Annotated in this window: 53 protein-coding genes and 1 other RNA gene (1 of these 54 cut by a window edge); 35 read left to right on the plus strand and 19 right to left on the minus strand. The window is 51.8% G+C overall.

Going from position 1 to position 57400, the window contains the following annotated elements:
* Positions 1-112 (plus strand): IS1 family transposase (locus ACHHZ7_RS21360; RefSeq protein WP_001691633.1); only part of this gene is annotated, 112 nt, incomplete at its 5' end.
* Positions 113-264: 152 nt separating this feature from the next.
* On the opposite strand, the gene rprA is transcribed toward ACHHZ7_RS21360, so the two are convergent.
* An RNA gene (rprA, locus tag ACHHZ7_RS21365) (antisense sRNA RprA) lies at positions 265-372 on the minus strand.
* Between the two features lie 183 nt (positions 373-555).
* Positions 556-1665, minus strand: coding sequence for an AI-2E family transporter YdiK (gene ydiK / locus ACHHZ7_RS21370; RefSeq protein ID WP_060682291.1), 1110 nt, complete (start codon positions 1663-1665; stop codon positions 556-558).
* 213 nt (positions 1666-1878) lie between these two features.
* Between ydiK and ACHHZ7_RS21375 the strand changes: the two genes are divergently transcribed.
* The 3 genes from ACHHZ7_RS21375 to ACHHZ7_RS21385 all read left to right on the plus strand — a co-directional run bounded on the left by ACHHZ7_RS21375 (position 1879) and on the right by ACHHZ7_RS21385 (position 5608).
* On the plus strand, positions 1879-4935 hold the full coding sequence (locus tag ACHHZ7_RS21375; RefSeq protein WP_060682290.1) for an FAD-binding and (Fe-S)-binding domain-containing protein: 3057 nt from the start codon (positions 1879-1881) through the stop codon (positions 4933-4935).
* Positions 4932-5342 (plus strand): 1,4-dihydroxy-2-naphthoyl-CoA hydrolase, encoded by a 411-nt coding sequence (gene menI / locus ACHHZ7_RS21380; protein ID WP_060682289.1) that lies wholly within the window; start codon positions 4932-4934, stop codon positions 5340-5342. The genes ACHHZ7_RS21375 and menI overlap by 4 nt, the downstream gene beginning before the upstream one ends.
* A gap of 77 nt (positions 5343-5419) precedes the next feature.
* A complete protein-coding gene (locus ACHHZ7_RS21385; RefSeq protein ID WP_003030540.1) occupies positions 5420-5608 on the plus strand; it encodes a YdiH family protein in 189 nt (62 codons plus the stop codon).
* 66 nt (positions 5609-5674) lie between these two features.
* Here the strand turns inward: ACHHZ7_RS21385 and ACHHZ7_RS21390 are convergent, their stop codons facing one another.
* Complete coding sequence (locus ACHHZ7_RS21390) at positions 5675-6526, minus strand: Vmh family MBL fold metallo-hydrolase (RefSeq protein WP_060682288.1); 852 nt, start codon at positions 6524-6526, stop codon at positions 5675-5677.
* A gap of 121 nt (positions 6527-6647) precedes the next feature.
* On the opposite strand from ACHHZ7_RS21390, the gene ACHHZ7_RS21395 reads away from it, so the two are divergent.
* The 8 genes from ACHHZ7_RS21395 (at position 6648) to ACHHZ7_RS21430 (ending at position 14659) form a co-directional block, all read left to right on the plus strand.
* The gene (locus ACHHZ7_RS21395; protein WP_128611898.1) at positions 6648-7523 is read left to right on the plus strand and encodes a LysR family transcriptional regulator; all 876 of its coding nucleotides are present in this window, start codon (positions 6648-6650) and stop codon (positions 7521-7523) included.
* A 488-nt stretch (positions 7524-8011) separates the two neighbouring features.
* Positions 8012-8380 carry a Fe-S cluster assembly scaffold SufA gene (sufA, locus tag ACHHZ7_RS21400; RefSeq protein ID WP_003832645.1) on the plus strand — a complete coding sequence of 123 codons (369 nt, stop codon included), beginning with the start codon at positions 8012-8014 and terminating at the stop codon, positions 8378-8380.
* A gap of 8 nt (positions 8381-8388) precedes the next feature.
* Positions 8389-9876 (plus strand): Fe-S cluster assembly protein SufB, encoded by a 1488-nt coding sequence (gene sufB, locus ACHHZ7_RS21405; RefSeq protein ID WP_020996440.1) that lies wholly within the window; start codon positions 8389-8391, stop codon positions 9874-9876.
* A gap of 16 nt (positions 9877-9892) precedes the next feature.
* Positions 9893-10639, plus strand: coding sequence for a Fe-S cluster assembly ATPase SufC (gene sufC / locus ACHHZ7_RS21410; RefSeq protein WP_003832649.1), 747 nt, complete (start codon positions 9893-9895; stop codon positions 10637-10639).
* Entirely contained in the window at positions 10614-11885 is a 1272-nt protein-coding gene (sufD, locus tag ACHHZ7_RS21415) for a Fe-S cluster assembly protein SufD (protein ID WP_060682287.1), read from the plus strand. Before sufC ends, sufD begins: the two co-directional genes overlap by 26 nt.
* Positions 11882-13102, plus strand: a complete 1221-nt coding sequence (sufS, locus tag ACHHZ7_RS21420) for a cysteine desulfurase SufS (protein ID WP_008784609.1) — start codon at positions 11882-11884, stop codon at positions 13100-13102. The genes sufD and sufS overlap by 4 nt, the downstream gene beginning before the upstream one ends.
* A 12-nt stretch (positions 13103-13114) precedes the next feature.
* Positions 13115-13531, plus strand: a complete 417-nt coding sequence (gene sufE / locus ACHHZ7_RS21425; RefSeq protein ID WP_060682286.1) for a cysteine desulfuration protein SufE — start codon at positions 13115-13117, stop codon at positions 13529-13531.
* 123 nt (positions 13532-13654) lie between these two features.
* Positions 13655-14659 (plus strand): L,D-transpeptidase family protein, encoded by a 1005-nt coding sequence (locus tag ACHHZ7_RS21430; protein WP_008784610.1) that lies wholly within the window; start codon positions 13655-13657, stop codon positions 14657-14659.
* 68 nt (positions 14660-14727) lie between these two features.
* Here the strand turns inward: ACHHZ7_RS21430 and lpp are convergent, their stop codons facing one another.
* The 3 genes from lpp to ACHHZ7_RS21445 form a co-directional block, all read right to left on the minus strand.
* Positions 14728-14964 carry a murein lipoprotein Lpp gene (gene lpp / locus ACHHZ7_RS21435; RefSeq protein ID WP_003029373.1) on the minus strand — a complete coding sequence of 79 codons (237 nt, stop codon included), beginning with the start codon at positions 14962-14964 and terminating at the stop codon, positions 14728-14730.
* Between the two features lie 309 nt (positions 14965-15273).
* Complete coding sequence (gene pykF / locus ACHHZ7_RS21440; protein WP_008784611.1) at positions 15274-16686, minus strand: pyruvate kinase PykF; 1413 nt, start codon at positions 16684-16686, stop codon at positions 15274-15276.
* 7 nt (positions 16687-16693) lie between these two features.
* Positions 16694-16888, minus strand: a complete 195-nt coding sequence (locus ACHHZ7_RS21445; protein ID WP_244293978.1) for a hypothetical protein — start codon at positions 16886-16888, stop codon at positions 16694-16696.
* Between the two features lie 375 nt (positions 16889-17263).
* Here ACHHZ7_RS21445 and ACHHZ7_RS21450 point away from each other — a divergent pair, with 375 nt between their 5' ends.
* Genes ACHHZ7_RS21450 through ACHHZ7_RS21460 form a run of 3 tightly spaced genes read left to right on the plus strand, consistent with a single transcriptional unit; the run spans position 17264 to position 19781 of the window.
* On the plus strand, positions 17264-18286 hold the full coding sequence (locus tag ACHHZ7_RS21450) for a methionine ABC transporter ATP-binding protein (protein ID WP_060682285.1): 1023 nt from the start codon (positions 17264-17266) through the stop codon (positions 18284-18286).
* Positions 18279-18947 carry a methionine ABC transporter permease gene (locus tag ACHHZ7_RS21455; RefSeq protein ID WP_048214308.1) on the plus strand — a complete coding sequence of 223 codons (669 nt, stop codon included), beginning with the start codon at positions 18279-18281 and terminating at the stop codon, positions 18945-18947. The genes ACHHZ7_RS21450 and ACHHZ7_RS21455 overlap by 8 nt, the downstream gene beginning before the upstream one ends.
* A gap of 21 nt (positions 18948-18968) precedes the next feature.
* Complete coding sequence (locus ACHHZ7_RS21460) at positions 18969-19781, plus strand: MetQ/NlpA family ABC transporter substrate-binding protein (RefSeq protein ID WP_003029358.1); 813 nt, start codon at positions 18969-18971, stop codon at positions 19779-19781.
* 94 nt (positions 19782-19875) lie between these two features.
* On the opposite strand, the gene ttrA is transcribed toward ACHHZ7_RS21460, so the two are convergent.
* From ttrA to ttrB, 3 genes are read right to left on the minus strand one after another with little or no spacing between them, the layout of a single operon-like run.
* A complete protein-coding gene (gene ttrA / locus ACHHZ7_RS21465; protein ID WP_395149206.1) occupies positions 19876-22941 on the minus strand; it encodes a tetrathionate reductase subunit TtrA in 3066 nt (1021 codons plus the stop codon).
* On the minus strand, positions 22934-23956 hold the full coding sequence (gene ttrC / locus ACHHZ7_RS21470; protein WP_001016644.1) for a tetrathionate reductase subunit TtrC: 1023 nt from the start codon (positions 23954-23956) through the stop codon (positions 22934-22936). Before ttrC ends, ttrA begins: the two co-directional genes overlap by 8 nt.
* The gene (gene ttrB / locus ACHHZ7_RS21475; protein ID WP_020996438.1) at positions 23957-24691 is read right to left on the minus strand and encodes a tetrathionate reductase subunit TtrB; all 735 of its coding nucleotides are present in this window, start codon (positions 24689-24691) and stop codon (positions 23957-23959) included.
* Positions 24692-24918: 227 nt separating this feature from the next.
* Here ttrB and ttrS point away from each other — a divergent pair, with 227 nt between their 5' ends.
* The 9 genes from ttrS (at position 24919) to ydhT (ending at position 33864) form a co-directional block, all read left to right on the plus strand.
* Positions 24919-26652: a tetrathionate respiration histidine kinase TtrS gene (gene ttrS, locus ACHHZ7_RS21480; protein ID WP_123969800.1), complete on the plus strand. Its 1734-nt coding sequence runs from the start codon at positions 24919-24921 to the stop codon at positions 26650-26652.
* Complete coding sequence (gene ttrR, locus ACHHZ7_RS21485) at positions 26627-27211, plus strand: tetrathionate respiration response regulator TtrR (protein ID WP_000974596.1); 585 nt, start codon at positions 26627-26629, stop codon at positions 27209-27211. Before ttrS ends, ttrR begins: the two co-directional genes overlap by 26 nt.
* Positions 27212-27303: 92 nt before the next feature.
* Complete coding sequence (gene fumD / locus ACHHZ7_RS21490) at positions 27304-27513, plus strand: fumarate hydratase FumD (protein ID WP_003029345.1); 210 nt, start codon at positions 27304-27306, stop codon at positions 27511-27513.
* A gap of 494 nt (positions 27514-28007) precedes the next feature.
* Positions 28008-28634, plus strand: a complete 627-nt coding sequence (locus tag ACHHZ7_RS21495; RefSeq protein ID WP_016152920.1) for a ferredoxin-like protein — start codon at positions 28008-28010, stop codon at positions 28632-28634.
* A gap of 120 nt (positions 28635-28754) precedes the next feature.
* Complete coding sequence (locus ACHHZ7_RS21500) at positions 28755-30857, plus strand: aldehyde ferredoxin oxidoreductase (RefSeq protein WP_003832676.1); 2103 nt, start codon at positions 28755-28757, stop codon at positions 30855-30857.
* A gap of 10 nt (positions 30858-30867) precedes the next feature.
* On the plus strand, positions 30868-31533 hold the full coding sequence (locus ACHHZ7_RS21505; protein ID WP_060682282.1) for a YdhW family putative oxidoreductase system protein: 666 nt from the start codon (positions 30868-30870) through the stop codon (positions 31531-31533).
* Between the two features lie 64 nt (positions 31534-31597).
* Positions 31598-32266, plus strand: a complete 669-nt coding sequence (locus ACHHZ7_RS21510) for a 4Fe-4S dicluster domain-containing protein (protein ID WP_020996435.1) — start codon at positions 31598-31600, stop codon at positions 32264-32266.
* The gene (gene phsC / locus ACHHZ7_RS21515; RefSeq protein WP_048235471.1) at positions 32263-33048 is read left to right on the plus strand and encodes a thiosulfate reductase cytochrome B subunit; all 786 of its coding nucleotides are present in this window, start codon (positions 32263-32265) and stop codon (positions 33046-33048) included. The genes ACHHZ7_RS21510 and phsC overlap by 4 nt, the downstream gene beginning before the upstream one ends.
* A gap of 3 nt (positions 33049-33051) precedes the next feature.
* Complete coding sequence (gene ydhT, locus ACHHZ7_RS21520; RefSeq protein ID WP_060682281.1) at positions 33052-33864, plus strand: protein YdhT; 813 nt, start codon at positions 33052-33054, stop codon at positions 33862-33864.
* A 9-nt stretch (positions 33865-33873) separates the two neighbouring features.
* Here the strand turns inward: ydhT and ACHHZ7_RS21525 are convergent, their stop codons facing one another.
* The 4 genes from ACHHZ7_RS21525 to ACHHZ7_RS21540 are packed head-to-tail and all read right to left on the minus strand — an operon-like array spanning position 33874 to position 36979.
* Positions 33874-34551, minus strand: coding sequence for an amino acid ABC transporter permease (locus ACHHZ7_RS21525; protein WP_060682280.1), 678 nt, complete (start codon positions 34549-34551; stop codon positions 33874-33876).
* Positions 34541-35326 (minus strand): amino acid ABC transporter permease, encoded by a 786-nt coding sequence (locus ACHHZ7_RS21530; protein WP_057067614.1) that lies wholly within the window; start codon positions 35324-35326, stop codon positions 34541-34543. Before ACHHZ7_RS21530 ends, ACHHZ7_RS21525 begins: the two co-directional genes overlap by 11 nt.
* Positions 35326-36144 carry an amino acid ABC transporter ATP-binding protein gene (locus tag ACHHZ7_RS21535; RefSeq protein WP_060682279.1) on the minus strand — a complete coding sequence of 273 codons (819 nt, stop codon included), beginning with the start codon at positions 36142-36144 and terminating at the stop codon, positions 35326-35328. Before ACHHZ7_RS21535 ends, ACHHZ7_RS21530 begins: the two co-directional genes overlap by 1 nt.
* Before the next feature lies 1 nt (position 36145).
* Positions 36146-36979 (minus strand): ABC transporter substrate-binding protein, encoded by an 834-nt coding sequence (locus tag ACHHZ7_RS21540; protein WP_060682278.1) that lies wholly within the window; start codon positions 36977-36979, stop codon positions 36146-36148.
* A 306-nt stretch (positions 36980-37285) separates the two neighbouring features.
* On the opposite strand from ACHHZ7_RS21540, the gene ACHHZ7_RS21545 reads away from it, so the two are divergent.
* Positions 37286-38179 carry a LysR family transcriptional regulator gene (locus ACHHZ7_RS21545; protein ID WP_060682277.1) on the plus strand — a complete coding sequence of 298 codons (894 nt, stop codon included), beginning with the start codon at positions 37286-37288 and terminating at the stop codon, positions 38177-38179.
* A 52-nt stretch (positions 38180-38231) separates the two neighbouring features.
* Here ACHHZ7_RS21545 and ACHHZ7_RS21550 read toward each other — a convergent pair whose 3' ends face one another.
* Positions 38232-38372 carry a hypothetical protein gene (locus ACHHZ7_RS21550; protein ID WP_003832695.1) on the minus strand — a complete coding sequence of 47 codons (141 nt, stop codon included), beginning with the start codon at positions 38370-38372 and terminating at the stop codon, positions 38232-38234.
* Positions 38373-38704: 332 nt separating this feature from the next.
* Between ACHHZ7_RS21550 and ACHHZ7_RS21555 the strand changes: the two genes are divergently transcribed.
* Entirely contained in the window at positions 38705-40186 is a 1482-nt protein-coding gene (locus ACHHZ7_RS21555; protein ID WP_003832697.1) for an APC family permease, read from the plus strand.
* Between the two features lie 21 nt (positions 40187-40207).
* Here the strand turns inward: ACHHZ7_RS21555 and ACHHZ7_RS21560 are convergent, their stop codons facing one another.
* Positions 40208-40906, minus strand: coding sequence for a cache domain-containing protein (locus ACHHZ7_RS21560; RefSeq protein WP_395149207.1), 699 nt, complete (start codon positions 40904-40906; stop codon positions 40208-40210).
* Positions 40907-40930: 24 nt separating this feature from the next.
* Entirely contained in the window at positions 40931-41656 is a 726-nt protein-coding gene (locus ACHHZ7_RS21565) for a FadR/GntR family transcriptional regulator (protein ID WP_008784630.1), read from the minus strand.
* Positions 41657-41971: 315 nt separating this feature from the next.
* On the opposite strand from ACHHZ7_RS21565, the gene ACHHZ7_RS21570 reads away from it, so the two are divergent.
* The 4 genes from ACHHZ7_RS21570 to ACHHZ7_RS21585 all read left to right on the plus strand — a co-directional run bounded on the left by ACHHZ7_RS21570 (position 41972) and on the right by ACHHZ7_RS21585 (position 47077).
* The gene (locus ACHHZ7_RS21570; RefSeq protein ID WP_008784631.1) at positions 41972-43399 is read left to right on the plus strand and encodes a gamma-aminobutyraldehyde dehydrogenase; all 1428 of its coding nucleotides are present in this window, start codon (positions 41972-41974) and stop codon (positions 43397-43399) included.
* An 11-nt stretch (positions 43400-43410) separates the two neighbouring features.
* Entirely contained in the window at positions 43411-43884 is a 474-nt protein-coding gene (locus ACHHZ7_RS21575; protein ID WP_192464022.1) for an ester cyclase, read from the plus strand.
* 88 nt (positions 43885-43972) lie between these two features.
* The gene (locus ACHHZ7_RS21580; protein WP_008784633.1) at positions 43973-45865 is read left to right on the plus strand and encodes an FAD/NAD(P)-binding protein; all 1893 of its coding nucleotides are present in this window, start codon (positions 43973-43975) and stop codon (positions 45863-45865) included.
* 3 nt (positions 45866-45868) lie between these two features.
* The gene (locus ACHHZ7_RS21585; protein ID WP_192464023.1) at positions 45869-47077 is read left to right on the plus strand and encodes a cytochrome c; all 1209 of its coding nucleotides are present in this window, start codon (positions 45869-45871) and stop codon (positions 47075-47077) included.
* Positions 47078-47120: 43 nt separating this feature from the next.
* Here ACHHZ7_RS21585 and ACHHZ7_RS21590 read toward each other — a convergent pair whose 3' ends face one another.
* Positions 47121-48596: a PLP-dependent aminotransferase family protein gene (locus ACHHZ7_RS21590; protein WP_192464024.1), complete on the minus strand. Its 1476-nt coding sequence runs from the start codon at positions 48594-48596 to the stop codon at positions 47121-47123.
* A 106-nt stretch (positions 48597-48702) separates the two neighbouring features.
* Here ACHHZ7_RS21590 and puuE point away from each other — a divergent pair, with 106 nt between their 5' ends.
* The 4 genes from puuE to ACHHZ7_RS21610 all read left to right on the plus strand — a co-directional run bounded on the left by puuE (position 48703) and on the right by ACHHZ7_RS21610 (position 52938).
* On the plus strand, positions 48703-49965 hold the full coding sequence (puuE, locus tag ACHHZ7_RS21595) for a 4-aminobutyrate transaminase (RefSeq protein WP_003832711.1): 1263 nt from the start codon (positions 48703-48705) through the stop codon (positions 49963-49965).
* Between the two features lie 177 nt (positions 49966-50142).
* A complete protein-coding gene (locus ACHHZ7_RS21600; protein WP_192464025.1) occupies positions 50143-51198 on the plus strand; it encodes an ABC transporter substrate-binding protein in 1056 nt (351 codons plus the stop codon).
* Complete coding sequence (locus ACHHZ7_RS21605) at positions 51185-52189, plus strand: iron ABC transporter permease (RefSeq protein ID WP_192464026.1); 1005 nt, start codon at positions 51185-51187, stop codon at positions 52187-52189. Before ACHHZ7_RS21600 ends, ACHHZ7_RS21605 begins: the two co-directional genes overlap by 14 nt.
* Entirely contained in the window at positions 52186-52938 is a 753-nt protein-coding gene (locus tag ACHHZ7_RS21610; RefSeq protein WP_192464027.1) for an ABC transporter ATP-binding protein, read from the plus strand. Before ACHHZ7_RS21605 ends, ACHHZ7_RS21610 begins: the two co-directional genes overlap by 4 nt.
* Here the strand turns inward: ACHHZ7_RS21610 and ACHHZ7_RS21615 are convergent.
* Positions 52925-53647 (minus strand): substrate-binding domain-containing protein, encoded by a 723-nt coding sequence (locus ACHHZ7_RS21615; RefSeq protein WP_220708903.1) that lies wholly within the window; start codon positions 53645-53647, stop codon positions 52925-52927. The genes ACHHZ7_RS21610 and ACHHZ7_RS21615 overlap by 14 nt on opposite strands.
* 80 nt (positions 53648-53727) lie before the next feature.
* The gene (locus ACHHZ7_RS21620) at positions 53728-54663 is read right to left on the minus strand and encodes a LysR family transcriptional regulator (RefSeq protein ID WP_192464099.1); all 936 of its coding nucleotides are present in this window, start codon (positions 54661-54663) and stop codon (positions 53728-53730) included.
* A 553-nt stretch (positions 54664-55216) separates the two neighbouring features.
* Here ACHHZ7_RS21620 and ACHHZ7_RS21625 point away from each other — a divergent pair.
* A protein-coding gene (locus ACHHZ7_RS21625; RefSeq protein WP_060682275.1) for an inverse autotransporter beta domain-containing protein crosses the window boundary here: on the plus strand, positions 55217-57400 show its 5' portion. The gene runs 1680 nt beyond the window's last position; the window shows 2184 of its 3864 coding nt (coding positions 1-2184); the start codon lies at positions 55217-55219; its stop codon lies off the right edge, out of view.

The raw sequence follows: 57400 nt of genomic DNA on the forward strand, positions 1-57400 counted from the left end.
TCTGAGGCAGCACCTGGCACGGCTGGGACGGAAGTCGCTGTCGTTCTCAAAATCGGTGGAGCTGCATGACAAAGTCATCGGGCATTATCTGAACATAAAACACTATCAATAAGTTGGAGTCATTACCGACGGTGGAATAGTAATAACATTGCTGTGGATATTTCTGCTTGAAGAGAGTCACAGTATTTTGTGCAATATTATTTGTTGCTTGACGGGGAAGATAATGTGTTGGTGCGTTAAGGTTGGTGGAGTGGCGCGCGAAGGACAAAAAAAAGCCCATCGTGGGAGATGGGCAAAGACTACACACAGCAATTCGTTGTTTCACTCAGGGGATTTCCATGCTTATAAATCAATGTGTTGATCTAAAGCCATGGGCTAATAGTAGGCATAGTGATTTTTTACGTCGATCAGATTCATCTCAATAGTTTAAAAACTGTAAAGAATTTGCGACACAAATGATTATTTTAAGAAGGACGAGGTTGGGTCTAATCCCGCAAGAGGAAGAATTGATTAGTATTGTTAAACAATCAGGCGGCGCTGCCGCCTGATGTTGGATTACTTATTGCGTTCGATTTCAGCAATTTCTTCGAGGATTTCATCCGGATTGGTACCTGGCGCAGGGGCTTCGTTTACCCAGGCGGAGAACAGACGCCAGGAAACGGCCAGTACTACTGGACCGATAAACAGACCAATCATGCCGAAGGCAATCAGTCCGCCGATGACCCCGGAGAGAATCAGGATCAGTGGCAAATCGGCACCCATACGAATCAGCATCGGTCGAATAACGTTATCCAGCGTTCCAACTACGCCGCTCCACACCAGCAGCACCGTGCCCCAGGTGGAATCACCCGTCCAGTACAGCCAGATAATGGCCGGAATCAGCACCGGCAACGGCCCCAGTTGCACCAGACAAGACAGGATCATCAATACCGCCAGCAGCGTGGCGTAAGGCACGCCGGTTACCGCCAGACCAATTCCCCCGAGCACTGCCTGCACCAGAGCGGTGACCACAACGCCCAATGCGACGGCGCGAATGGCTTGCGCGGCCAGCAGAATGGCAGCATCGCCACGTTTTGAGGCAAGACGGCAAGCGAAGTGACGAATACCTAATGCGACCTGTTCACCGCGCCAGTACAACAGGGCACTGAACAGCAGCATTAGACCACAGTGCATCATAAAGCGGCCGATATGCGCGGCCTGACCGACAAACCAGGTGGTGGTGGTACCGATATAAGGACGAACCTTGGCCATAATGGCCGAACCGCCCATATCCAGTAAACTGTGCCATGCGCCATACATTTTGGCACCCACCAGTGGAATGCTGTTCAACCAAGCCAGATCCGGTAGCGTCATATCACCTGCGGTTACGGTATGGATCAGCGGCCCGCTGCCATCGACGATACTGTTAACCAGCAGCGCGATAGGGATGATGAACAACAGCACTAACAACAGTGTCATCACCAGTACGGCAAGTGAACGACGTCCCCAGAGCAATTTTTGTAAGCGTAGCAGGATAGGCCATGTCGCAATGACAATCGTACCTGCCCAGGCAAAACCGAGGATAAAGGGCTGAACAATCCAGAGACAGGCCACAATCAGGATGGCTAAAAACAGCACCGATAGCAGCACTTGTGCAATATCCCTGGGCTGACGGAAATTTACCATAAATACTTTTCACCTTTGTCTTTGCGCCAGAACGTTGACGCGACGTGAACACGTTAATCACACTCTATAATGATGAGCAATTTCAGCGGTTTTGAACAGGCGGATTCTGCCTGTAAATCTGCTGAGCGTATTAGAAAAAAATGTGATACAACAAACAAAGCAACACGCAAACGATTAAATTCACAACACAGACCGCAGGAAAGGGTCACTATAATGATTCCACAAATTTCTCAGGCGCCAGGTGTCGTTCAGCTGGTGCTCAATTTTTTGCAGGCGCTGGAGCAGCAAGGATTCACGGGTGATACGGCAACGAGCTATGCCGATCGTCTGACAATGTCGACGGATAACAGTATTTATCAGCTGCTTCCTGATGCTGTCGTTTTCCCTCGTTCAACCGCAGATGTGGCGCTAATCGCCCGTCTGGCGGCAGAACCGCTATTCTCGTCGTTGATTTTTACCCCGCGCGGCGGCGGCACCGGGACTAACGGTCAGGCGCTGAACCAGGGCATTATTGTTGATATGTCCCGCTATATGAGCCGCATTATTGAAATCAACCCGCAAGAAGGTTGGGTGCGGGTAGAAGCCGGGGTGATAAAAGACCAGCTTAACCAGTTTCTGAAGCCATACGGCTATTTCTTTGCCCCGGAATTATCCACCAGTAACCGGGCAACGCTCGGCGGGATGATCAACACCGATGCGTCCGGGCAAGGATCGTTGGTTTACGGTAAAACTTCCGACCATGTGTTGGGCATCCGTGCGGTGCTGATGGGCGGTGATATTCTGGATACCCAGCCCATGCAGGTCGAGCTTGCCCAAACGTTGGGTAACAGCAATACCACCATTGGCCGTATCTATAAGACCGTTTATGAGCGTTGTCGTGATAACCGACAGCTGATCATGGATAAATTCCCGAAACTTAATCGCTTCCTGACGGGCTACGATCTGCGGCACGTCTTTAACGATGAGATGACCGAATTTGATTTAACCCGCATTCTTACCGGCTCTGAAGGTACGCTGGCGTTTATCACCGAAGCCCGCCTTGATATCACGCCACTGCCCAAAGTCAGACAGTTGGTTAACGTTAAGTACGATTCGTTTGATTCGGCGTTGCGTAACGCGCCGGTGATGGTGGAAGCGCGCGCATTGTCGGTAGAAACCGTCGACTCCAAAGTACTCAATCTGGCGCGTGAAGACATCGTCTGGCACTCGGTAAGCGAACTGATTACCGATGTCGCGGATAAAGAGATGCTGGGCCTGAATATTGTCGAGTTTGCCGGTGACGACGAAACCTTGATTAATTCGCAGGTCAGCGCACTCTGCGAACGCCTGGATGGGTTAATCGCTCGTCAGGAAGCGGGCGTTATTGGCTGGCAGCTATGTACCGAACTGGCGGGCGTAGAACGAATTTACGCCATGCGCAAAAAGGCTGTCGGTCTGCTGGGCAATGCAAAAGGTTCTGCGAAGCCCATTCCGTTCGCCGAGGATACCTGCGTTCCTCCGGAGCATCTGGCTGACTATATTGCCGAGTTTCGCGCGCTGCTCGACAGCCATGGTCTGAGTTACGGCATGTTCGGCCACGTGGATGCAGGCGTGCTGCACGTCAGGCCGGCTTTGGATATGTGCGACCCGCAGCAGGAAGTGCTGATGAAACGCATTTCTGATGATGTCGTCGCGCTGACGGCAAAATATGGCGGTCTGTTGTGGGGTGAACACGGGAAAGGTTTCCGTGCGGAATATAGTCCGGCGTTTTTCGGTGATGAACTGTATCGTGAACTGCGCAAAGTGAAATCGGTGTTTGATCCGCAAAACCGGCTCAACCCAGGCAAAATCTGTCCACCGGAAGACGTTGATGCGCCGATGATGAAAGTGGACGCGGTGAAACGCGGAACGTATGACCGTCAAATCCCGCTGGCCGTACGCCAGGAGTGGCGTGGGGCAATGGAGTGTAATGGCAACGGGTTATGCTTTAACTTCGATGCGAAAAGCCCCATGTGTCCGTCGATGAAAATCAGCCTTAACCGTATCCATTCTCCGAAAGGGCGAGCTACGCTGGTACGTGAATGGCTGCGTCTGTTGGCCGATCGCGGGATCGATCCTGTGCAACTGGAAAAAGAGCTACCGGAGAAACGCGCCAGTTTACGCACGCTGATTACCCGTACCCGCAACAGCTGGCATGCACGAAAGGGCGAATACGATTTCTCGCACGAAGTAAAAGAGGCGATGTCAGGTTGCCTGGCGTGTAAAGCCTGTTCCACACAGTGTCCGATTAAAATTGATGTGCCGGAGTTCCGCTCACGCTTCCTGCAACTGTACCACACGCGTTATCTGCGCCCGTTGCGCGATCATATGGTGGCGACCGTTGAGAGCTATGCACCGCTAATGGCGCGGGCGCCTAAAACGTTTAACTTCTTCATCAATCAGCCGCTGGTGCGAAATCTGGCTAAAAAGCACATTGGAATGGTTGATTTACCGCTATTGTCTGCGCCGTCGCTGCAACGCCAACTGGTGGGGCATCGTTCTGCCAATATGACGCTGGAACAGCTCGAATTACTCAGCCTCGAGCAAAAAGCCCGTACGGTGCTGGTGGTACAAGACCCTTTCACCAGCTATTACGATGCGCAGGTGGTGGCTGATTTTATACGTCTGGTAGAAAAACTGGGTATGCAGCCGGTACTGCTGCCGTTTTCGCCAAATGGCAAGGCGCAGCACATTAAAGGCTTTTTAAACCGTTTTGCCAAAACGGCGAAAAAGACATCCGAGTTTCTTAACCGGGTAGCGAAGCTGAATATTCCGATGGTGGGTGTTGATCCGGCGCTGGTGCTTTGTTATCGCGATGAATACAAGCTGGTGCTGGGAGAACAGCGGGGTGATTTCCATGTACTGCTGGCCAACGAATGGTTATCAAAAGCTGTGGAAACACAGCAGTCAGTCGCTGTTGGCGGTGAACCGTGGTACTTCTTTGGCCACTGTACCGAAGTGACGGCTTTACCGGGCGCGCCTGCACAATGGGCGGCTATTTTTGCTCGCTTTGGCGCAAAGCTGGAGAACGTCAGCGTGGGGTGCTGTGGTATGGCTGGCACTTACGGTCACGAAGTGAAGAATCACCAAAACTCATTGGGGATCTATGAGTTATCATGGCACCAGGCAATGCAACGATTGCCACGTAACCGTTGTCTGGCTACAGGGTACTCCTGTCGCAGCCAGGTTAAACGCGTTGAAGGTACGGGCGTTCGCCACCCATTACAGGCACTGCTGGAGATTATAGGATGATCTGGAAACGTGAAGTCACACTCGAGGCGCTTAATGCCATGGGTGAAGGAAATATGGTTGGGTTGCTCGATATTCGTTTTGTGCACATTGACGACGATACGCTGGAAGCTACGATGCCGGTGGACCATCGCACCAAACAACCCTTTGGGTTGTTACACGGCGGCGCATCCGTGGTGCTGGCGGAAAGCATTGGTTCGGTAGCTGGCTACTTGTGTACTCAGGGTGAGCAGAAAGTGGTGGGCCTGGAGATCAACGCCAACCATATCCGTTCTGCACGGGAAGGGCTCGTCAGGGGCGTATGTCGCGCGTTACATACAGGTTCTCGTCACCAGGTGTGGCAAATAGAAATCTTCGATGAGCAGGGTCGATTGTGCTGCACGTCGCGTCTGACGACCGCAATTTTGTGATGCATATTGCTTTTGGTCATTATCTGCACAGGGAATGGTGTTATACTGTGCAGGTTTTGAACACAAGCGAGGATGATATGTCTACCCAATTAGACCCTGCCCAACTGGCAATAGAATTTTTACGTCGTGATAAAACCGATCTTTCACCGGCTCAGTACCTGAAAAGGCTGAAACAGCTTGAGCTGGAGTTTGCAGATCTGTTGGCGCTCTCTTCCACTGAACTGAAAGAAGAGATCTATTTTGCCTGGCGCATGGGCGTTCATTGATTCCGGTATGCTTATCGTAACGAAACCCCGACACGCGTTCGGGGTTATTTTTGCCTTAAATCTTCATTACCACTTCATCTCGCCGCTGTTAACCTTCGCACTTAGTTCCAGCGAGCTTACGTCTGCAAGGCCTGGCCATGCAGCCGTCATGGTTTTAATCACATAATCCGATCCTTTTTTCGCCCCTAGCGCCTGCTCAAACGACTGCAAATAGTCCTGGGTGAAGCGAATAGCTTTATCACCGGTTGGGCGGTCGCCAATGTAATGACCCGGGACCACCTGAGTGGGCTGCAAGCTCTGCATTTCGCTCAGTACGCTACGCCATGCACTACGTTGTTGTTCAGACTGTGTATCCGCCGTCCAGACGTGAATACCTGAAGCCACGCCTGTGCCGCCAATAATGGCTCGATTCGCCGGGATCCAGATATACGCTGCATAATCGTTGGTGTGACGCAGTTCCAGCGTTTCGCCATCAACCGTGAACTGCGTTTGCGTAGTTGCCTGCGGAACGGTAAGCGATGTTGGCGCGCCGTCCTTCATTTGCGGGCCCCAGAACTGCAGCTTGGCCTCTTTGGTGGCGCGGATATGGTCTACCACCTGCGGCGTTGCCAGGACTTTTACCTGTGGGAAGGCCTTAACGATGGGCTCCAGACCAAAATAGAAATCTGGATCGCCGGAGGTGATCACAATAGCCTTCAGCGTTTTACCGCTGGCGCGAATCATTTGCACCAGTTGTTCACCATCTTTGGTACTGAACTGGGCGTCAAACAAAATCGCCTCTTTTGGGCCAGACACCAGCGTCGAAGAAACCGGGAAAATAGCCTTATCCTGTGGATTATAGACGTCCAGCTGTAGCGGCGCGGCGAAAGCTGAAGACGCAAACAGAGGTAACAGCAGGGCCAGAGTTTTAACTTTCATGATAGGTAACCTTGTGCAGGAAATTGTCTTTTGATAGTTCCCGTATTTTAAGGATATTCGGATCTGTTAGAATTCCCTCATTAGGACATGCTGAGTTTCATAAAACGATCGGATGGGAACAATGGACAGAGTGATGGCGGCAACGGTATTCAACCATATCTGTGATTTGGGTAGCCTGAGCGCAGCCGCGCGTGCGTTGGGGCTTTCCCGTCCGATGGTCAGTCGTTATCTCGACGAGATGGAAAAATGGGCAGGCGTAAGGCTTATCCATCGCTCATCGCGTCGCTTGACGATCACGCCAGCGGGTGAAGATGCATTAGTGAAAACACGTTCTCTTGCGCAACTTTCGCTGGATATTGGTGCCGCCAGTGCCGCGCAAATTCCCTCCGGCACGCTACGTGTAGCCTGCGCCCATTTTACCGCGATGCATATTCTTGCTCCGGTTCTGCCGACGTTTATGGCGCAATATCCGCAATTACGTATTGAGGTGGAGATCAATAATCAACCGGTAAGCCTTGTGGGGGAACGCATCGATGTGGCGATCCGCATAACGGATAATCCAGAGCCAGGGACTATTGCCCGTCGGTTGGGCGACTGTAAATCGGTGCTTTGCGCGTCTGCAGATTATCTGCATCAACATGGCACGCCTGAGACAATCGACGATCTCACACGGCACAATTGCCTGTACTACAGCGGTTTTGCCGGACAATCCTGGCACTTTTTGGATCCTCAGGGGCAGCCTGTCTCCGTTGCAATCAAAGGGAATTTGAGTGCAGGGATCTCTTCGCTGCTCTGCGAGTCGGCAGTGGCCGGAATGGGGATCGCGTTGGTGCCAGAGCTGGAGGCGCAGGAAGGACTGGAGCAGGGAAAGCTAATTCGATTACTGCCAGAACTTCAACCTAAGTGCCTGCCGATTTATGGTTTATACCTTTCACGTGAGCATCAACCCGCAGGGCTACGCCTGCTGCTGGACACGCTCAGTGAGGCACAGCGTTAAATATGTGATTGAACGCGTTTATAAAAGAGTCAAACCGCAATTAGTGTTAAAAAAAACTAATCGGTGTATGAGATTCTTCTTATCGCCCCTTCAAGAGCTAAGCCAATATGAGTGCCGGAGATAAGCGCCGGATGGGGCCGGAACCCTTAAGCCTGCCAACAAGCAGACTTAAGGGTTTTTTGTTGTTTGTTTATTATTTGAATTGTTTTTCCCTACCTTCATCCCCACCTATCCCTTAAATAGACATTTTCTATACATCTTTTGTCATTTGACCTGACTGAACGATTGGATTTTCATAATCCATTATTAATCAATGCATTGAACAAAATAATCCATCCCTGTAAACCCTCGCTGCAGGGTCTATGCTTAGTAAAAGTAGTCAAAAAGGGCGATTAACCCGAATGCCCCTGCTGTTGAGGGGTTGAAGTGATAATCATTATCACTAACATGGTGTTATAGCTTAAAAGCTAGTGACTCGAGGTAACTCTATGGAATTGCATTCAGGAACATTTAACCCGGACGATTTTGCCTGGCGTGGGCTGACGTTAACGCCAGCGGCTGCGGCGCATATCCGTGAACTGGTGGCAAAGCAACCTGACATGTTGGGTGTGCGTTTAGGCGTGAAGCAAACAGGGTGCGCGGGATTCGGTTACGTGCTGGATACCGTCCGCCAACCCGAAAAAGACGATCTGCTGTTTGAAACGGAGGGCGCCAGACTTTATGTGCCGTTGCAGGCGATGCCGTTCATTGACGGCACAGAAGTCGATTTCGTTCGCGAAGGATTAAACCAGTTATTTAAATTTCATAACCCGAAAGCCCAGAACGAATGCGGCTGTGGCGAAAGTTTTGGGGTATAGGCGGTACTATGTCTCGTAATACTGAAGCAACTGACGATGTCAACACCTGGGCTGGCGGGCACCTTAATTACAAAGAGGGCTTCTTCACCCAACTGCAAACCGATGAGCTGGCAAAAGGGATCAATGAAGATGTCGTGCGCGCGATTTCGGCAAAACGAAATGAACCCGACTGGATGCTGGAATTTCGCCTGAATGCCTTTAAAGCGTGGCTGACCATGGAAGAACCACACTGGCTTAAAGCGCATTACGACAAACTGAATTATCAGGAGTACAGCTATTACTCCGCACCTTCCTGCGGTAACTGCGATGAAACCTGTGCGTCTGAACCGGGAGCGGTACAGCAAACGGGCGCGAATGCATTTTTAAGCAAAGAGGTTGAGGACGCATTCGAACAGCTTGGCGTGCCGGTACGTGAAGGCAAAGAAGTTGCGGTTGATGCCATTTTCGACTCGGTATCGGTAGCGACCACCTATCGCGACAAACTGGCGGAACAGGGCATTATTTTCTGTTCGTTCGGTGAGGCCATTCACGATCATCCTGAGCTGGTAAAACAGTACCTGGGCACGGTTGTCCCCGGCAATGACAATTTCTTTGCCGCGCTGAATGCGGCGGTGGCATCTGACGGCACGTTTATTTATGTACCGAAAGGCGTACGTTGCCCAATGGAGCTGTCGACCTATTTCCGTATCAATGCGGAAAAAACCGGGCAGTTTGAACGCACCATTCTGGTTGCGGATGAGGGCAGCTACGTCAGCTATATCGAAGGCTGTTCAGCCCCGGTGCGCGACAGTTACCAACTACACGCGGCGGTGGTGGAAGTCATCATCCACAAAGATGCCGAAGTGAAATACTCCACGGTGCAAAACTGGTTTCCCGGCGATGGTAATACGGGCGGTATTTTGAATTTCGTCACCAAGCGCGCACTCTGCGAAGGCGAAAACAGCAAAATGTCGTGGACGCAGTCGGAAACCGGCTCGGCCATTACCTGGAAATACCCAAGCTGCATTTTGCGTGGCGACAACTCGATCGGCGAATTCTACTCCGTCGCGCTGACCAGTGGACATCAGCAGGCCGATACCGGCACCAAAATGATCCACATTGGCAAAAACACCAAATCGACCATTATCTCGAAAGGGATCTCCGCCGGACACAGCCAGAACAGTTATCGCGGCTTAGTGAAAATCATGCCGACCGCTACTAACGCCCGCAACTATACCCAATGCGACTCGATGTTGATCGGTGCGGATTGTGGGGCACACACCTTCCCGTATGTGGAGTGTCGTAACAATAGCGCCCAGCTTGAACATGAAGCCACCACGTCGCGTATTGGTGAAGACCAGTTGTTTTACTGCCTGCAGCGCGGCATCAGTGAAGAGGATGCCATTTCGATGATCGTGAATGGTTTCTGTAAAGACGTGTTCTCTGAACTGCCACTGGAGTTTGCCGTGGAAGCGCAAAAACTTCTCGCCATAAGTCTTGAGCACAGCGTCGGTTAAATTTTAAGGAAAGCACATGTTAAGCATCAAAGATTTACAGGTCAGTGTGGAAGATAAGGCGATCCTGCGTGGGTTGAGCCTTGAGGTTCGCCCCGGAGAAGTTCACGCCATTATGGGACCAAACGGTTCGGGGAAAAGTACGCTTTCTGCAACTCTCGCTGGGCGGGAAGACTACGACGTCACTGGCGGGACGGTAGAGTTCAACGGCAAAGATTTACTGGAACTGTCGCCGGAAGACCGGGCCGGTGAAGGGATCTTCATGGCATTCCAGTATCCGGTGGAAATCCCTGGCGTCAGTAACCAGTTTTTCCTGCAAACGGCGCTGAATGCGGTGCGAAGTTACCGTGGCGAAGAGTCGCTGGATCGATTCGACTTCCAGGATCTGATGGAAGAGAAAATAGCGCTGCTGAAGATGCCGGAAGATTTGCTCACGCGCTCGGTAAACGTCGGTTTCTCCGGCGGTGAGAAAAAACGTAATGACATTCTGCAAATGGCCGTGCTGGAGCCTCAGTTGTGCATTCTTGATGAGTCAGACTCCGGGCTGGATATTGATGCGCTGAAAATCGTTGCGGATGGCGTGAACTCGCTGCGTGACGGGAAACGCTCATTCATTATCGTCACTCACTATCAGCGCATCCTGGACTATATCAAACCCGATTTTGTTCACGTTCTCTACCAGGGGCGAATTGTGAAGTCCGGCGATTTTACGCTGGTCAAACAACTGGAGGAGCAAGGTTATGGCTGGCTTAGCGAACAGCAGTAACGTGCTGCAACAGTGGCACCATCTGTTTGAGACGCAAGGGGAGACACGCTCACACCATGCGCAGCAGCACTTGCAACAGATGCTGCGTCTGGGGCTGCCAACGCGGAAGCATGAGGACTGGAAATACACGCCGCTGGAGGGATTAACCAACAGCCAGTTTGTCAGTCATGTCGCTGAGATAACGTCAGCCCAATGTGCAGCGTTGGCGCCGACAATTGATGCTGTACGACTGGTGTTTGTTGACGGGCAATTCTCTCCGACGCTCAGCGACAGTACAGACGGTAGCGGTTTTGACATTACCATTGACGATGCGCGCCAGGCGCTGCCAGCGGCTATCCAACCGGAAGTGTTTTTGCACTTTACCGAAAGCCTGTCCCGTAGCGTAACGCACATTCAGGTGAAGCGTAACCAGCGCCCCGCGAAACCGCTGCTGCTGCTGCACATAACCCAGGGGCTGGCGGGTGATGAGGTGAATACGGCGCACTATCGCCACCATCTGGAGCTAGCGGAAGGCGCAGAAGCCACCGTCATTGAACACTATGCCAGCCTCAGCGAGCGTCGCCATTTCACCGGCGCACGCTTAACGATGAACGTCGCGGCAAACGCCCATTTGCGCCATATCAAACTGGCGTTCGAAAATCCGTTTAGTCACCACTTCGCGCATAATGACATTCAATTGGGCGCGGATGCTACTGCCGTTAGCCACAGCTTCTTGCTTGGTGATGCGGTATTGCGCCATAACACCAGTACGCAGCTTAACGGTGAAAACACCACGCTTCGGCTGAACAGTCTGGCGATGCCGGTGAAAAATGAAGTCTGTGATACACGGACCTGGCTTGAGCACAACAAAGGGTATTGCAACAGTCGCCAGCTGCATAAAACGATTGTCAGCGATAAGGGACGAGCGGTCTTCAATGGTCTGATCAACGTCGCCCAGCACGCCATCAAAACCGACGGTCAGATGACCAACAATAATTTGTTGCTCGGAAAGCTGGCGGAGGTGGATACCAAGCCACAGCTCGAAATTTACGCCGACGATGTGAAATGCAGCCACGGGGCGACGGTAGGACGGATCGACGACGAACAGATGTTCTATCTGCGTTCGCGAGGGATCGGCCAGCAGGATGCTCAACACATGATTCTCTATGCGTTTGCCGCTGAGCTGACGGAAGCCCTGGGCGATGAAACGCTGAAACAACAGGTACTGGCACGGATCGCCCAACGCTTGCCGGGAGGCGCAGCATGACATTTCCCATTGAAAAAGTACGGGCTGACTTTCCGGTCCTGACGCGTGAAGTGAACGGTTTACCGTTGGCGTATCTGGACAGCGCTGCCAGCGCGCAAAAACCCAATCAGGTGATTGATGCCGAGGCCGAGTTTTATCGTCACGGCTATGCGGCGGTCCACCGCGGTATTCATACGCTGAGCGCCCAGGCCACGGAAAAAATGGAAAATGTGCGCAAGCTTGCCTCGTTGTTTATTAACGCCCGCTCAGCGGAAGAGCTGGTGTTTGTTCGTGGTACGACGGAAGGCATCAATCTGGTGGCGAACAGCTGGGGCAGCAGCAATGTGCGAGCGGGCGATAACATTATCATCAGCGAAATGGAGCACCACGCCAATATTGTGCCCTGGCAGATGCTGTGTGCCCGCGTAGGGGCAGAGCTGCGCGTTATTCCGCTCAATGCCGATGGTACGTTGCAGCTGGAGACGCTGCCGACGCTGTTTGACGATCGTACGCAACTGCTGGCGATTACCCACGTTTCTAACGTGTTGGGTACCGAGAACCCGTTATCGGAAATGATTGAGCTGGCGCATCAATACGGCGCAAAAGTGTTGGTGGATGGCGCACAGGCGGTGATGCATCATCAGGTGGATGTCCAGGCACTGGATTGCGATTTTTATGTTTTCTCCGGGCATAAACTTTATGGACCAACCGGTATTGGCGTTCTGTATGCCAGAGAGTCGCTGTTGCAGGAGATGCCACCCTGGGAAGGCGGTGGTTCAATGATTGCGACGGTGAGTTTGAGTCAGGGAACAACGTGGGCTAAAGCCCCCTGGCGTTTTGAAGCCGGAACGCCAAATACCGGAGGTATTATCGGACTCGGCGCGGCTATTGAGTATGTTTCAGCACTGGGGCTTACTGAAATCAGCGAATATGAACAGTTCATGATGCGCTATGCGTTGGAGCAACTGGCGGATGTGCCGGATTTGACACTCTACGGACCGGATAACCGCCTGGGTGTGATTGCATTTAACCTTGGTAAACATCACGCCTTTGACGTCGGCAGTTTTCTTGATAACTATGGAATAGCCGTGCGGACGGGGCATCACTGCGCTATGCCGCTGATGGCCTACTATAACGTTCCTGCTATGTGTCGGGCGTCGATTGCAATGTACAACACCCATGAAGAAGTGGATCGCCTGGTAACGGGCCTCAAGCGTATTCATCATTTACTGGGCTAACAGGGAGGCGTTATGGCTGCGCTACCGGATAAAGAAAAGTTGTTGCGTAATTTTCTGCGTTGCGCTAATTGGGAAGAGAAATACCTGTACATTATTGAGCTGGGTCAGCGTTTGCCGGAATTAAACGACGACTTACGCTGCCCGGAAAATAGCATCCAGGGATGTCAAAGTCAGGTATGGATTGTTATGAACCAGAATGGCGAAGGGATTATTGAATTACAGGGCGACAGTGATGCGGCAATTGTGAAAGGACTTATTGCCGTGGTATTCATTTTGTATGATCGCATGACGGCCCATGATATTGTGAATTTTGATGTGCGTCCGTGGTTTGAAAAAATGGCGCTCGCACAGCACCTCACGCCGTCTCGTTCACAAGGGCTGGAGGCGATGATTCGGGCTATTCGCGCCAAAGCCGCAACTCTTAGCTAAACTGATAAAACACGTTAACTTTCAGACCGACTTGAAAGCGTTCGTGTAAGGCAACGCAGTGACTCGTAAGCCGGATTGGGCGCTCGCCGCCGTCCGGCAAGAACGCCAGGGGGGTGAGTGAGTATGAAACGCGCGTCTGTTATTACGTTAATGCTAATCGGCGCTTACAGCGCTATTCAGGCCGCATGGGCGGTCGATTATCCTTTGCCCCAGGCGAACAGCCGCCTTGTTGGGCAAAACCAAACCTACACCGTGCAGGAAGGCGATAAAAACCTACAGGCGATAGCCCGTAAGTTTGATACCGCTGCCATGCTGATCCTTGAAGCCAACAACACTATTGCCCCCGTACCTAAACCCGGAACCCTGATTACTATTCCCTCACAATTACTGCTGCCGGATGCTCCACGTGAAGGCATTATTGTGAATCTGGCGGAACTGCGTCTGTATTACTTCCCGCCGGGAGAGAATATTGTTCAGGTATTCCCAATTGGTATCGGTTTGCAGGGGCTGGAAACGCCGGTAATGGAAACCCGGGTTGGGCAGAAAATCCCGAATCCTACCTGGACCCCTACACCAGGCATCCGTAAACGCTCTCTGGAGCGTGGCATCACATTACCGCCTGTTGTACCTGCCGGGCCAAATAACCCGTTAGGACGCTTTGCACTGCGTCTGGCGCATGGAAACGGTGAGTATCTGATCCATGGCACCAGCGCGCCGGACAGCGTGGGCCTGCGTGTGAGTTCTGGTTGTATTCGCATGAACGCGCCGGACATTAAAGCACTGTTTGCTCAGGTCCGCACAGGCACGCCGGTCAAGGTGATTAATGAGCCGATAAAATATTCGATTGAGCCGAACGGCATGAGGTATGTCGAAGTGCATCGACCGCTGTCGCCGGAAGAGGAGCAAAACGTCCAGACCATGCCGTATGTGCTGCCAGCCGGTTTCACCCAGTTTAAAGATAATAAAGCGGTGGATAACAGTCTGGTGGAAAGGGCGTTGTATCGTCGCGCAGGTTATCCAGTCACCGTCACTGCCGGGCAAGCATCGGTCGCGAGCAATGGGCCAGAAGTGAAGTCTGCGCAAAATGGCGTGCCGGGAGGAGATGCTGAGGTGCGCGCTACGCAATAACAGGGAAGGGGAATTCAGAGCAAAAAAAATGGCGCACAATGTGCGCCATTTTTATTACACAGATACTATTACTTGCGGTATTTAGTAGCTGCGTTGTCCAGACGCTGGTTAGCGCGAGCTGCGTCATCTTTAGCAGCCTGAACGTCGGAACGCATTGCGTTCACGTCGTTGCTCAGCTGGTCAACTTTAGCGTTCAGAGTCTGAACGTCAGAAGACAGCTGATCGATTTTAGCGTTGCTGGAGCAACCTGCCAGCAGAGTAGAACCCAGGATTACCGCGCCCAGTACCAGTTTAGTACGATTCATTATTAATACCCTCTAGATTGAGTTAATCTCCATGTAGCGTTACAAGTATTACACAAACTTTTTTATGTTGAGAATATTTTTTTGATGGGAATGCACTTATTTTTGATCGTTCGCTCAAAGAAGCATCGAATTGTGCAAAAACGGCTAAAAACCCGAGTGAAAACAGAAAGCTTCCATCGGATTCATCTTAGATAATCACGGATTAGATAGTGAAATCCGATTTGATTTTTTATTAATTGTGGCTATCGATAAAATAAAAAAAGCGCCACCAGGGCGCTTTTTTTAGCAAATTAATTCGCGATGGAATTATTACAGCACGTGAACGGATGCGGTGTTGGTGGTGCCACTCGGAACCAGTGCACCAGAAACCATAACCACAACGTCACCTTTTTGAGCCAGACCGCTTTCCAGAGCGACTTCTTTACCCAGACGATAGAAATCATCGGTAGAGCTGATTTCTTTAACCACCTGTGCAACAACGCCTTTACTCAGCACCAGCTGACGCGCGGTAGTTTCGTTGGTGGTCAGCGCCAGGATGGTGGCATCCGGGAAGTATTTACGTACTGCGCGAGCGGATTTACCACCCTGGGTTGCGACGACGATCAGCGGCGCGTCCAGTTTTTCAGCAGTTTCAACCGCGCCACGGCAAACGGCTTCGGTGATGCGCAGTTTGCGGCTGTCGTTGTTGAAGTCCAGACGGCTGGTCATCACACGGTCAGTACGCTCACAGATGGTCGCCATGATGGTAACGGCTTCCAGCGGGTATTTACCTTTTGCAGACTCGCCAGACAGCATTACTGCGTCGGTACCGTCGAGGATGGCGTTCGCTACGTCACCGGCTTCAGCGCGGGTCGGACGCGGGTTTTTGATCATGGAGTCCAGCATCTGGGTCGCAGTGATAACGACTTTACGTGCACGGATACATTTTTCGATGATCATCTTCTGCGCGAAGATAACTTCTTCAACCGGGATCTCAACGCCCATATCGCCACGCGCAACCATGATGCCGTCAGACGCTTCGAGGATTTCGTCGAAGTTGTTCAGGCCTTCCTGGTTTTCGATTTTGGAGATGATCTGGATGTTTTCGCCGCCGTGCGCTTTCAGGTGCTCACGGATTTCAACGACGTCAGAACGTTTACGGATAAAGGACGCTGCAACGAAGTCAACGCCTTGCTCGCAACCGAAGATCAGGTCTTGTTTGTCTTTTTCAGCCAGTGCTGGCAGCGCGATGGAAACGCCCGGCAGGTTAACGCCTTTGTTTTCGCCCAGGTCGCCGTTGTTCAGCACTTTACAGATAACTTTGTTACCTTCGATAGAGGTAACTTCCATGCCGATCAGACCATCATCAACCAGAACGGTGTTGCCGACGGACAGATCTTTAGTGAAGCCTTCGTAAGTTACAGCAACGATTTCATTGTTGCCTACGACAGATTTGTCGGTGGTGAAGGTGAAGGTCTGGCCCGCTTTCAGGGAAACGTCATTACCGCCTTCCAGTTTGATGGTACGGATTTCAGGACCTTTGGTGTCGAGCAGGATTGCGGCTTTCTTGCCGGTTTTGCTCATGACGTTGCGCAAGTTCTTGATGCGCTGACCGTGTTCTGCGTAGTCGCCGTGGGAGAAGTTCAGACGCATGACGTTCATGCCCGCGTCCAGCATTTTGGTTAACATCTCTTCGGATTCGGTTTTCGGACCGATGGTGCAAACAATTTTCGTCTTTTTCATGACAGTCTTAGTCTTTAAGTTGAGAAGGATATGGAAATCTGGCTCCCATCGCGCACGGATGGGAAGCTAAACCTGAGTTACGAAAGTTGTGATGCCTCGCTCTAAGGATAGGTGACATCGAAAAAGCGTGCAGAGGAATGTGTGCTTGTGTTTCAGCCCAACGGGATGGTGAGTTCTGTAGTCGTTGAGTTTTACAGGTCAATGTGCTGAAACCATTCAAGAGACAATTGGCGCGCATTATACGCTGAAAATTATCAAAAAGGAAAATGGAAACAGCGTTTCAAAACACTTCTGTGCAGTTTTACAAAAATTATTCATTAATTTGTTCATCGGTATGGATAAAGAGGTTATCCGGCGTTGCGATTTGTTGCGCAACAAACAGCATTTAACATCTCGATGACTACTTTTTATATCGTTGACGTCGATACAGTACTATATTCCTAAAAGTTATATCAAATGCGTTTTAATTCATTTTAAAAGCCAATTCCACTGATTACACTCGTTTGGACATCCATACTGCTAAACAGCCAAAAGCGCTAGCAGAAGAACAATAAGCAGCAGCGGATACCCAAACGACATGATTGTCCTGAAAAATATTTCGAAAGTGTTTACGCCAGGCAGGCTTGCCATCACCGCTGTCGATAACGTCAACCTGACGGTTGAACAGGGGCAGATTTACGGCATTATTGGTTACAGCGGGGCAGGTAAAAGCACCTTAATTCGTTTGCTCAATGGTCTCGAAAAACCGACCTCCGGCAGCGTGACGATTAACGGCCACGATATCTCGGCCGCCAGTGGGGAATCGTTACGCCAGGCGCGACTGAAAATCAGCATGGTGTTTCAACACTTCAATTTGCTGTGGTCGCGGACCGTTAGCGAAAACATTGCGTTCTCTATGCAAATCGCCGGTGCGTCCAAAGCGTCCATCAAAACGCGGGTTGCTGAACTGATTACGCTGGTTGGGCTGAGCGGTCGTGAAAATGCGTATCCTTCCCAGCTCAGCGGTGGGCAAAAACAGCGTGTAGGAATTGCTCGCGCGCTGGCGAACAATCCAGATGTCCTGCTGTGTGACGAAGCCACCTCGGCGCTGGATCCGCAAACTACCGATCAGATCCTCGATTTACTCCTCGATATTAACCGTCGTTTCAAATTGACCATTGTGCTGATCACTCATGAAATGCACGTGGTACGCAAAATCTGTGACCGCGTCGCGGTAATGGAAAACGGCAAGGTCGTTGAGGAAGGTGATGTGCTCAGCGTCTTTACCCATCCTCAGCAGCCTATTACCCGACAATTTGTTCGTCAGGTAAGCCAGTACACCGAAGAAGACGAGTTTAATCCGCAGCTGGCAAGAGAGTTGGGTGGGGTGGTTATCAAATTAACCTTTACCGGGCAACGTACCCATCGGCCTGTGGTTGGGGAATTGACCCTGCGCTATGGCCTGCCGTTCAACATCTTGCACGGCAAGATGACGCAAACCGCACACGGCGTGTTTGGGCAACTCTGGGTGCACGTGGTGGCCTCTGAGGAACAATTGAACAATATTTTGGCCGACCTGCGCCAGAGCGACATTGAAGGCGAGGTGATTCAACATGGCTGAAGAACTGTTTCCCCATCTGAAGTGGGATCAATTGTTAGCGGCAACCCAGGAAACGCTGTATATGACAGCTCTTTCGGGGGCGGCGACCTTTATTCTGGGCATCGCGCTTGGTCTGGCATTGTTCCTGACCGCGCGCGGCGGATTGTTCCCTAATCGCGCGGTATATAGCGCTATTTCGCTGGTGGTGAATATCTTTCGTTCGATCCCATTCATCATTTTGATCGTGCTGCTGATCCCGTTTACCAAAGCGATGGTAGGCACCATTCTCGGCGCCAATGCCGCGTTGCCTGCGCTGATCGTGGGGGCAGCGCCGTTTTATGCGCGTCTGGTCGAAATCGCTCTGCGTGAAGTGGATAAAGGCGTTATTGAAGCGACGCGTTCAATGGGCGCACGACTGAGCACACTTATTTTTCGAGTTTTACTGCCGGAATCATCTCCTGCTCTGGTGTCCGGGATCACCGTGACGCTAATTGCGCTGGTGAGCTACAGCGCGATGGCAGGGGTAATTGGTGCCGGTGGTTTAGGGAATTTGGCCTATCTGGAAGGATTCCAGCGCAACCACAGCGACGTCACGCTGGTGGCGACGGTGACGATTTTGCTCATTGTCTTCATCATCCAGCTTTGCGGCGATGTGATCACCTCTCTGTTAGATAAACGCTAATAAAATACGGAAACCATAATCATGAAAAAATCACTGACGTTACTCGCCGCAGCAACCTTAAGCGCCCTGAGCTTTGCCTCCTGGGCTGATACTCTGACCGTTGGCGCGTCTAACGTGCCGCATGCGGAGATCCTTGAACAGGCCAAACCGATTCTGGCGAAGCAGGGGATCGATCTGGAGATTAAACCGTTCCAGGATTACATTCTGCCGAACACTGCGCTGGCTGGCCGTGAGATTGACGCCAACTACTTCCAGCATATTCCGTACCTGAACAGCGTGATTAAAGACCATGCAGGCGATAAAACGTATGACTTCGTCAGCGCCGGAGCGATTCACATTGAGCCGATTGGTATCTATTCGAAAAAAGTGAAATCACTTAAAGATCTGCCGGAAGGCGGCAAAGTCATCATGCGTGACGCGGTATCTGAGGAAGGCCGTATTCTGTCGATTTTCGAAAAAGAGGGGGTGATCAAGCTGAAGCCGGGCGTGGATAAAGTAACCGCGCGCATTAGCGATATCGTCGAAAACCCGAAAAAGCTGAAGTTCCTGCCAAACGTGGAAGCCGCGTTGTTACCGCAGATGTATAACAACGACGAAGGAGATGCGGTGGTGATTAATGCCAACTACGCCATCGACGCCGGGCTGGATCCAGTGAAAGATCCTATTGCCGTTGAAAGTGGTGAAAACAACCCGTATGCCAACATCATTACCGTGCATCGTGGCGACGAGAAGAAAAAGGATATCGTAGCGCTGGTTGATGTCCTGCATTCAAAAGAGATCCAGGACTGGATCCGTACTAAATATAAAGGTGCGGTGATCCCGGTAAACAACTAATCTGCTTTTTGCCGGGTGGCGGCAGTGCTTTATCCGGCCTACGACGTCCTGTAGGCCGGGTAAAACGCGTTCGCGTTGCCATGCGGCACCAGAGCTACACTCGCTCAATTCTCGCTGGCAACCCCTGACGCACCGACGCACCCGACACCCAGTCAAGCCAGGTATTGGTTACCTGTCGGGTTGGGTCCGCAAAACCCAACTCATTGAGATTAATCCCCGACTTAATCTGCTCATCAAACGCCATCGGCTCACCGTCGAGGGTATGCCGTGCCGCGCCCATTTCTTTATGCCCGTAACCATGCTCGATGGCGATAACACCCGGCATGACGCCATGCAGCAGGCTTATCTGCGCTTGCGCCTGACCACCTGGGGTGGTGATACGCACGATATCGCCGTGTGCTAAACCATACCGCTGACCATCCTGTGGATTGAGCGCCACCAGATTAACCGGCTTCAGATGATGAAGGCGTGGGATAACCGCCGTGGCGCTGGACATGGTATTGGATTTAAAGGAAATCAGTTTCAACGGCCACTCTTGTTCCGGGAACAACTCCTCGACCGCACGTCCATCTGACAGACGTGAAGGATACCAGGCCGGGCAGCCGCTGAAGCGCTCGCCGGTAATCGCATGGCGGTGCGCGGCGACGTTCGCATTCCAGATTTGGAGCGGTTTTTCCCAGGCATTGCCGACGCGGTTATCAACTCGCCCGCTGTTGTCCGGCGCAAAGCGCCCGCCGCGGGAGTAGATAAACGCCACTCGGCTGATTTCATCGGTTTTCAACGTTTGGGTCATCACAGGCATGATCCGCTGGACCCCGGTCAGCGCTATGTCTTCCGGCTGTGCTTCAGCAACCGGAGCTTTGCCCATAAACGCAATATTGGCCGCGAGACGCAGGTAGTAATCTTCCGCACGGTTTAACGGATAGTGATTACCTTGCGGATCGGTAATTGCATTGTCGCCGAATCCAGGTAGCCCGATGCGCTTTGCCACTGCGATACAGAAAGACTCCATCGAGGCCGGTTGACCGTCAGCCGTGAGGCTGGTCGCCGATCTGACAACTGGCCAACGCGCGGTGGTGGCTTTGCTTGCCACGCCCGCCCACGGAGCGCTGAATCCCCAGCTTTCGAAGTTGTGGGTATCCGGCACGATGTAATCTGCCAGCGCCGTGGTTTCGTTCATAAAGGCGTCAATGGCAATAAACAGCGGCAGACGAGCAGGATCCTTGAGCTTTTCTTCCGCCACGCCGCGTAACCCCGCAATGCCGTAAAACGGGTTGGTCATGTTGGAGATCCAGGCTTTCAGCGGATAAGGGTAACCTTCAAGCGCCGAGACGAGGAGTTCGGTAAGCTGACCGGCGACAAACGGATACCACGGCGCTTTAGCCGGGAAGGGCGATTGCCCGGCAGCCACCTTATTGCGGTACTCTTCCGAAGACTCATAAGCGGTTTTACTGCGTGCAATGCTTAACCCTTTTGGTTTTACCTTCCCGGCGAAGCTGTCCATGTTGTAGCGCGGACCGTCGGTGGCGCCATTAAACTTGCCGCCGCCGACGAACACGCCGCCTTCAAGGCTGAGGTTACCAATAAGCGCATTGAGCATCATCACCGACCAGGCGTTATAAAATCCATTGCCTGCCATCATTCCGCCGTGCGTGATCACCGCCGCTTTACGCCCGTGGCGGGTGAATGCGTCGGCCAGAGCTGCAATGTCTGCTTCTGACACCCCACACTGCTGGCTGTACTGCGTTAGCGACAGTTTTTCTGCGGACTCACGCAGACACTGGAAGCTGCTTTTTACCGTTACTGTCTGCCCGTCGGCCAGCGTCACTTCACGGGTAACAAACAGCTGAGCGCGCGGGCAACTGCTGGCGGCGACAATCTCACCGGCCTCGTTGACGACCACCGGCTCCTGGGCTGCATTTGCACTCAGATGGGCGAGGGTCAGGTGCTGTCCGGCAAGCGTTGGAATTTCATCGGTAATCACCAGATGCGTAGCGTTAGTCCAGCTTTTTACTCCAGCCAGCTGCATGGCCTGCACGCCGGGAATGGCGAGATAATCAGCGTTATAGCGTTGTTTATCAATAATCCAGCTTATCATCCCCATAGCCAGCGCAGAGTCGCTTCCTGGTCGTACGGGCTGCCAGTGACCGCGATCGTCAGCCAGCACCGTGGTTAATGGCAGGGCTGGCGCCACCACAACATAGCGGAAGCCGTCACGTAAACGGGCGCTGGCCAGCTGGCGGGCCTGGCGCTTAAACGGGTTGCCGGATTGCGCCGGAGAGGTGCCCATAAACAGTGCGAATTCGACGTTATCCCAGTCGGGTTTTACGTGGGTATTTTTATCCAGATCGCCCATTAACGCACCTGAACCGGCCCGATAGGCCAGACCGCAGTAAGCGCCATGAGCGCCGAAGTTTTTACTGCCGAAACTGTTCAGTGCGAAGCGACGTAAAAAGGTATCACGCCCTTCATCGCTGGTATTGGTGACCAGCAGTTGATTGGATTTTGGGCCAAAGCCGGGATGTTTCGCATCAAGCGGTGTAGTGGGATCGTGGATGGCTCTCAGACCATCAACGTGGCCTTCACCAAACAAATCGCCACCTTCCACCACCTCTTTGATCAGCTGTTCGAAGCTGATGCGCTGCCATTTTCCTTCACCGCGTTTACCGACGCGCTTCATAGGCTCCAGAATACGTAGCGGGCTGTACAGACCTTCGAGTAAGGTTGCACCACGGGCGCAGGCGGTAGAACGTGCGTCAAGACCTGACTCCCCGGTCAACTGTTCCATTGCCGTGGCAAAGGGGACAGAGGCGTCTATATGGTGCTCGTGCGACAACGGATGATAAGGGTTGCCCGCAATGCGCAGCACTTTGCCTTGCTCAGTGTCAACGCGAACCCGTACACCACACTGCGTCCAGCAACCAAAGCACTGCGTCATCGAGATCACCTGCTGCGGGTTTTGCTGCCAGTGAGGCCGGGCGTTGGCTTCGGGGATGAGCGCGTTGGCAAAAATGCGGTCACGGGTAATTTTGCCCGAGGTTCCGTCCAACAAACCGTCTATCGCGCGCTTTGCCACATCCCGATAACTCAGGCCAAAAGTCACCATGCCACCTACGGCAAGGCCCACTTTAAGCCACTGACGACGGGTTAAATTAGCCATGTTGCATTCTCCTTGCGATCGCGTTCAGGGCTTCACGAACAATAATAATCAGTGCTATCCACAGGCCGAAGGTACCCACAATAGCCAGCCAGCCATCGGTGCCGCCGGGCAGGGTATAGGGATTAAACTGCGCGTTAAATTTCGGTACGGTCTGCACCTGGATGAGTAACGTCCAGCGCATTAGCCAGCACAGCGCCATAGCGCTAAAAGCGAGTAATATGCGCAGCGGTAGCGATAAGGGGTAACGTACAACCAACCCGCAAAGAGCAAGCGAAACAAGCCATAGCGCAACCCAACCGATAGCGTAGTGTTGTGCTGAAGAGGCAACATCCAGCCACTGACGGATAGCCGAACCGGAAAGCGTATTTCCACTCGCCCAGATCGCCACCACGATAGCCAGCGCGATCAACGTGACCATTTGCCCCCACGCTAGCTTACGCGGTAGTGCGTCCTTGCTATTTGTCGTGGCAATAAGCAGGGCAAGAAATGTTTGCAGCGCGCTGAGGAACATCGCAACCGGAAAGGCGTAACTGAACCAAATGGGACGCGCCTGTACCACCGACACTTCACGGCCGGTGTAAACCAGCAATCCGATGGCGGACAGCGCGCTACCAAGTGCTAACCATTTTGTGACGCTGTAACTTTTTAGCGTTAGCCGTTTCACATGCTGCGCCAGAAACCACAGACCTAAAAAACCGGTAAACAGCGGTAAAAACAGCGCGCCCCACGGCATCCAGGACCATGGCGTCGGATACGCATAGAAATGCCAGACGCGGGCGGTTTGGTGTAGATCAGCGGTCAGCGCCAGTGGCGCGGTAATCGCGCAGGTCAGGGCAATCAACAGCGTCAGATTCTCCAGGTCTGCCGTTTCTTTTTTGCGCCAGTGAAGAACGCAGGCGAATAGCGCGGCGCAGGCGGCAATGCCGATGAAAAAGAAGTATTGTACGGCCCAGGGTAACCAGCTTACGTCCTGGGGATGGGCCAGAACCTCGTCGATAATCAGTGAATGGTTCATTTAAACCTCCTGCCAGAGAGCGGGTTGAGCTCGTCCCATCAATGGGGTGACAAACGCCTCATCCAGTCCCAGATAGAACACGTGAGGAGACGTACCGCTTTCCGGCTTCAGAACTTTGATGGCGTCATGGTGTTCATGCAGCATTTGTGAAATGCGGCTGTGCGGATCTTTAATATCGCCAATGATGCGCGCGCCGCCGACACAGGATTCCACACAGGCCGGGAGCAGCCCCGCTTCTAGGCGGTGAACGCAAAAGGTACATTTATCGGCGGTTTGCGTTTCATGGTTGATGAATCGCGCATCATAAGGGCAGGCCTGCACGCAATAGGCGCAGCCCACGCAGCGTGTGTTGTCGACCACCACAATGCCGTCTTCGCGTTGGAAAGTGGCTTGTACCGGGCAAACGGGCACGCAAGGGGGATTATCACAATGGTTGCACAGTCGCGGCAGCAGGACGTTGGTAACGCTTTGCTGGCCTTCAATCTGTACTTGATACTGGTTGACGAGGGTACGAAATTCGCCCTGTGGCGTCTGGTTTTCAATGGCGCAACTGACGGTACAGGCCTGGCAGCCGATACAGCGTCGCAGGTCAACCAGCATGGCGTAGCGATGCTGTTGTGAGCCTTCGTGGCGTTCAGGCGAAAAGGGAAATTGCGCCTGAGCCAGCGGAACCAGTGATGCGCCAGCGGTCAGGACGCCCAGTTGCTGGAGAAACTGCCGTTTACTGCTGTCCATATTTTCTCCCGTCACGATGCAACAACGAAACATTGGTCACGCCGTTGATTTGCGTGTGATGAATAAAGAATCTCAATGATTTACAGTGTAAAAATCGTGACGGGGTATACTCTATTGTGGTTAACCACATACCCGGCTTGTTGTTGATCTAAAACAACATAATTGACAGGGATAATTGAGTGGGACGCAACGTAGTAAGATGTCTGACGGTGCTGGCGTCGCTGTGGATGCTAAGCGGCGCGGTCAGGGCGCAGACATGGAACATTGGCGTTTTGGCGATGCGCGGGGAGGTTTCTACACGTAATCACTGGCAGCCGCTGGAAACCTTGTTGAATCAGCAAATCCCCGGTGAGCAGTTTCATATTCAACCGCTGGACCTGCGGCAGATGCAGGAGGCGGTGAATCGTGGAACGGTACACTTTGTGGTCACCAATCCGGCGCAGTTTGTCCAGCTTAACAGCCGCTCGGCGCTACGCTGGCTGGCGTCGTTACGCTCCACCCGTGGTGGGAAAGCCACCAGTAACGTGATTGGCAGCGCCATTCTCGTCAGGCGCGACAGTGGGTTAACCTCCGCACACGATCTGATCGGCAAAACGGTTGGCGCCATTGATGCTCAGGCGTTTGGCGGCTATTTGCTGGGATATAAAGCGCTCAGTGATGCCGGTCTGCGCCCTGAACGTGATTTACGTCTGACGTTTACCGGATTTCCTGCCGATGCCTTACTCTATTTATTACGTGAAAAAGCCGTGCAGGCGGTGATCGTGCCGGTGTGCCTGCTGGAAAAAATGGATGAAGAAGGCCTCATCCGTAAAACCGATTTTATGACCGTGTTGAATCATCCGACTTCAATTCCCTGTTTAACCAGTACGCCGCTCTATCCGGACTGGTCATTTGCCGCACTACCTGCAGTGAGTGACGAGTTGGCCGATCGCGTGACGCGGGTACTGTTCAATGCACCGCAAAACGCGGCGTTTCGCTGGGGCGCGCCCGCCTCGACCCGTGAAGTAGAAGCGTTGTTGCGCGACGTCCGCCAGCATCCGCAGCAGCGTCAGCTGTGGCTGGATGTCAAAAGCTGGTTTATTCAACACCGACTGGCGATGGGGGGCGTGGTCATCGTATTGCTGTTGCTTACGCTCAATTACATCTGGGTGATGCTGTTGGTTCGCCGACGTGGCAGGCAGCTGGAGCGGAACAACGTGTTGTTGCACAAACAGGAACAGGCGCTGGAGACTGCCCGCCAAATGAGCGTGCTGGGGGAGATGACCTCCGGTTTTGCCCATGAGCTCAATCAGCCGTTGTCGGCTATCCGCCATTATGCCCAAGGCTGTCTGATTCGCCTGCGTGGTCAGGATGAGCAGCATCCGTTGTTGCCCGCGCTTGAGCACATAGACGCCCAGGCACAACGAGGAGCCGATACGCTGCGCAATCTCCGGCAGTGGGTCAGCCAGGCACAAGGCAATCCGGTACTCACCGATGGCTGGCAAGCCATCAACGTTCACGATGCTATCCATCACGTCTGGCAATTACTGCGCATGCCCCAGCAATTCCCGGCGGTAACGCTGCACACGCAGGTTAGCAAGGCGTTAACGTTGATGCTGCCAAGCGTTCTTCTTGAGCAGGTGCTGGCTAATCTGGTACTCAATGCCGCCCAGGCAGGCGCTACGACAGTATGGTTTAGCGCCCTGCACAAGGATGGTGGCGTGCGTATTCAGGTGCAGGATAATGCCGGAGGCATTGACGAGGCTCAGTTGTATCAGGCGTTTCAGCCGTTTATGACCACCCGCAAAGAAGGTATGGGACTAGGACTGGCCATTTGTCAGCGACTGGTACGCTACGCAAACGGAGATATTGAGATCAAAAATCAGCAGGCCCCGGACGGCAAAGCGGGGGCGAGAGTGACATTGTATTTTAAGCCAAATCAGGAAGGAGGCCGTAGTGGCGATAATTCATCTGCTGGATGACGACATTGCTGTTACCCAGGCCTGTGCGTTTTTATTGGAAAGTCTGGGATATGAAGTGTCTTGCTGGGAGCAAGGCGAGAAATTCCTCGCCGAGGCAAATTTGCACCAGGTGGGCGTACTACTGCTGGATATGCGTATGCCGGTACTGGATGGGCACGCAGTGCATGAAATCATGCGTCAGAAAGCAAGTACGCTGGCGGTGGTCTTTCTCACCGGGCACGGCGACGTGCCGATGGCGGTTGAGCAAATGAAACGTGGCGCGGTCGATTTTTTGCAAAAACCCGTGTCAGCCGTGCCGCTTCAGGCAGCATTAGAACATGCCTTGCAGGTCTCGGCAGCGGCGTTCTCGCGACAAGAGATCATCTCATGCTACCAACAACTTACGCCAAAAGAACGGGAACTGGCGCATCTGGTAGCAAAAGGGTTAATGAATCGGGAAATTGCTGATGCCATGAATATTGCCGTGCGTACGGTTGAAGTGCACCGGGCGCGGGTGATGGAAAAAATGCAGGCAGGAAGTCTTGCTGAGCTCGTTAATCGACTTCAGAGAATTCAGTAGAATGATGACATTTATTTGATTTTCATTGAATTTTGTCTAAATCCTCAGAGTGATATATGCTGTTGGTTTGAGTTAATGACGAGCGGGCAAAAATGGGAAATCAGACGAAAGACGACGAGTTGTACCGTGAAATGTGCAGAGTAGTCGGTAAAGTAGTGCTGGAAATGCGCGATCTGGGACAAGAACCTAAGCATATCGTCATTGCGGGAGTACTGAGAACCACCCTTGCTAACCAGCGCGTGAAGCGCAGTGAGTTAGAAAAACAGGCTATTGAGACCGTAATTAAAGCATTGGCCGGTTAATTCATAAAAAGAGGACCGCAGAAATTTTTTGCCGTCCTCTTATTCTCGATACGTTAATCTATCAATCTATATAATTTATCTCCGTTAATAATTGGTTGTAGAGAACTATAAATCGATATGTATTTATTTATATATCGGTGGCCGTGCAATATTATATTTGGGAGAGGGTTCACAAATATTTGTAATTTAAATGGGCTGCTATTTCACTCCATTTCTTAATGATAATAAATCTCACTCCGCATTAATTATATCCCTTCCGTTTTTTAATTGATGACGATCAAGACTATGCATGCTGAATAACCACATTATTTCTGCGCCTAACCCTAAAGGATTGGATTCATTCAGTTTAACCACCGTCATTTACGCGATCAGGTTAGGGCAAAAATTTACGTGTTGTTGGCAACATTAACCGCCCGATATGGCTTGAGCTGCGCTGGTTTAAATTAGCCTGGAGGTGTTGCTACCACAGCATTTGCGAAGAGGATGCGAAATAAATGAACCAGGTTGATCGTCCATTTTTAGATTGTGGTTTAACGCGACTAGAATTCCTGCGGATATCAGGGAAAGGACTGGCGGGATTAACGATTGCCCCCGCGCTGTTATCCCTATTTGGTTGTAAGCAGGAAGATATCGATAGTGGGACCGTGGGGCTTATCAATACGCCGAAAGGGGTTCTGGTGACCCAGCGAGCGCGCTGTACGGGCTGTCACCGCTGTGAAATATCCTGTACCAATTATAACGATGGTGCCGTAGGGACCTTCTTTTCCCGGATAAAAATCCATCGCAATTTCTTCTTTGGCGATGATGGCGTCGGGTCCGGTGGTGGGCTGTATGGCGATTTAAACTATACCGCTGATACCTGCCGTCAATGCAAAGATCCGCAGTGCATGAAGGTCTGCCCAATTGGTGCAATTACCTGGAAACAGGAAGACGGTTGTATTGCGGTGGACCACAAACGCTGTATTGGCTGTAGCGCGTGTACCACAGCCTGCCCGTGGATGATGGCGACCGTAAATACCGAAACGAAAAAGTCCTCAAAATGTGTGTTATGCGGGGAATGCGCCAATGCTTGTCCGACTGGAGCATTAAAAATTATCGAGTGGAAAGATATTACTGTTTGATAGATAACAGGCATACCTGATTCGCGCCATTAATTGCCAAAAATACTGCAGTTTTGGATAAAAAAGCTGCCTGAAGAATGGCGGGTATATCTATTAAACCTTCTTGCAAAGGAAAACATGATGGCTAATGGTTGGACAGGTAATATTTTACGGGTCAATCTCACCACGGGTAATATCACCCTTGAAGATTCCAGTAAATTTAAAAAATTTGTCGGTGGGATGGGCTTTGGTTATAAAATTATGTACGACGAAGTCCCGCCAGGCACCATGCCTTTTGATGAAGGGAATAAGCTAGTTTTTGCCACCGGACCATTAACGGGGTCTGGCGCTCCCTGTAGCTCCCGCGTCAATATCACCTCCTTATCGACGTTTACCAAAGGTAACTTAGTCGTAGATGCCCATATGGGCGGTTTCTTTGCTGCACAAATGAAATTCGCCGGTTACGACGCCATTATTATTGAAGGCAAGTCCGCATCACCGGTCTGGATCAACATCAAAGACGATAAAGTCAGCATCGAAAAAGCCGATTTCTTGTGGGGCAAGGGGACTCGCGCCACAACCGAAGAGATTTGTCGGATTACCAGCCCGGAAACCTGCGTTGCCGCTATTGGGCAGGCGGGTGAGAATCTGGTGCCACTGTCCTGCATGATCAACAGCCGCAACCACAGCGGCGGTGCCGGTACGGGTGCGGTGATGGGTTCGAAAAACCTGAAGGCCATTGCGGTAGAAGGGACTAAAGGCGTCAACATTGCCGATCGTAAAGAGATGAAGCGGCTCAATGACTACATGATGACCGAGCTTATCGGCGCCAACAACAACCACGTTGTGCCAAGCACCCCGCAGGCCTGGGCAGAATACTCTTCGCCAAACTCGCGCTGGACAGCCCGTAAGGGACTTTTCTGGGGCGCGGCAGAAGGGGGGCCAATCGAAACCGGTGAAATCCCGCCGGGCAACCAAAATACGGTGGGTTTCCGTACCTATAAATCGGTGTTCGATCTGGGTCCAGCCGCAGAAAAATACACGGTCAAAATGAGCGGCTGCCATTCATGCCCTATTCGTTGTATGTCGCAGCTCAATGTCCCGCGGGTGAAGGATTTTGGCGTGCCGAGTACCGGCGGCAACACCTGCGTGGCGAACTTTGTTCACACCACCATTTTCCCCAATGGCCCGAAAGATTTTGACGATAAAGACGATGGGCGAGTCGTAGGGAACCTGATCGGACTGAACCTGTTTGACGATTACGGTATCTGGTGTAACTACGGCCAGCTGCACCGTGACTTTACCTACTGTTATTCGAAAGGCGTCTTTAAACGCGTGCTGCCAGCCGAAGAGTACGCGGAGATCCGTTGGGATCAACTGGAGGCGGGCGATCCTAACTTTATCAAAGATTTTTACTATCGACTGGCGCATCGCGTGGGGGAACTCAGTCATCTTGCGGACGGTTCGTATGCCATTGCTGAACGCTGGGATTTGGGCGAAGAGTACTGGGGTTATGCCAAAAATAAACTGTGGTCGCCGTTTGGTTTTCCGGTCCACCATGCAAACGAAGCCTCGGCGCAGGTGGGGGCGATCACCAACTGTATGTTTAACCGTGACTGTATGGCGCACACCCATATCAATTTCATCGGTTCCGGTTTGCCGCTGAAATTACAGCGCGAAGTGGCGGGTGAGTTATTTGGGTCGCAGGACGCCTACGACGAAACCAAAAACTATACCCCAATCAATGCCGCCAAGATCAAATATGCCAAATGGACGCTGCTGAAAGTCTGCCTGCATAACGCGGTTACGCTGTGTAACTGGGTTTGGCCGATGACGGTTTCACCACTCAAGAGCCGCAACTATCGCGGAGATTTGGATCTGGAAGCGAAATTCTTCCAGGCAGTCACCGGTGATGAAACCACGCAGGCGAGTCTGGACCTGGCCGCTGAACGCATCTTTACCCTGCATCGTGCCTATACGGTCAAACTGATGCAAACCAAAGATATGCGTAATGAACACGATCTCATCTGCTCCTGGGTGTTTGATAAAGATCCGAAAATTCCGGTCTTCACCGAAGGCACCGACAAGATGGACAGGGAGGATATGCGCCAGTCACTGACGATGTTCTATCAGGAAATGGGCTGGGATCCCGAGTTGGGTTGCCCAACGCGTGAAACTCTGAATCGACTCGGACTTGAAGACGTGGCAGCCGATTTGGCTGCGCAGGATCTGTTGCCAGCGTAAGGAACGCGAGATGACTAACGTGAGCAGCGTTCAGGCACCCGTTGAGGCGCTTCCTGACGAGGTTGATAGCCAAAAGAGACACTGGCTACAGGCGTTTCACCCGCCGGTCGAGCGGGTGACTGCGCCGCAGGTTCAGGAAGCCGCCAGCCCGGAGTCGATTGTGGCAGATTTTATCCGCCAGCATTCGGCATCGGGGCACCTGGTAGCGCGCAGCGTGTTTCTGCAGCCACCTTATTCGGTCCCTGAAGCCGATCTCTCCGCGCTGCTGGATGTGCTGTGCCAGGACGCGAATAACGCGGATATCACCCGTGTGCAGGGTGCGGAAGATGTCTATTTCTACTCAACGCAAACCATGACGGCAAACTACGCCGACATGTGCGTGCAGGTGGTGGAAAACGACATCTGCCGTGCGATTGCCGAGGCGGTACGCTTCGACTGTCAAACGTATCCTCGCCCCTATAAGGTCGCCATGTTGACGCAACCGCCGTACAGCTTTGAGTCTCAGCAGATTTCAGCGGCGCTAACGGCCATGGAAACGCACCCTGATTACGCAGATATACGTACTGTGGAATCGTCAAATGCGGAGCCTTATTTGTTCAGCGAACGTTTTATGAGTTATGGCAAAGCGTACGGCCTGTGTGAATGGCTTGAGGTTGAGCAGTATCAGAACCCCTGAATTCTTCAGGTTGATGTCATGGAATGTGTGGACGACCACTGTCACAGCATTAGAGGATAACCCGATGTCCTTCACCCGACGAAAATTTGTCATTGGCATGGGGACGGTGATTTTTTTTACCGGCCCAGGTCAAAATCTGTTAGCGAGTACCAGGAGCCCTAAAGCCGTTCGTTACGTCATGATTCACGACGAATCACTGTGTAACGGATGCAATATTTGCGCTCGTGCATGCCGGAAAACCAACCATGTACCTGACCAGGGCAGCCGTTTGTCGATCGCTCATATTCCTGTAACCGATAACGACAACGAAACGCTGTATCACTACTTCCGTCAGTCCTGCCAGCATTGTGATGATGCACCTTGTATTGAGGTGTGTCCGACCGGTGCCTCCTGGCGAGATGAGAACGGTATTGTGCGAGTAGATACGTCTTGCTGTATTGGTTGCAGTTACTGTATTGGCGCGTGTCCTTATCAGGTGCGCTATCTCAACCCGCAAACCAAAGTGGCGGATAAATGCGACTTCTGCGCTGAATCTCGGCTGGCGAAAGGTTTCCCTCCGATCTGTGTTAACGCTTGCCCGGAACATGCGCTGATTTTCGGTCGTGAAGATAGCCCGGAAATTCAGACCTGGTTGCGAGAAAACAAGTATTACGAATATCAACTTGCAGGCGCCGGGAAGCCCCATCTGTATCGTCGGTTCGGTCAACATTTGATTAAAAAGGAAAATGTATGAACGCGTCGCAGAATGCCGAACAGTTTCACGCCCAGCTTGCACAGTATGTTCCACTGTTTTCACCGGACTACTGGCCTGTGTGGTTAGTCGTTGCCGGGTTAATGCTGGTGGGAATGTGGCTGGTGCTGGCGCTTCACGCCATGCTGCGCTTTCGGGCGGCGCATAAAGCGTCGGCAGGGCATGGTGAGAAGGTCTATTTATATTCGAAGGCTGTCCGCCTGTGGCACTGGTCGAATGCGCTGTTATTTCTGTTGCTTCTGGTTAGTGGCCTGGTCAATCACTTCTCTGCCGTTAGCGCACCGGTAATGAAAAGCCTGCTCACCGTTCATGAGGTCTGCGGCTTTTTGCTACTTGCCTGTTGGATTGGTTTTGTGCTGATCAACCTGATTGGCGGCAACGGACATCACTATATTATTCAACGTCAGGGCTGGATCGCTCGTGCGCAAAGACAAACTCGTTTTTACCTGTTTGGCATTATGCAGGGCGAGTCACACCCATTTCCGGCCTCACCTCGCTCTAAATTTAATCCGTTACAGCAGGCGGCCTATGTTGGCGTGATGTATGGTTTGTTGCCACTGCTACTGATCACTGGATTGTTATCGCTTTACCCGGTAGCTGTCGGCGATCTGTTCCCCGGAGTGCGTTACTGGCTGCTTCAGGCGCACTTTGCGCTGGCAATAGTCAGTCTGTTTTTCATTTTTGGGCATCTTTATCTCTGCACTACGGGGCGCACGCCGGGCGAAACCTTTAAGTGTATGGTGGATGGCTACCACCGGCATTAAGCGATGATGATTACGCGAAGTGACTTACGGGCCTGGCGTGTTGGGCCCGTCATGTATCGCTGGTTTCTACGCGCGTTTCCCGCAGGAGGAAGCTATGCCGATGTTCATCGCGCGCTCCAGCGGGAAGGGTATACCGATTGGGCAAATAGCCTGGTGGAATACGGCTGGTCAAAATGGCGGGAAGAGGCGAGTTTTGCTCAGCAGGATATTGACGCGATGGGGAATATTTCCCATGAGCAAGTCGCGGGGGAAACCAGTCGTCCGTTGGCGAGTGCGGAAGATTATGCCCGATTTAGCAGTGCGGGTGATAACGTAAAAATTGCCAGCGCCGGGTATGCTGCGCAGATCGCCTGTGCCGGTTACAGCGCACGGATTGGCAGTGTAGGCTATAACACGCATATCGGCAGTTCAGGCGATCGCGGGCGAATAGCGATTGCGGGAAACTCGGCGCGTATCAGCAGTGTGGGCGATGGAACACGTATTGCCAGTACCGGCATGCGCGTACGTATCAGTTCGCTCGGCGACCGAAATCGGATTGCCAGTAGCGGTGATTTAACCCAACTGGCCTGTTTTGGCGCAGAGGCGAAAATCGCTAACTGCGCGGACAATATCCACATTATTGCCAGCGGAGAGAACGCCGTTGTTGCCAGTACCGGTGCTGTCGACTCGATAATTCTTGGTCCCGGCGGATGTGCGGCGCTGGCTTATCACGATGGCGAAAGAATGCGTTTTGCGCTTGCCGTTGAAGGGGAAAATAACGTTCGGGCGGGCGTGAAATATCGGCTCAACGAAGACCATCAGTTCGTGGAATGTTGAGCCGAGAGGTCATTTTAGTGCGAATCGGCGCTGGGTGATTTTTTCAAGGCTAAAGCACAGCAGGTAATAAACCAGCCCGGTAAAGATAAAAATGGCTGCGGGGTAAATTTGCACCCGGCTGTTAACCTGACCGGCAACCGTCGTGAGTTCCGGCACGTTAACGATAAACGCCAGTGACGTGTCCTTCAGTAGCCCAATAAAAATCCCTGTCAGCGACGGCAGTACGTTACGCAGCACCTGCGGCAGCAAGATAAGCCACAGGGCCTGATCCGGGCGAAAACCCTGAACAACTGCCGCTTCATACTGCCCGCCAGGCAGTGCGCTAATTCCAGCATACACCGAGTGCATCACCGAGGCGGCGGTGAACCATGCCAGCGCCAGCGTCACGGTAACGGCACCGGGCAGATCGCTTCCGGTCAGCATGGGTAGCAAATACCACATCCAGAAAATCACAAAGATGAGCGGAATGCCGCGAATAAATTCCGCCCAGAAAAACAATCCGTTGCGAACCGCGCCCGGAAATCGCCAGGCGCAACAGGCAAGAACGATCCCGCCAGGCAGCGCCAGCAATGCCGCACCGATAGCCATCAGCAAAGTGAGCAGGACGCCACCGGGTTGCCCCTCAGCTACACGTCCCCACAGGAGATAGTCAAGATTGTCGGTAATGACCGAAACATTAGCGATCATGCAGTATGCTCCTGACGCTGAAGATGCGCATTCTTATCTTTGACGATTTACCCGACGCAGACTGCGGGCCAAGACGCGTAAGCAGCATACCCAGAACGATGCCGGTAAACAGATAGAGTGCGGTGCCAACGGCAAAGGCTTCCAGCGCGTGCGCGTTGTAGCTCTCAATTTGCCGTACCTGGTAGGTGAGCTCAGCAAATCCAATACCGCTGGCAAGCGAGGAAAGCTTCATCAGGTTGAGATATTGCCCAACAATCGGTTGCCAGGCGTTTGCCAGCCCCTGAGGCAGCAGAATGTAACGAAATATCGCCCAGGATGAAAACCCCTGCGCCACGGCAGCCTCGCGTTGTCCGGCAGAAACAGCCTGTAAACCCGAAGCGATCTCTTCAACCAAAAATGCCGAGGTAAATACCCCAAGCCCCCATGCTGAACAGATAAACTCCGGTGTTAACCACCAGACATCACCCGGCAAAATTGACCATGGATGATCGGCATTGATAAAGCTAATGACGTTACGGGGTAGCCAGTTCCAGGCGGCAAAATACCAGAACATCAGTTGCACCAGTAAAGGCGTGTTGCGAAACACCGAGACCCACACCCCGACCATCGCTTTAGCGAGACGATTGCCCGTCAGGCGCAGGCCGAGCAGTGAGATGGCAATGAGCGTGGCGAGCACAATACCTGCCAGCGTCACCCAGAGCGTGGTGAGAAAACCGGAAATTATCCATTGCAGGGGTTGCCCGCTCAGCACCCCCTGCCAGTCCATTGCATGCATTATGACGATGACTCCTGGTGTAACGGGTCGAGCACTTTTTTCAGGAAACGCTGGGTTCTCGGGTGCTGTGGTCGGACGAAAAAATCCTCCGGCGCGGCCACTTCCAGAATATCGCCACCATCGATGAAAACCACCCGATCGGCAATCTCGCGGGCAAAATGCATTTCGTGGGTCACGACGATCATGGTGATACCGCTGTGGGCCAAATTTTTCATTACCTGTAATACCTCGCCGATCATTTCCGGATCCAGCGCAGAAGTGGGCTCATCAAACAGAATAATTTGTGGCGACGAAGCCAGTGCGCGGGCGATGGCCACGCGCTGCTGCTGCCCACCGGACAACTGCGCGGCATAGGCGTTGGCTTTTTCCGCCAGTCCTACCTTTTCCAGTAACTCGAGTGCCCGACGATCCGCTTCCGTCTTGTTCCAGCCGTGAACATATTCCAGCGCCAGTGCGATGTTCTGCAGCGCAGTCAGGTGCGAATAGAGATTGAATTGCTGAAATACGAAACCGATACGGCTACGTAGCTGGCGTAACGCCGCCCCGCGCAACTGGCTAACCGGTTTACCATCAATGAAGATTTCGCCACCGCTGAGCGACTCAAGCTGGTTGATAAGACGAATAAGAGTGGATTTTCCTGAGCCGGAAGGCCCCAGAATGGTCACCACTTCACCGGGTTCAACCGCCAGGCTAACACCGTTAAGGACGGTATGAACGTCATACTGTTTAATCACATGGCGCAGTTCGACGCTCGCCTGGCGCAAATGGGTAAAATCCGCAGCCGAAGCTGCGGATCGATGAAAAAGGGCTGAGAGCATATTACTTGGCTTCTATTTTAAAGGCGCGGGCTTGCGGATTTTTGGTTTCAGGACCAAACCAGACATCATAAATTTTGGCTGCCTGCCCGGTAGATTCCAGCTTCAAAAGTTCATCGTTGACGGCTTTCAACAACGCTGGCTCACCTTTTTTCACCCCCACGCCGATCTCTTCTTTGCTCAGCAGGTCCGGCAGAATTTTGAAATCAGCTTTATCCGGCGCAGCGCCTAATAACCCGGCCAGAATCGTACTGTCCTGGGTAATGGCCTGAACATTGCCGTTGCGTAGCGCGGTTAACGCCAGCGGGATATCGTCGTAGGCCAACACGCGCGACTGCGGGAAGCGCTGATGCAGTGCCTGTTCACCAGTAGTGCCTTTTACCGCGCCGATTCGCGCTTTGCCGTATTCATCGAGCTTATCCGGAGATTTTGCTGGCACAAGGAACTGCTGGCCGGTAACAAAATAAGGGACGGAGAAATCTATTACCTGCGCCCGTTCAGGTGTAATCGTGATATCCGCGACGATTAAATCAGCTTTACCAGATTGTAATAACGGAATGCGGTTTGCCGGATTGGTCGCTACCAGTTCCAGTTTTACACCAAGGGATTTGGCCAGCGCTTCGGCAAAATCAACGTCGTAGCCGACAATCTTATGGGTTTTGGCATCGACGGAGCCAAACGGAGGATTCGCGTCAAATGTCGCGACTTTTACGACGCCTGCGGCTTTGATATCGGCCAGTTGGTCAGCCTGAACCTGCGAGACGGTAAGTCCTGAGGCCAGCAGCACGCCCAATGCCAGCAGTGTTTTTTTAGCGCGGTAAGTTTTCGTTGCCATCATTGTATGAAATCCCTGTAGTTTTTTGGTTTGTGCTTTTTACGCTCCCATAACTTACGGTTGGGACAAAATAAGAAAAAATTCTTATCTATATACAAAATGTTATTAGTGAAGGATGTGTTAATAGCGGGTGAAAATAATGCATGAGTGAAAGGTAAAATCGTGCATAAGCCTGGTAATAATTCGCATTTTGTTTTTGTGTGAGAGCACGCTTGAATAAGATTGAGCTGTGCTAATGTCCAGAAATGCTACTGGAATACCCTCCGGACCTGTACCATATGTCACAACAGGTCTGGAGTGGGGATAAGCATGCTGCGTGATAATTTTAACGATCTCTATTATCTCATTATCGTTGCCCGCGAGCGGAGTTTTACGCGGGCAGCGGCAAAACTTGGGGTTTCGCAATCCGCGCTAAGCCATGCGATTCGTGGGCTTGAAGAGCGGCTGGATGTACGGCTTCTGACCCGCACCACGCGCAGCGTTGCGCCGACCGAAGCCGGAGAACGGCTTATCAACAGTATCAGCCCGCGTTTTGATGACATTGAAACAGAGCTGCTGGCATTAACCGATGTCCGTCAGCGCGTGGCCGGTAACATCCGCCTGACGCTGGGCGAACATGCATTGCAATCTACCGTCTGGCCCGCGCTGGAGCCGTTTTTGCAGGCTTACCCTGATGTTAATGTGGAAATGACCATCGACAATAGTCTGACGGATATTGTGACTGGCCGCTATGACGCGGGTATTCGGCTCGGTGAGCAGGTGGCAAAAGACATGGTCGCCGTCAGAATTGGCCCGGACTGGCGTATGGTAGTGGTGGGGTCACCGGCGTATTTTGCTCGTCATGGTAAACCACTCACCCCACACGATCTGCAAAACCATAACTGCATCAACATGCGCATGCCGACGTTGGGCGGGCTATATGCCTGGGAATTTAGCAAAGGCGGACAAGATTTGCGCGTGCGGGTTGAAGGGCAGCTTATTTTTAACAATCTCCCCCCACGGATTAGCGCAGCGATGGCGGGAATGGGGCTGGCTTTTGTGCCGGAAGACACCGTCGAGCAAGCTGTTGCAGAGGGGGCATTGGAAAAAGTGTTGGAGGACTGGTGCGAACCTTTTCCTGGCTATTATTTGTACTATCCCAGCCGAAAACAACATACCGCCGCCTTTGCGCAACTGATTGAGGCCTTACGGTATACGGGCTGAAGTGGGTGGGGTTAACAGGCGATAAAAAACCGGCATTGCGCCGGTTTGGAAATCAGATTTTGCAGGCGTCGCCGCAGTCATTATCAGCAATAATTTCCTGCGCTTTCTTGTCTGCATCTTCCAGACGTTCAGCGTTACGCTCTTGCGCTTCTTCCAGTCCATCAAAGACCAGATTATCGAGATCAATTTCCATCATTCACCTGCTCAGGTTCAGCGTTTAACATCACGTTATTATATTGCAAAAATGTTGCTTAACAGCAGCGATTCTTGCTACTTAGCATCGAACGCAATCCGCTGTGCGTATTTATCCGCCAAAATAGCCTATGGTTCGCAATTGCTAAAGAATCGTTGGTTGTAAATACCGCAAAATCCTCGCTCTCTCTACCGTTTTATCTCCACTTTTTCATTAACGTGATGCGCGATCATTTTTAACAAATCTGCGACAAAATCACTATACATATAACTTAATATCTTTTATACATTAATTGTTCAACCCTGTGACTATTCCACAAAAGAGAAAGCAATATGGAACAGACACCTGATAAGAAAAATGATAATTTTCAAAAAGATGGCAAAGAACAGTTCAATCGCTCGATCGGTCTTATTTCAAACTTTGCGTTGGGTTTTACCTACCTGTCGCCGCTTACTGCCGTCTATTCGCTGTTTGCACTGGCCGTAACGCTGGCGGGGCCGCCCGCAGTATGGTGGATTTTAATCGTCGCATGTGGGCAACTTTTGGTGGCATTGGTGTTTGGTGAGGTCGCTTCCCAGTATCCGATAACCGGCGGGCTTTACCCCTGGGCCAGAAGGTTGTGGGGCAAGAAGTATGCGTGGATCGCCGCCTGGATCTATCTGTGGGCGCTGGTGGTCACCATTACGTCGATCGCGGAATATACATCAACGTTTGTTGAATCACTCTTCCACTATGGCCAGACGCCGGCCACGATGTTGGTGACTTCTGTCCTGCTGCTGCTGTTGATGATGGCCGTTAATATGTCCGGGACTAAAAATCTGGCCCGGGTGGCGAAAATTGGTTTCTGGTGTGAAATTGTCAGCGTGATCGCGCTGGGGATTTATCTGCTGATTTTCCACCGTTCGCAGCCGTTCTCTGTGATTTTTGACTCGATGGGCGTGCTGGCTCATGACGGCAGCTACTCCACCGCATTTATGTCTGCTGCGCTGATGGGGCTGTTTATGTTCTTTGGCTTTGAGGCCTGCGGTAACGTTGCGGAAGAGGTGCAGAATCCGAGTAAAAAGATCCCGGTGGCGATGATTTTAAGCATCGTATTCGGCGCGATTTCCGCCATTATTTCTGTTATGGGTTATTTGCTGGCTTCACCGAATCTGGTCAGCATCGTGAATGGCAAAACGTCCGATCCGATCCCGGCAATCCTTAATGAAGCTCTGGGCGAAACTGGCGCGACTGTCTTTATCGTCGTCGCAATTATCGCTATGTTGTCGTGCATTTTGTCTCTGCAGGCTGCGTTAAGTCGTCTTATCTTTTCTTTCTCCCGCGACAGAATGCTGCCGGGAAGTGAATGGATGGCCAAAATCTCTAAAAATGGTGTTCCGGATAATGCCATGGTCGTCAGTTGCCTGCTGCCAGTGATCATCTGCGTTTGGGTTTATTTCCAGCCAGATAACCTGTCGCGTATCACCGCATTTGCTGTTATCGGGATTTACATCTCGTTCCAGATGGTTGTGCTGGCCGCGCTGCGTCAGCGTCTGAAAGGCTGGAAACCGGCGGGGGAGTGGACCATTGGCGGTTGGGGCGTAATCGTGAATGTGCTGGCGTTAGCTTACGGATTGTGCGGGATCTGGTTACTGGCGCAACCGGCAGACAGCAGCGACTTCATCGACCGTTGGACGGTCCTGTTCGGCCTGGCGATTGTTGTTGGCTCGGGGCTTATTTATATGTTCCTGACCCGTCCGTTTGGTCGTTCAGCGGCGCCGGAAAACGACGCCATTGCCTACGCCAATAAGCTCAATATGGGGCAGGATAACTAAAAACTAAGGGCCTTCGGGCCCTTAGTTTTGATAGTGATAAAGGATAAAGTAGTCGCTCCGATACACCACGGTACTGTTTGCAGGTGACAGCAATTCACCCACGCGAAAACGTGGCCAACTGGAGAAAATGATCCTGTTTTCCAGATTGGTCAGAATCACATAGTCAGGATGGGCACAGGAAAGCAGTTCGGCTTCTATCTGACTGACCAGCAGATCGACCGCGGCAACACCGAGAAACTGGTCGTTGTAGTAGACCGGGACGGCTGACGTTAGGGTATAGGAGATATTGCAAATATAGTCGACGTAGGGACCGTGGATATAGGCTTTGCCAGCCGGAGGAGAATGCTTAAACCACTCAAAGGTTCTGAAGTCCAGTCGTTGTTGCGTGGCCTGATTCAAATCCAGATGCGCCTGGCTTAAACCATTATCTTTCTTATACCACCACTCCAGCAACCAGTACTCTTTTGTGGTTGCGGTACTCTCAATATGGCTGGCGAATCCCGCCCCTGAGCAGTAATGGTTGTTATTGAGCGTGCGCTTGATGTGCTGTTGAACGGTGGATCTGACTGAGGGGTCGAGAACGACCTCGGCTGAGGCCTTTTGTACCCCTGAAATCGCCTCATGGATGCTCCTCGCCAGCGCAACGGTAGAATCTACGGTAGAAACAGTAATGTCATCAATTTTACGAATTAATGCGCTTAGGGATGTCGAAGAGCTCATTGTCTGTCCTGCCTTCACTGATTGTCAGTTCGAGTTATATTTCAGCTTTTTTTCAATAAGGTAGTAGGTAAACGTGTCGATGATCTGCGTGGCAAACTGTACTGACTCTGCCTCGTTGTGAGCAGCCAGCGCATCGGCCAGCGCCGAATAAAGCGCGATAATTTCTGCATGAATACTGTCTGTGCGATAAAGTATCGCCACCAGCGATGCCCATTCAGCCTGAACCTGCAGCTCCTGATTGGCCAGTCGCGCTGAATGCGAACTGGCGGCAATCGCCAGCAGACAACGCATATCGGCCTGGGTCATCAGCTCAGGTGAGTTTGCCTTTCTGAGCACCTCGACAAACTCGCGAAATTTGGCGATATCGGCACCGGTCATCCGTCGGGAAGCCAGCCTCGCGCTATGGCTAATAATGGCGCAATGCATTTCACCCAGATCAGACAGATAATCCGTACTGATCGCCTTGAACGGATGCAGGGCGCTATTTTTGCCATCAATATTTTCGCAAACGAAACTCCCGCCATTACGACCACGAACCGTATGGATAAGATTATTAGCCCGAAGCGTGTTTAGCGCTTCTCTGATAGTGATATGTGAGACACCCATCATCTTTGCCAGATCAGTTTCGTTGGGGAGCTGTTCTTTTGGCTCCAGCAACCCCGTGATAATGGCATTTGAAAGGCGTTGGACTATCTGGTCTGAACGACTGACCTGCCCGATAGGCGCAAATATGACCGCGTGAGTAATCATAATCTTTTCTGTACTCAATTCCCTGAAACAACGACCATTTTTAACACATGCCCGTCGGGCAAGGAAGGTAAGAATGGCCGAGTTATTTTACATGCCTGGGCGCAACGTCACTGCACAAGCGGATGTGTGTCCCGATAACCTTATGATGAGCTGGGCGTAACGCGTCAGCTGGCAATAAAAAGCCTCATCCTGCAAATGTGAACATTAAGTTAAAAATGCGAGGCTTATCATAGTGTCAATGTTGCGCATTTGAAAAAATTTTACAATATATATATTACATAAGATTCTTTATGTATTAATTGGCAGGAGACAAACATGAAAACCCTGAAGCATTTTATTAATGGGCACTATGTAGCAGGCAGTAGCGAAGATAGCTTCGAACTGGTGAGTCCGGTTGACGGTGAAACGTACGCAATATCTCCCAACGCTAACGAGGCGGAGGTAGAGCAGGCTTACTCAGCAGCGGAGGCGGCGTTTAGCATCTGGAGAAAATCGACGCCGGCACAGCGGCAAAAGGCGTTATTGCGGCTGGCCGATGAGATTGAACGCAACGTTGAGCGACTGGTAACCGCGCAGAGTCAGGAAACCGGTCAGCTTCGCCATTTTATTGAGAAAGAGGAGATCGCAGCATCTTGCGATGCCATCCGCTTTTTTGCCGGTGCGGCGCGCTGTCTTGAAGGAAAGGCGGCCGGAGAATATTCCTCAGGATTTACTTCAACCATTCGTCGTGAACCGCTGGGTATTGTTGGGCAAGTGACGCCGTGGAACTACCCGTTCATGATGGCGGTGTGGAAGATTGCACCAGCGCTGGCGGCAGGCAACACGGTGGTGTTAAAACCAAGCGACACCACGCCAGTTAGTACGCTGCTGTTGGCTGAACTGGCCGCACCGTTGTTCCCGAGAGGGGCGTTTAACGTTGTGTTGGGCAAAGCCAGCACTGGTTCGCTGGTGGTTTCAAACCCGAAAGCCTCACTGGTCTCGATTACCGGTTCGGTCCGTGCGGGTTTGCAGGTTGCGGCTTCGGCGGCGGCAAATCTGACCCGAGCACACCTGGAATTGGGCGGGAAAGCGCCCGCAATCGTGTTCGCCGATGCGGATATGGACAAGGCGATTGCGACGATTACCACAGCTGGCTTTTTCAATGCCGGGCAGGATTGCACAGCGGCAACGCGGATCCTGGTAGAGCAATCTATCTACGCTGAGTTTCTGGAAAAACTGATCCAGAAAACAAAAAGTATCAAATATGGGCCGCCAGAAGATCAAAATGCACTGTACGGCGCATTGAATAGCCGGAATCAGCTGGAGCAGGTGAAAGGCTTTATTGAGCGTTTACCGGCACATGCAAAAATTGAAACCGGTGGGCGCGCAGGATCTGGTCCAGGCTTCTATTTTGAGCCGACGATCGTCTCCGGTTTGCATCAAAATGATGAAGCTATTCAGCATGAAGTATTTGGCCCGGTAATGACTATTCAGTCGTTTTCTACTGACGAAGAGGTACTACACAAAGCGAATGATGTGGAGTATGGTCTTGCCGCCAGCGTCTGGACCAGTAACCATGGTCGCGCCCAACGCTTCAGCATTGACCTCGATTTTGGCACGGTGTGGATTAACAATCACATTCCTCTGTGTGCCGAGATGCCGCACGGCGGGTTCAAAAAATCGGGGTACGGCAAAGATCTCTCATCTTATTCACTCGAGGAATACACTCGGGTGAAACATATCATGTGCGACATTTCTGAATAGAGAGGGTTACGATGAAAACATTAAAAATCGCGGTGCTTTCATTAGTGATGTTCTCGGGCTATAACCTGGCAGAAAGTACATCGCTGAATACCGTAAAAGAGTATATGGCGGCGTGGAATGCGCATGATGCTTCGCGAGCCGCTCAATTTCTTGCTGATGATGCGGTCTATTATGATGCCGCCGCAGGAGAACCGATAAACGGCAGGGAAAAAGCAGAAAAAGAGGTTATCGGCGCTTTTATTAAGGCGGTTCCAGATCTTAGCTGGAAAATGGTTGGAAAACCCGTCTACGACGAAGATACCGTGGCCTTTCGTTGGGAATTTTCAGGCAAAAATAGTGGTGAATGGGCAGGGAGTCCGCCGACAAATAATCCGATCAAATTTGAAGGCGTCAGCTATATTCATGTTAAAGCAGGAAAAATCACCTGGCAGGGTGATTATTATGATTCTAAAAAACTGGATGAAGAGTTAAAGCCAGTGAAGTAGTCGGTTGTACCCCTTTATAAATAAGAAGGGGTATCTCTCTTATTTGTGTCGTATTAAAGGCAGTGTGTAGCAATAAGGAAAAAAGTTAATGGCAATTACCAGACGTGATTTTCTCAACGGCGTCGCGGTGACTATTGCGGCGGGACTTACCCCGCTGGAGTGGGTCAGGGCGGCAGGAAAGGGAAACGCATTTATAGATGGAAATTATTATCCTCCTGCGCTGACGGGGCTGCGGGGTAATCATCCTGGATCGTTTGAAATGGCGCATGCGCTAGGTCGCGAGCATAAACATTTTGATTTAAACGCTCTGCCCGTTGAGGAAGAGTACGATCTGGTGATTGTGGGTGGTGGTATTAGCGGGTTAGCTGCCGGTTGTTTTTGGCGTCAAGTTGCCGGGCAAAATAGCCGGATCCTGATCCTCGATAACCATGACGACTTTGGTGGACACGCCAAACGTAATGAATTTACCAGCTCGGGTAAGAAATTACTCGGTTATGGTGGCAGCGAAGCATTCCAGTCACCTGCGCATAATTTCAGCCCTGAAGTACAAAAGTTGATGGAAACCGTGGGTGTCAGCGTCACGCGGTTGAAAGAGAGTTTTGACGTAAACTTCTACCCCGACTGGCAGCTCAGTCGCGGCGTTTTCTTCGATAAGAAGAATTTTGGCGAAACAAAAATCGTCAGCGGCGATCCGGGTCGCGCGGTATCTGATGATATTCCGCCGGACAGGCTCAATGGGCGTAAAATTGAAGACTTTATCAATGATTTTCCGCTAAGTGAGAACGACAGAAAAGCGCTGATCGACCTGCACGTCCGGCCCGGTGATTACCTGCCGGGGATGACGGTCGATGAGAAAATGGAATGGCTGGATACCCACAGCTACAGTGAATTTTTGGCAACAAAAGTTGGTTTGAGCAAAATGGCGCTGCTCTATTTCCAGCAGCGTTCCAACGACTTCTTTGCTATTGGTATTGAAGGTATTTCCTGTAGCGATGCCCGTGCGTGCGCCTTACCCGGCATGGAAGGGATGGGGTTACCGCCGTTGGACGGAGAGTCGCTGGCCGACCTCGAAGAGCCGTATGTTTACCACTTCCCGGACGGTAACGCCGGGTTAGCCCGCCTGTTAGTCAGATATATGCTGCCGGATGCGCTACCGGGCAACACGATGGAAGACTCTGTCCTCGCCAGACTACATTACGAAAAGCTGGATCTGCCGGAAAACACCACGCGCCTTCGCCTGAACAGCACGGTGATTAATGCGGCCAACGTGCAGGATGGCGTGGCGGTGACCTATCTGCGTGACGGTAAAATGCACCGTGTGCGCGGTAAGAACACCATCATGGCAGGCTATAACATGATGATCCCGTATCTGGTGCCTGAGATGCCGGAACAGCAGCAGGCGGATCTTAAACTGAACGTGAAGGCACCGCTGGTGTACACCAACGTGGTGGTCAAAAACTGGCAGGCGTTCAAACAGCTTGGCGTACATGAGTTTTATTCTCCGGCGGCACCTTATAGCAGGGTCAAGCTCGACTACCCGGTCAGTATTGGTGGGTATCAACATCCGGCCTCCCCGGACGATCCGATGGTCATTCATATGGTCTATGTGCCGACCTATCCGGGCAGTAACTTGTCGGCCAGAGAGCAGTTCCGTCTGGGACGAGCCTATTTGCTGGGGACCACTTTTGCCGCGCATGAGGAGATGATTCGCTCCCAGTTGCAGGAAATGTTTGGCTCAACGGGCTTTGATAATCAACGCGATATTTCCGCCATTACGGTTAACCGCTGGGCGCATGGCTATGCGTACTACGCCAACTCGCTGTTCGATGATATGGATAAGATGCCAGAAATTATCGAACGGGCGCGTAAGCCAGTCGGTCGCATTGCCATCGCTAACTCCGATTCTGACTGGAGTGCTTATGCCCACACGGCAATCGATCAGGCATGGCGTGCGGTTAATGAACTCAAGGATATGGGGTGATCTATGCGTAATGTAACCATTCTCGCCGCCTGTTTATTTACCGCTTCGGTTTCCGCTGCTGAATCTAACGGTGAATACATCGCGCGAATTTCAGACTGCGTCGCCTGTCACACAGCAGAAGGTGGTGCGGCGATGGCGGGGGGCAAAAAGTTTCCTACTCCGGTGGGGGATATTTATTCGACCAACATTACCCCGGACAAAACGCAGGGTATTGGAAATTATTCTTACGAGGATTTTGAAAAGGCCGTACGGCAGGGGATCGCCAAAGATGGTCATCCGCTCTATCCGGCTATGCCTTATCCCTCCTATGCGAAACTTTCTGACGAGGATGTTAAGGCGCTGTATAGCTATTTTATGCATGACGTCACGCCGTCAGCACAGCCCAATAAAGAGAATGCCATTCCGTGGCTACTCTCCGCCCGCTGGCCGCTGCATATCTGGAACTGGCTGTTTACCGACGCGCCAGTGACGGTTGTAGAGGGCGCGAAAACGGATGATAATGCTGCCCTGGTAAAACGGGGTGCTTATCTGGTGGAAGGTCCCGGACACTGCGGTTCATGCCATACCCCGAGAGGCATGGCGATGAACGAAAAAGCGTATACTAATGCTGATGCCGAATACCTGAGCGGCGCGATGATTGACGGCTGGTATGCACCGTCGCTGCGCGGCACCGGTATGTCTGAGCAGGAGTTAAAATCGCTGTTGCTGACCGGTAAAAGCAAGCATGCCGCGGTTTCAGGTTCGATGGCTGAAGTCGTCACGCAGAGTACACAGTATCTGACCGACGAAGATGCCACGGCGATCGCCCAATATCTGTTGAGCCTGAAAAGTGCGAAGCCTGAAACGGTACGTGCTGCGGCGACTACAGCATCCTGGTCGAATTCATCTGAGGCGGGCAAAGTGACCTATAACCGCTACTGTTCAACTTGTCACGGTCTGGAAGGGAAAGGTACGGATGATAACGCGCCTTCTTTAGTTAACAATCCACTGGTGATGGTTGATGACCCGACACCGCTGTTCAGAGTGATTGCCCACGGCGCAGAAACACCGACAACGCGTGGCAGCGTCTCCTTTAAGATGCCTGCCTACGGTGGCTTGTTAAGCGACAACGAAATGCGCGACGTGATTAACTACGTGCGTAAAAGTTGGGGTGAAGGGAATAGCGAAGTAAGCCAGGAAGACCTGGCTGGCGTTAAAAAAGCGTCACATTAAATAGTATGCCGGAGAAGGTGCTTGCACCGTCATCCGGCAGTGCTTACACGGTGTTTACCCTGATAATATCCACGAGTCGGGTAAACACCGCCGTCATTTCATGCTCTTCAATACTGGCAAACCCCAGCAGCAGGCCGCTGCGTTTCCCTTCATTTACGTAATAGCGTGACAGCGGGCGCACCAACAACCCTTGCGCATTCGCCTGTTGGGCAATGACCGTGTCATCGCTCCCGGCGGGTAACTGTAAGATCATATGCAGCCCGGCGTTGCTGCTGAAAGAACCAAGAAAATGTTCACCAAGTTGGCGGCTGATAAGCTCTACCAGCATCTGGCGACGACGACTGTATAGCTGACGCATTTTCCGAATGTGTGCCGCGTAATAACCCTCGCGAATAAACTCCGCCAGTGCGGCCTGAATCAACAGATGCCCACCACGATAGAGGTCGTTATGAACCTTTTTCAGCGGAGCGGCTAACGATTTAGGTAGCACGACATACCCGAGTCGTAGTGCGGGATAGAGTGTCTTACTGAATGTCCCGATGTAAATGACCGGTGTCTCTTCTTCCAGCCCCTGCAAAGAGGGAATCGGCTGGCCGGAAAAGCGGAACTCACTGTCGTAATCATCTTCCACTATCCAGCTTCGCGTTTCACGTGCGCGAAAGAGAAGTTGCCGGCGGCGGCTCAGACTCATTACCGAACCGAGTGGGTATTGATGTGACGGTGTCACAAAAATAAGTTTTGGTGGTGTTTCGCCGGCATCCGGCGGGACCATGCCTTGTTCATCAACCGGGATAGCCGAAAAATTAACGGCATTGATGCGAAGAATATTTTTGATTCCCCAGTAGCCCGGTTCCTCAATCCAGGCGTAATCGCCCGGGTTGCATAAAGTCCGGGTCACCAGATCCAGGGCCTGGTGAATACCTTCAGTAATCAGAATTTGCTCCGGTGAGCACCGTACGCCACGAGCGGTGCGCAGATAGTCTGCCAGTGCTTCTTTTAGCTCATTCACGCCGCCTGTGGCATCGTAAGTGAGATACTCCGGGCGCAGTCGTCTTGCCAGCCTGTCCTGAATTTTCTTGAGTACCCGGTGCGGGAAATGCTCTACATCAGGTACGCCTGGAATAAATGCCCCCCACTGGCGGGGACTGGCGCTGGCATTACCTAACAGCTCAAGGCAGCGGGCGGATAAGCGGGTGTGATCTTCCAGAGCGGCAGCAACAGGCTCTTTGTCAGGACGCTGGTCGAGATTGTCCAGCACGCTGTCGGTCACAAATGTGCCGCTGCTGGTGCGCGCGGAAATATACCCTTCAGCTTGCAACTGTTCGTACACCCGCAGGACGGTATTGCGCGATAGTGTCAGCTCTCCTGCCAGGTCACGCGACGGAGGCATTCGGGTAGCCGGTTTCAGGCTACCTTCGAGGATGCAACTACAAATGGCGGCATACAGGCGGCGATGTAGTTTTTCGTCAGTCTGCTGATTAAATGCATGCTTGATCACATCTCCGGCAAGTGAACGCATTTGGATCCTTAAAATAAAACGATTTGGCTCTCGATTAAAGTACCAGACGGCGTCTAAATTTAAAGGGTAATTCAACCGAAATGTATTAATGGACAAGGTGTAGAGAATGAACAATAAAAACCTGCAACAACGTCGTCTGGATGCCACCCCGCGTGGCGTGGGTGTGATGTGTGATTTTTATGCCCAGTCGGCAGAAAACAGCACGATTACCGATATCGAAGGCAATCAGTACATCGATTTTGCCGCCGGGATCGCCGTGCTGAACACCGGACACCGCCATCCTCGCCTGGTGCAGGCAGTCGAAGCGCAACTTCAGGCTTTTACCCATACGGCTTATCAGATTGTCCCGTACGAAAGCTATGTGTCTTTGGCTGAGAAAATCAACGCCGTTGCGCCAATCGACGGCAAGCGTAAAACCACATTCTTCACTACCGGGGCTGAAGCGGTAGAAAACGCGGTGAAAATTGCGCGCGCGCATACCGGCCGTCCTGGCGTTATCGCATTTGGCGGTGGTTTTCATGGGCGTACTTACATGACGATGGCGTTAACCGGCAAGGTGGCACCCTATAAAAAAGGTTTCGGCCCGTTCCCAGGCTCTGTTTACCATGCACCGTATCCTTCTGAATTGCAGGGTATTTCCACGGCGGATTCCCTAAAAGCGATTGAGCGTCTGTTTAAAGCCGATATCGATCCAACCCAGGTTGCGGCGATTATTTTCGAACCCGTCCAGGGCGAAGGGGGCTTCGTGGTGGCACCGCCAGAATTTGTGGCTGCCATCCGCCGTATTTGCGACGAGCATGGCATCGTGATGATCGCTGATGAAGTACAAAGCGGGTTTGCCCGTACGGGTCAGTTGTTTGCGATGGATCATTACGCCGATAAAGCGGACCTGATGACCATGGCGAAAAGCCTTGCGGGCGGCATGCCGTTGTCAGGCGTCGTGGGCAAAGCCGAAATTATGGACGCGCCTGCGCCGGGTGGTCTGGGGGGAACCTACGCCGGAAACCCGCTGTCGATTGCAGCGGCCCATGCGGTGCTGGATATCATTCGTGATGAGCAGCTATGCCAGCGTGCGGCGGCTCTCGGCGAACAGCTGCGCGCCGCTCTGACAGACGCGCAAGCAGGGTGTCCTGAACTGGCCGAAGTGCGAGGTTTAGGCTCTATGATCGCCGCTGAATTCTGTGATGCAGCGACAGGAGAACCCAACGCTGCCGCCGCACAACGTGTGCAGAAGAAAGCCCTTGAGCAAGGATTACTGCTGCTGACCTGCGGTCAGTATGGCAACGTTATTCGTTTTCTTTACCCGCTGACAATTCCGCAGGATCAGTTCGCCAAAGCGCTCGATATTATCAAAGCAGCAACCAAGTAATTCGTTAGTTGTCATTTACCCAAAGCCGACGGTCGTCATCACCGTCGGCTTTATTATTGTTGGCATAAATTGATCTTCCTCGTGTGTAGCGCGGTATTTATCGCGAATGGGTTGCCAGGTCTCTCGTTATATAATTTAATACATATCGTTTTTACTCCTCTATTCAGATGGTATCCCATGTTAAATTTCCGCTCTTTTGTGCTGGTTTGCGCCAGCATGTTGTTTGCGTTTTCTGCTCAGGCCGACCGAACGATCACCGATCAGCTTGGTCGACAGGTCACGATTCCTGACCACGTGGACAAAGTGGTCGTGCTGCAACACCAGACGTTGAATATTCTGGTCCAGCTCAATGCCCAGCAGGACATTGTTGGTGTGATGTCGAGCTGGAAAAAGCAGCTCGGGCCTGAATTTGCGCGCTTTATGCCGACGATTACTACATTGCCGACGCCAGGCGATCTCACCAGCGTGAACATCGAAAGCCTGTTGGCGATTCATCCGCAGGTGGTTTTTGTCGCCAACTATGCGCCCGCGGAGATGATCCAGCAGATTCAGAACGCCGGTATTCCGGTCGTGGCTATCTCGTTACGCAAGGATGCCACCGGGCAACAGAATAAAATGAACCCGACCATGGCCGATGAAGAGCAGGTCTACAACGAAGGGTTGAAGCAGGGTATTCGCCTGATCGCTGACGTGGTTGGGCGCAAACCGCAGGCCGAAACGTTAATCGACTACGTTTTTACCGCGCGGGCAAAATTCAATGCGCCGGTTGCAAAAATCCCGGATGCACAAAAAGTCCGTATTTATATGGCTAACCCCGATCTGATGACTTACGGCTCCGGGAAGTACACGGGACTGATGATGCAGCACGCGGGGGGATTAAATGTGGCGGCTGCCAGTGTGAAAGGTGCCCGTCAGGTTGCGCTGGAGCAGGTATTAGCGTGGAACCCGCAGGTGATTTTTGTCCAGGATCGCTATCCGCAGGTGGTAACTGAGATCCAAAACGATCCGAACTGGCAGGGGATTGATGCGGTGAAAAATCATCGCGTCTGGTTGATGCCTGAATATGCCAAAGCCTGGGGCTATCCGATGCCGGAAGCGTTGGCGATCGGTGAACTTTGGATGGCCAAAAAACTGTATCCGGATGCCTATAAAAACGTGGACGTTGATGCGCAGGCCCAGGACTACTATCAACGTTTTTATCGTGTGAACTGGCAGCCTGATGCAGCTAAGTAACCGTATTTTGCCCCAGCAACCGCTCTTAATCGTTGTGGTCCTGTTGCTGGGCGTCAGTTCGCTATGCCTCGGACAGTATCCTCTGTCGTTAAGCGAGGTGTTTTACCACCTGACGCACTATAGCGACGCTGAGGGAATAGGCAGCCAGGTTATCTGGACGGTCAGGCTACCGCGTATTCTGATGGCACTGCTGGCGGGGGGCGCGCTTGGGTTATGCGGCGCGACGCTGCAAGGGGTATTTCATAACCCTCTGGTCGACCCGCATATTATCGGCGTGACTTCGGGGGCGGCCTTTGGTGGAACACTGGCCATCCTGCTCGGACTTTCGCCCTGGCTGATGATGGGATCAACGTTTTTCTTTGGTCTGACAGCGTTGATCCTGGTGTATGCCATTGCTGCGTTACAGGGGCTGGAGAATACGCTGGTGTTGATCCTGTCGGGTATCATTTTGAGCGGTTTTTTTGCCGCGCTGGTGAGCCTGATCCAGTATCAGGCTGATACCGAAGAGACGTTACCTAATATTGTGTTCTGGCTACTGGGCAGCTTCGCTACGGCCAACTGGCATAAAGTGCTGCTGTTGGCGGTCCCGGTCGGTATCGCCGCGACGGTTTTGTACCAGCTACGCTGGCGGATAAACCTGTTGTCGCTCAATGATAAAGAAGCCAGATCACTGGGTGTGGCGGTGGTTCCTCTGCGACGCAGCGTTTTGGTGTGCTGCGCATTTTTGGTCGCTGCTCAGGTGGCGGTCAGCGGCAGTATTGCCTGGGTGGGATTAGTGATTCCGCATCTTGCGCGTTTGCTGGTGGGGGTTGATCATCGTCGTTTACTACCGTGCGCCTTCTGGTTGGGGGGCGGATTTATGATTGTGGTGGACGATATTGCTCGCACCCTGATGCACGCGGAGATACCGTTGGGGATTATTACCGCATTGTTCGGCGCGCCGTTGTTTGCTTTCTTACTCATTCGTACCAGCCGTCGGGAGAAATCATGATACCTGCCGCACTGCGTGTACATCAGCTTACTTATGGGTATCGTGCGCCACTATTTGAGCCGCTAACGTTCTGTTGCCAGAAAGGTGAGATCTGGGCCGTGCTGGGACGCAACGGCCTGGGTAAAAGTACACTGCTCGATACGTTAACCTGCACGCTGCCTGCTTTAGGCGGGAGTATTGAAAATAACGGTGGGATAGGGATTGTGGCACAGCATAGCCATCTGCCGTTTCCGTACACGGTCAGCGACGTGGTGTTGATGGGGCGAGCACAGCACGTGAAGCTGTTTGCGCAACCCAGTCCGCAGGATCAAAAAAGAGCAATGCAGGCGCTAGAGCAGTTGAATATCGCGCATCTCGCCTCCAGCTCATTTGGCTCACTTTCTGGCGGGCAGCAACAGTTGGTGATGATTGCCCGGGCTCTGGTGACGGAGTGTCAAACGCTGTTACTGGATGAACCGTGTTCCGCGCTGGATCTCGCCAATCAGCAGGTGGTGCTGCAGCTCATCAGCGATCTGGCCCATCAACAGGGATGCAGTATTCTCTTTTCGACTCACGATCCGCTTCATGCGTTACAGGTTGCTTCCCATACTTTGCTGCTACTCCCTGAAGGAAAATGGCGGGCAGGGCCCACGAACAGCATTGTGACGGAGGAGAATTTATTCCTGGCCTATGGCTTAACGCTGAGAAAACTCAGCGTGGAGAACTACCAGACGCCGTTTATCGCACCGTTGTTTTCTATTCGCCGTTAAGCGGTAAGAATCCTGCGGCGCTAAGAAATTCCTGCCCGCCGCGGGAGAGTATGAAATCAACCAGTGCCATGACTTCATTGGATGCATCAAGCACCGCCAGTTGGTATTTGCAGCGAATATTGTGCTCATCGGGAATAACCACGTAATGTACGTCGGGCATTGCGCGCAGCGCGTGTGCGTAATGCGCGTAACCGATAAACAGATCGGCCAGTCCCTGGCGCAGGATCCAGGCGCTCGCCAGTTCTCCTTGCGGGATTTTTACCGTATCACGACCACCCACCAGCGGGATTGCGCGCGTCCGAAGCTGTTGCCCGAGTCCTGGCTCCAGTACATCCATATTGTCGAAAAATGCCCAGGTATAGTCTCCGGAAGGGTCACAGCCGGGCGTTGATGTACCTGGTCGCAGCGTTGGGTCGCGGAGTAAATCCAGCCAGACACCGGTTCGGTTGCTGACAAGGCTCAGTTTGTTCCAGCAAAAAGTGTGCGTAGAGACGGCTATATTACGTGCTAACAGGTTTTGCGGATGTTCCCTGTTGGCCGAGGCAAAGAGCGCACACGGTTCTCCCGCTTCAATACGTTCACGCAATAAACCGGCCGGACCATATTCAACCTTAACGTCTATTCCACTCATGCGCGTGAACTGGCTTATCAGTGGCGTAAATGCCAACCGCAAACTGCCTGCGGCGAATAATGTGATTGGAGATGGCATTGTCTCGTTGAACCCTTATATGATAAACCATAAACGTTTTGTTATTATATATGCGAGCGTAGCGAAATGAAATAATGATATTACTTGTGGAGTAGTTCTTTGAGGATGTTGACAATTGAATTGATAATTAATTGAACCCGAAAAGGCTGCTCCGTTTTTTTGTTATAAATAACAAAGAGTTCCAATTGGGCAGTGTAATTTTCGGGTAGAGTGGGTATCAGAACGTTAAGATTCGTTTCTTTAATGATTAAATCAGGCATAAATAAATAACCGAGACCCGATTTCGCAAGCTCAATGGCTGCATAAGAGTTATCACAGGCAAAGTCACCATTGATGATGGTTTTTACTCTCTCACCATTTTTTTTATCATCGATATACCAGATGTTATGGTTATTTTCCATATGAGAGAAAAAAAGGATACATGGACTTTGGGTATAATCTGCAATGGTACGAATGGGATGGCGAGCAACCATTTCACGTGTGCCATAAATGTTTGCAGGTATTGACGCAATATTTCTGGCAACCAGTTCATCATTGTCGGGTAGGGTATGTGTAAACAGAATGTCGCAGTTATCACTGAAAGGAACCCCAAGCGTGAATTCGGAGTTACTAAGGTTACTGGTAGTTAGCATTAATTTAATTTCAGGGTGCTTTTCTTTCAACCCTGGAATCACATATTTGGTGATAAAAAGTAGTTGACCCGTTGGTGCGTGGATCCTGACAAACCCATCAGAAGCTTGTTTATAGGCCATCATAAACGTCTGAATATCATCACAAGACTTCATGTGTTTTTTGATATAAGGGAGAAGTTCTTCTCCAAAGCGGGTCAGTCTGATGGGGCGGCATGAGCGATCAAACAAGGAAAAACCAAAACGTTCTTCAAGCTGTTGTAATGTTCTGCTGATGTTAGGCTGTGCGATTTTCAGATTATCAGCGGCCTGGCTCAGGCTTCGGGTACACGATAGTTCATAAAGTATTCGAAGCTCATTATCGTTAAAACCGATTTTTTGTACCACTTATCGCCTCAGTCATACCTTATGAGTTTTATCCGCATACAACCGCGCAGGGTTTTCGCTGACGTCTTTTTAAATGGCAGGTATGACTGCTCATCTAATATAAAAATAAATACAATAAATAGCAAGGACATACCATTTAAACTGCGGGTGGGGTTCGTTGCAATATTCTTTAAGCATGTGATGCCGATGCGTAAGATAACATGGTTTGTGTAAGAAAACAAAAAAGCCATAAATATGTAACAAGCTTCAGTGTTCGATGTTGTTATCCTGATAATTATTATACATACAAGTTAAATAAACAACCTGTGTAGAGACGATTCACTGCGGTTCTGGCGAGCTCACTCATACATTATATCTAATACGCATAATGTTATGCGCATCTAGTACGGGACGAATGAGAATAATCCGACTAAAGTACCGCGCAAATTTATGGCTGTCCCTTTATTTTATGATTTAAGAATTAATTCTTAAAAGACTATTAATAGCCTGGTAACGTTTTATTCACCTCCACGGCAAGTTCAATCCTGAGTTTCCAGCAAAAACCTCTAACACTATGATTGAAAGAATTGTCTGGCTTTGCCTGATCATAACGACACCCGTGCTGGCGGCAATAACAACCGCACCACAATCATCGCCGTGGCAAAACGAATTACTTGCACGGCCTTCAGTTGTTTATGTATTACAGAGCGGAGAAACTACGACATCAATTGCAGAACGCCTCGGGCTTACGACAACTCAACTGCATTATTTCAATCAGTTCAGAACGTTCAATAAGCCTTTTGCGCAATTAAGTTCGGGAGATGAAATAGATATTCCGTCGTCATCGTTCAGTGAGTGGAAAGCAAAGGGTGCTGCACACTCGCTGGACGAAAGACAGGAGCGTGAAGCGGGCGCTAAACGCCTGGCGGATGGTGCAACAGGTCTGGCGAAAGTACTGGAAAATGGCGATGTGGCAGAGGCGGCCAATGGGTTAGTGCGCGCTGAAATTAACCGTCAAGCGAATGACACAGTCAATGGTTGGCTGGGGAAACTCGGTACGGTGAAAACGCAGTTGAGCGTTGATGAAGAATTTTCGCTTGATGAAAGCAGTATTGACTGGCTTGTACCTTTACATGAAACAACGAACAACATCCTGTTTACGCAGTTGGGTTATCGAAATCAGGACCAACGAAATACAGTAAACGCCGGCGTAGGTGTTCGTCATTTCAGCGGTGATTGGATGCTGGGATTTAACACCTTTTATGATGCTGATCTAACCGGAAACAATCGCCGCTTAGGGGTGGGAACTGAGCTGTGGCGGGATTATTTTCAGCTTTCGGGGAATGGTTATTTGAGGTTGTCTGACTGGCAATCCTCTGATGATGTTAAAGATTACGATGAGCGCCCGGCGAACGGTTTCGATGTGCGTCTGCAGGGCTGGTTGCCACAATATCCACATTTTGGCGGCAAGTTTATCTACGAACACTATTTTGGTGATGAGGTCGGGCTGACGAGTGAAGACGAACGAGAAAGAAATGCCTGGGCTTTCACCACTGGAGTCACCTGGACGCCATTTCCGCTGATGACGCTGGGTATCGAGCAGAGTCTGGAAAAGGGCGATGAGGGCAACACCCGTGTGCAGATGGACCTCGCATGGCGACTGGGTGAGTCCCTGAAATCCCAGATATCTCCTGATGAAGTGGCATCACTGCGCGAGCTCAAGGGCAGTCGTTACAGTCTGGTAGAGCGTAATAATGTCATCATCCTTGAATATCGCGAGCAGGATCTGCTTCAGTTGGCTCTTTCCGAAGAGGCTATCCACGACGCTGAATATACGGTACATACCGTTTCAGCCACTGTTTCAGGCAAATATCCACTGTCGCAAATAACGTGGGATAACGCCGCGTTTCTGGCGGCTGGCGGTGAATTTCGGGCACTGAGCGTCAATCTGTTTTCCATGACGCTACCGCCGTACCAACACACACAATCCACGGACGGTGTGGCAAATCAATATCGTTTAGTCGCCCAGGCACAGGATAGCGAGGGGCATACCAGTAATACTCAGACATTGTTAATCGATGTATTACCGGTGAATCTGGCCTTTGATGATGAACTCAGGGTGGCGGGGAACGGCGCGCCTGCCGATGGTAAGACGCCGGTCACGATTACCGCAACTCTGGTGGATGATGCGGGAAAACCGGTGAGTGGAAAACCCATCAACATGGGAATGACCTTCGCTGATGGCAGTAAAACTGCAGAGGATATCGTCAGTAATGCCGCAGGCCAGGCGATTTACCATGTCGTATCGAGCGTGGCGGGCCCCGCGAAGGCCACGGCTCGGGTGTCCGATCTTATCCAGAGCGCGGACGTGCTGTTTAGCCCAGTGGCGGCAGATGGAACACGTTCATCGTTGCTGGTCAGCCCTGCGGTGATCAGAGCCGATGGTTACGACGTGGCTGATATCACCTTTAAAGCCTACAGCAGCCAGGGAGAACCGGCTTCGGGACTCGAGGATATTGCGTTTCAGGTTATTGGTGTCGACAACACAACGACAGGCAAGGTGCGGGAAATCTCACCGGGCGTCTATCATGCCAGGATGAGTGGCATAAATGCCGGAAAAGGTCTGGTACAGGTCGTTCAGGGGAACGTACCGACCAAAACGCAGCGTCGTCCTGTCACACTGACGGCCACAGGCAACCCGGTTGATCCGGCACAATCCACCTTAAGCGCGACGCCGCAACAAATCTCCGCCAATGGA

Origin of the sequence: Citrobacter freundii complex sp. 2024EL-00216 (genome assembly GCF_043945515.1) — a bacterium.
Lineage (GTDB): Bacteria > Pseudomonadota > Gammaproteobacteria > Enterobacterales > Enterobacteriaceae > Citrobacter > Citrobacter portucalensis.

Bases quoted from the DNA above. Each gene is read 5' to 3' on its own strand.
- ydiK (WP_060682291.1), bottom strand. From the start codon at position 1,665: ATGGTAAATTTCCGTCAGCCCAGGGATATTGCACAAGTGCTGCTATCG.
- ACHHZ7_RS21375 (WP_060682290.1), top strand. From the start codon at position 1,879: ATGATTCCACAAATTTCTCAGGCGCCAGGTGTCGTTCAGCTGGTGCTC.
- menI (WP_060682289.1), top strand. From the start codon at position 4,932: ATGATCTGGAAACGTGAAGTCACACTCGAGGCGCTTAATGCCATGGGT.
- ACHHZ7_RS21385 (WP_003030540.1), top strand. From the start codon at position 5,420: ATGTCTACCCAATTAGACCCTGCCCAACTGGCAATAGAATTTTTACGT.
- ACHHZ7_RS21390 (WP_060682288.1), bottom strand. From the start codon at position 6,526: ATGAAAGTTAAAACTCTGGCCCTGCTGTTACCTCTGTTTGCGTCTTCA.
- ACHHZ7_RS21395 (WP_128611898.1), top strand. From the start codon at position 6,648: ATGGACAGAGTGATGGCGGCAACGGTATTCAACCATATCTGTGATTTG.
- sufA (WP_003832645.1), top strand. From the start codon at position 8,012: ATGGAATTGCATTCAGGAACATTTAACCCGGACGATTTTGCCTGGCGT.
- sufB (WP_020996440.1), top strand. From the start codon at position 8,389: ATGTCTCGTAATACTGAAGCAACTGACGATGTCAACACCTGGGCTGGC.
- sufC (WP_003832649.1), top strand. From the start codon at position 9,893: ATGTTAAGCATCAAAGATTTACAGGTCAGTGTGGAAGATAAGGCGATC.
- sufD (WP_060682287.1), top strand. From the start codon at position 10,614: ATGGCTGGCTTAGCGAACAGCAGTAACGTGCTGCAACAGTGGCACCAT.
- sufS (WP_008784609.1), top strand. From the start codon at position 11,882: ATGACATTTCCCATTGAAAAAGTACGGGCTGACTTTCCGGTCCTGACG.
- sufE (WP_060682286.1), top strand. From the start codon at position 13,115: ATGGCTGCGCTACCGGATAAAGAAAAGTTGTTGCGTAATTTTCTGCGT.
- ACHHZ7_RS21430 (WP_008784610.1), top strand. From the start codon at position 13,655: ATGAAACGCGCGTCTGTTATTACGTTAATGCTAATCGGCGCTTACAGC.
- lpp (WP_003029373.1), bottom strand. From the start codon at position 14,964: ATGAATCGTACTAAACTGGTACTGGGCGCGGTAATCCTGGGTTCTACT.
- pykF (WP_008784611.1), bottom strand. From the start codon at position 16,686: ATGAAAAAGACGAAAATTGTTTGCACCATCGGTCCGAAAACCGAATCC.
- ACHHZ7_RS21450 (WP_060682285.1), top strand. From the start codon at position 17,264: ATGATTGTCCTGAAAAATATTTCGAAAGTGTTTACGCCAGGCAGGCTT.
- ACHHZ7_RS21455 (WP_048214308.1), top strand. From the start codon at position 18,279: ATGGCTGAAGAACTGTTTCCCCATCTGAAGTGGGATCAATTGTTAGCG.
- ACHHZ7_RS21460 (WP_003029358.1), top strand. From the start codon at position 18,969: ATGAAAAAATCACTGACGTTACTCGCCGCAGCAACCTTAAGCGCCCTG.
- ttrA (WP_395149206.1), bottom strand. From the start codon at position 22,941: ATGGCTAATTTAACCCGTCGTCAGTGGCTTAAAGTGGGCCTTGCCGTA.
- ttrC (WP_001016644.1), bottom strand. From the start codon at position 23,956: ATGAACCATTCACTGATTATCGACGAGGTTCTGGCCCATCCCCAGGAC.
- ttrB (WP_020996438.1), bottom strand. From the start codon at position 24,691: ATGGACAGCAGTAAACGGCAGTTTCTCCAGCAACTGGGCGTCCTGACC.
- ttrS (WP_123969800.1), top strand. From the start codon at position 24,919: ATGCTAAGCGGCGCGGTCAGGGCGCAGACATGGAACATTGGCGTTTTG.
- fumD (WP_003029345.1), top strand. From the start codon at position 27,304: ATGGGAAATCAGACGAAAGACGACGAGTTGTACCGTGAAATGTGCAGA.
- ACHHZ7_RS21495 (WP_016152920.1), top strand. From the start codon at position 28,008: ATGAACCAGGTTGATCGTCCATTTTTAGATTGTGGTTTAACGCGACTA.
- ACHHZ7_RS21500 (WP_003832676.1), top strand. From the start codon at position 28,755: ATGGCTAATGGTTGGACAGGTAATATTTTACGGGTCAATCTCACCACG.
- ACHHZ7_RS21505 (WP_060682282.1), top strand. From the start codon at position 30,868: ATGACTAACGTGAGCAGCGTTCAGGCACCCGTTGAGGCGCTTCCTGAC.
- ACHHZ7_RS21510 (WP_020996435.1), top strand. From the start codon at position 31,598: ATGTCCTTCACCCGACGAAAATTTGTCATTGGCATGGGGACGGTGATT.
- phsC (WP_048235471.1), top strand. From the start codon at position 32,263: ATGAACGCGTCGCAGAATGCCGAACAGTTTCACGCCCAGCTTGCACAG.
- ydhT (WP_060682281.1), top strand. From the start codon at position 33,052: ATGATGATTACGCGAAGTGACTTACGGGCCTGGCGTGTTGGGCCCGTC.
- ACHHZ7_RS21525 (WP_060682280.1), bottom strand. From the start codon at position 34,551: ATGATCGCTAATGTTTCGGTCATTACCGACAATCTTGACTATCTCCTG.
- ACHHZ7_RS21530 (WP_057067614.1), bottom strand. From the start codon at position 35,326: ATGCATGCAATGGACTGGCAGGGGGTGCTGAGCGGGCAACCCCTGCAA.
- ACHHZ7_RS21535 (WP_060682279.1), bottom strand. From the start codon at position 36,144: ATGCTCTCAGCCCTTTTTCATCGATCCGCAGCTTCGGCTGCGGATTTT.
- ACHHZ7_RS21540 (WP_060682278.1), bottom strand. From the start codon at position 36,979: ATGATGGCAACGAAAACTTACCGCGCTAAAAAAACACTGCTGGCATTG.
- ACHHZ7_RS21545 (WP_060682277.1), top strand. From the start codon at position 37,286: ATGCTGCGTGATAATTTTAACGATCTCTATTATCTCATTATCGTTGCC.
- ACHHZ7_RS21550 (WP_003832695.1), bottom strand. From the start codon at position 38,372: ATGGAAATTGATCTCGATAATCTGGTCTTTGATGGACTGGAAGAAGCG.
- ACHHZ7_RS21555 (WP_003832697.1), top strand. From the start codon at position 38,705: ATGGAACAGACACCTGATAAGAAAAATGATAATTTTCAAAAAGATGGC.
- ACHHZ7_RS21560 (WP_395149207.1), bottom strand. From the start codon at position 40,906: ATGAGCTCTTCGACATCCCTAAGCGCATTAATTCGTAAAATTGATGAC.
- ACHHZ7_RS21565 (WP_008784630.1), bottom strand. From the start codon at position 41,656: ATGATTACTCACGCGGTCATATTTGCGCCTATCGGGCAGGTCAGTCGT.
- ACHHZ7_RS21570 (WP_008784631.1), top strand. From the start codon at position 41,972: ATGAAAACCCTGAAGCATTTTATTAATGGGCACTATGTAGCAGGCAGT.
- ACHHZ7_RS21575 (WP_192464022.1), top strand. From the start codon at position 43,411: ATGAAAACATTAAAAATCGCGGTGCTTTCATTAGTGATGTTCTCGGGC.
- ACHHZ7_RS21580 (WP_008784633.1), top strand. From the start codon at position 43,973: ATGGCAATTACCAGACGTGATTTTCTCAACGGCGTCGCGGTGACTATT.
- ACHHZ7_RS21585 (WP_192464023.1), top strand. From the start codon at position 45,869: ATGCGTAATGTAACCATTCTCGCCGCCTGTTTATTTACCGCTTCGGTT.
- ACHHZ7_RS21590 (WP_192464024.1), bottom strand. From the start codon at position 48,596: ATGCGTTCACTTGCCGGAGATGTGATCAAGCATGCATTTAATCAGCAG.
- puuE (WP_003832711.1), top strand. From the start codon at position 48,703: ATGAACAATAAAAACCTGCAACAACGTCGTCTGGATGCCACCCCGCGT.
- ACHHZ7_RS21600 (WP_192464025.1), top strand. From the start codon at position 50,143: ATGTTAAATTTCCGCTCTTTTGTGCTGGTTTGCGCCAGCATGTTGTTT.
- ACHHZ7_RS21605 (WP_192464026.1), top strand. From the start codon at position 51,185: ATGCAGCTAAGTAACCGTATTTTGCCCCAGCAACCGCTCTTAATCGTT.
- ACHHZ7_RS21610 (WP_192464027.1), top strand. From the start codon at position 52,186: ATGATACCTGCCGCACTGCGTGTACATCAGCTTACTTATGGGTATCGT.
- ACHHZ7_RS21615 (WP_220708903.1), bottom strand. From the start codon at position 53,647: ATGCCATCTCCAATCACATTATTCGCCGCAGGCAGTTTGCGGTTGGCA.